Source organism: Streptomyces sp. NPDC047081 (genome assembly GCF_040643775.1).
Taxonomy (GTDB): Bacteria; Actinomycetota; Actinomycetes; order Streptomycetales; family Streptomycetaceae; genus Streptomyces.
This window is the reverse complement of sequence record NZ_JBEYUY010000046.1, coordinates 1-53,091: the sequence shown is the minus strand read 5'-3', so window position 1 is coordinate 53,091 and position 53,091 is coordinate 1. Positions and strand designations below refer to the sequence as shown.

The following is a 53,091-nucleotide window of genomic DNA, read 5'->3' as shown; positions in this document are numbered from 1 at the left end:
GGCGCGGCCTACAGCCCCGCCCTCACGGACTTCGTGTTCATGGTCCGCGAGACCTCGCAGATGTTCATCACCGGCCCGGACGTGGTCAAGGCCGTGACCGGCGAGGAGATCACCCAGAACGGCCTGGGCGGCGCGGACGTGCACGCCGAGACCTCCGGTGTCTGCCACTTCGCCTACGACGACGAAGAGACCTGCATCGCCGAAGTCCGGTATCTGCTCAGCCTGTTGCCCCAGAACAACCGCGAGAACCCGCCGCGCGTCGAGTCCGCCGACGCGGCCGACCGCCGCAGCGACGTCCTGCTCGACCTGGTCCCGGCCGACGGCAACCGCCCGTACGACATGGCGAAGGTCATCGAGGAGATCGTCGACGACGGCGAGTACCTGGAGGTCCACGAGCGCTGGGCGCGGAACATCATCTGCGCGCTGGCCCGCCTGGACGGCCAGGTGGTCGGCATCGTCGCCAACCAGCCGCAGACCCTCGCCGGCGTCCTGGACATCGAGGCCAGCGAAAAAGCTGCGCGCTTTGTCCAGATGTGTGACGCTTTTAACATCCCGATCGTCACTTTCCTGGACGTCCCCGGGTTCCTCCCGGGCGTCGACCAGGAGCACGGCGGGATCATCCGGCACGGCGCGAAGCTCCTCTACGCCTACTGCAACGCGACCGTGCCCCGGATCTCCCTGATCCTGCGCAAGGCCTACGGAGGTGCGTACATCGTCATGGACAGCCAGTCCATCGGTGCCGACCTCACGTACGCCTGGCCGACGAACGAGATCGCCGTGATGGGCGCCGAAGGTGCCGCCAACGTCATCTTCCGGCGGCAGATCGCCGAGGCCGAGGACCCCGAGGCCATGCGGGCCCGCATGGTCAAGGAGTACAAGTCCGAGCTGATGCACCCCTACTACGCGGCCGAGCGCGGCCTGGTCGACGACGTCATCGACCCGACCGAGACGCGAGAGGTGCTCATCCGCTCCCTCGCGATGCTGCAGACCAAGCACGCCGACCTGCCCTCGCGCAAGCACGGCAACCCCCCGCAGTAACCCAGCGGACCCTCCGCGACACCCCCGCGGAAACCTCTCTCACGGAGACTGAGACCTATGAGCACCCCTGACATCCGCGTCGAGAAGGGCCACGCCGAGCCCGAGGAAGTCGCCGCCATCACGGCCGTCCTCCTCGCCCGCGCCGCCGCCCAGCCCGCCGAGACCCCGGCCCACCGCGGCCCCAAGGCGGGCTGGCGCCGCCTGGAGCGCGAGGGCGGCTTCCGGGCCCCCCACAGCTGGCACTGAGCCCTCCAGCGCCCGTACGGCCCCGCTCTCCCCTCCGGGAGGGCGGGGCCGTACCGCATCCTGGGAACCATGAGGGAGTTGACGGAGACCGGGGCCCGGGTCGCGCTCATCGACGCGAAGCTGAAGCCCCTTGCCGAGCGGCCCGTGGACACGTCCGATCCCGACTGGGAGCGGCGGATGCGGGAGGGGCCGGACCCGCTGGACGAGGCGGGCGTCCGCGCCGAGGCGGAGTCCGCGGTGCGGGAGCTCATCCGCCGCTACGAGGGCGGCGAAGCTGCCCTTCGAGCCCACCGCCGAGGACGAGTTCGGGATGGGATCCATGCGGGATGTCCTGCGCAACGCGGCCGGGCGTTGACGCGAAAGGGCCCCTCCGGGAAGGAGGGGCCCTTTCGGTGTCGGCTGCGGTTCGGCAGCGCCCCAAAGGGGCGCGGGGCTGTGTCGACGGCGCCGCAGATGAGCCGCGACACACCGCCGCACATCCAGCGGAGCGCTTAGCGCAGGCGGGCCATCAGGGCGTGCTCGACCAGGGTGATCAGGGCCGACTTGGCGTCCGCGCGGTGGCGGGCGTCCGTTGTGATGATCGGGGTGTCGGGGCCGATCTGGAGGGCCTCGCGGACCTCGTCGGGGTTGTACGGCTGGTTGCCGTCGAAGCCGTTGAGGGCGATGACGAAGGGGAGACCCGAGTTCTCGAAGTAGTCGACCGCGGGGAAGCAGTCGGCGAGACGGCGGGTGTCCACCAGGACGATCGCGCCGATGGCGCCTCGTACCAGGTCGTCCCACATGAACCAGAAGCGGTCCTGGCCCGGCGTACCGAAGAGGTACAGGATCAGGTCCTGGTCCAGGGTGATGCGGCCGAAGTCCATGGCGACCGTCGTGGTCGTCTTGTCTCCGGTGTGGGTGAGGTCGTCGATGCCCGCCGAAGCGGATGTCATCACGGCCTCTGTGCGCAGCGGGTTGATCTCCGAAACGGCCCCGACGAACGTGGTCTTGCCCACGCCGAAGCCACCCGCCACCACGATCTTCGCCGAGGTGGTGGAGCGGGAAGGACCGCCGCTAGAGCTTGCGAAGTCCACTGAGCACCCTTTCGAGCAGTGTCACGTCTGGCTGGCCGCCGGCGTTCTCGTCGCCGCCGGGCTGATGAATGGCGACCAGTCCCGCCTCCGCCAAGTCGGCGACGAGGATCCTGGCCACACCGAGAGGGATGGTCAGGAGGGCCGAGATCTCGGCCACCGACTTGATCTCACGGCAGAGGTTGCAGATCCGCTGATGCTCGGGCAGCTGGCCCTGCATCTGGTGCGGCTGCGCGGTGGTGTGCACCAGCGCCTCGATGGCGAGCTGGTAACGCGGGCGGGTCCGGCCACCGGTCATGGCGTACGGACGCACCAGCGGGTTGTTCGACGCCCCCGCGGGCGCCGGCTCGGGGGAGCGGCGCTGCGGCTGCACGGGCTGGATACGCGGCGCCGGCGGCTGGTCGTACGGCGACGGCCCGGGACCCTGGGGACCCTGGGGCGCGTACGGTCCACGCCGCTGGCTCGGGGCGGAGGGGAAGTTGTAACGGTTCGGGTTCTGGGAACCGTCGTTCGGGCCCTGGGCAGGGCCGTACGACCAGTTGCCCGAATTCGAACCGCCTGGGGGTGTTGCCACTTTCTCCTCCTCCGACTGTGCCGGGCACCGCATCCCTGTGGAGCCGCGTCCCGAAACCTTACGGCCCCGGGACGCCAAAACGCACCGTCTGTCTGTCAGTTGAGCAGGCTGCCCTGGAGCTCCGCACGGAGATCCGGCGTCAGGACCGTACCGGCACGGTCCACCAGAAGGGCCATCTCGTACCCAATGAGGCCGATGTCCGCCTCGGGGTGCGCCAGGACCGCGAGCGAGGATCCGTCGGAGATGGACATGATGAACAGGAATCCCCGCTCCATCTCCACAACCGTCTGGTTCACGCTGCCGCCCTCGAAGATGCGCGAGGCACCGGCGGTCAGCGAGGTCAGACCGGAGGCGACGGCCGCGAGCTGATCGGCGCGGTCGCGCGGAAACCCTTCGGACATCGCCAGAAGGAGTCCGTCGGCGGAGACCACCACGGTGTGGGACACCCCCGGGGTGTTGTCCACGAAGTTGGTGATCAACCAGTTCAGGTTCTGTGCCGCCTGGCTCATCGGGCTCACACTAACGCTCCTGGTTGTAGGTGCTGTCAGGACCGAAGCCCTGGCCGTTCGTTTCACTGCCTGCGTTGCGCCCGCGCTGGACGCCGCGACGCAGGTTGCTCAGCCTGCCCCGGACGTCCTCCGGAGCGCGGGAGACCTGTGGGCCTCCCTGGGGGGTGCTGGTGGCGGCTCCCTCGACCAGGTTGGCCTTGGGTACCCGCCGCGGCAGACCGGAGGAGGTGACCCCGCCCGCCTTGGGCTTCCGGAGTGCGGAGGCCTGCTGCCAGCGCTCGTCGTTGGCCGAGCGCCAGTCGCCGTTGCCGTTGGTGCCGGAGTTGCTCTCCGGTGCGGAGACCGGCGCCGGCGCCTCCTGGTTCACGTGCCGAGTGCCGTTCGAACCGCTCGTGCCGTTCGCGAAGGAACCGCGGCGCGGCAGTCCGGCGTCGGTCAGCTCGTGGGCGGCGGAGGGAGCCGGTCCCGGACGCTCGAAGCCTACGCGGTCGCGCTCACTGACGTCAGCGGCCTGCGCAGATTCCGTTTCCGGAGCGTACTGGTCCTGGTACCCGCTCTGGTAGCCGTCCTGCTGCGGCCAGTCGTCCTGGTAGCGGCGCTCCTCGAAGGCCGGGAAGGACTCCGGTACGCCACCGCGGACGGACCCGGGCTCGTCCTGGGCCGGCTCCGCATACGAGGGCTCGGGGTAGCCGCCGTTGGACGAGAACGTGTCGTTCTGCGGCAGCCCGCCGTTCGGCGCGAAGTACGGCTCGTCGTACGACGGGCGCTGCTGCTCCTCGTACGGAGTCTGCTGCTGCTCCTCGTACGCCGGGCGCGGGTCGAAGGAGCCGGTGTTCTGCTCCGGGAAGCCGCCGTGGCCGTTGTCGTAGGCCTGCGGCGCGTCGAACGCGTCGGCGTACGGCGCGGACTCGGGGGAGTCCTGGCCGGGCTGGTCCTGCCCCTGCCGGCCCTCCAGGGCCGCGCGGCGCTCCTCGCGCATCAGCGAGCGGCCGACCGGGTCGAGCTCGCGGATGTCGTCCGGGATCTCGGCGTAGCGGCTGTCGTCGAAGCCGAGCTCGGCGGCCGTGCGCATCGGCAGGCCGTTGTTGAAGTCCTCACCCTGGAACTGCTGCTCCGGGATGATCTGCGAGACCGTGAACTCGTCGTGCGAGGGCTGCTGCTCGCCGCCGCCACCGCCGTGGGTGATCGCGTCGGGCAGCATGACCAGCGAGGTGGTGCCGGCCTGCTCGCCCGAGGGGCGCAGCTGGACCCGGATGCCGTGCCGGTCGGACAGCCGGCCGACCACGAAGAGGCCCATGCGCTGCGAGATCGCGGCGTCGACGGTGGGCGGGTTCGCGAGCTTGTGGTTGATGTCCGCGAAGTCCTCGGCGGTGAGGCCGATGCCCTTGTCGTGGATCTCGATCATGATGCGGCCGTCGGGCAGACGGGTCGCGGTGACGCGGACCTTGGTCTGCGGGGAGGAGAACGTCGTCGCGTTCTCCAGCAGCTCGGCCAGCAGGTGCACGAGGTCGGTGACCGCGCGGCCGTGGATCTCGGCCTCCGGGACGCCGGACAGCTCGATGCGCTCGTACTGCTCCACCTCGGAGGAGGCGGCACGGAGCACGTCGACCAGCGGGACCGGCTGGTCCCAGCGGCGGCCGGGCTCCTCGCCGGCGAGGACCAGGAGGTTCTCGCCGTTGCGGCGCATACGGGTCGCGAGGTGGTCCAGGCGGAAGAGGTTCTCCAGCTGGTCCGGGTCGGCCTCGTTGTTCTCCAGGTCGGTGATCAGGGTCAGCTGGCCCTCGATCAGCGACTGGTTGCGGCGCGAGAGGTTGGTGAAGATCGCGTTGATGTTGCCCCGCAGCAGGGCCTGCTCGGCGGCGAGCCGGACGGCCTCGCGGTGGACCTGGTCGAAGGCGCGGGCGACCTCGCCGATCTCGTCCCGGGTGTTGATCGGGATGGGCGCGACCCGGGTGTCGACCCGGCCGGGGTCGGTCCGCGAGAGCTGGTCGACCAGCATCGGCAGCCGCTGCTCGGCGATGCCGAAGGCGGCGTTGCGCAGCTGGCGCATCGAGCGGGACATCTGCCGGGCGACGGCGCCGGCCAGGATGAACGCGAGCAGCAGGGCGACCACGACGACGGCACCGGTGATCAACGCGTCACGCTTGGCGTTGTCCGCGATGGTCGACGCCTCGCTCACCGCGGCATCGGCCTTGGACTTCTCCAGCTTGCGGTAGGCGTCGAACTTGAGGGTGGTGATGCCCCACCAGTTCTCGACCGTGATGCCCTGCTCGGCCAGCGCCTCCCGGGCGGCGGGGTCCGTGGTCTGCAGCGACGCCATGCCCTTGACCATGTCGGTCGGGTCGTCGGACGGCGGCGGTACGTACTTCTCGCCCGCGGCGGCGGCCTTCGCGGCCGCCTGCTTCGCCAGCGCGGTGCCGTCGGCCTTGATCTGCGCGACGGCCGTGTTCAGCTTGGCGATGTCCTCGTCGGTGCCACCGGCCTGGTACTCCTGGAGCGCGATGCCCTCCAGATAGGCGTACGAGGTCAGGGCGACGCGCTGGGTGGCCAGGTCGCTGGCCTTGGGACCCGGGTTGACCAGCAGGTGCATGCCGATGGAGCGCTCCAGGGAGAGGGCGCCCTTGGCGAGGGTGATGGCGTAGACCGAGCGGCCGTAGCTCGTGATGTTTCCGGTGCCGAGGCCGAGCTCGTTGGAGAACTCCGTCAGCGGGTGCTCGACGTCGGTGTACGCCTCTTCGGTCTTCACGCCCGAGTACTTGGAGGTGTAGGCGTCGGCGCGGATCGTCGCGAGCTCCGGCTCCACCTTGCGGAAGCGCTCCAGGCGACGGACCAGGTTGGGGCGGTCCGGCATGCTCTGGGCGGCCTCGTCGAAGGCGTCGGCGGCGGCGTCCGTCTGCTTCTGCATCTTGGCGACGAGTGCCTTGTCCGCCGCGGTCTGGCTCTTGCCCTTCAGCAACGGCGCCACGGTGGTGTCGCGCTCGACCAGGACGGCGTTGCTGTAGGTCAGGGCGGCCGCCACCAGACGCGCGGTGCTCTCCGCGTCCTGGGCGTCCTGCCAGGTGTCGATCGAGCCCTTCACCTGGAAGCCGCCCATCACCAGGCCGACCGCCACGGGTATGAGCAGGATCGCATTCAGCCGGGTCGGAACGCGCCAGTTGCGCGGGGAGAGACGGCCGCCGCTTGGGGCCGGCGCGGCCGTTGGTTCCGATCCGGGCACAGGGGCGGGCGCCGCTCCGCGCGGCGGCGGGGTGAAGTTGCCCCGGGCCGACGGCTCGGGACCGTTCTTGCTTCGCCTCACTCGACCAACAACCTCTCGGCGGCGGGCACCAACGTTGTGCCGCAGTGTCTCAGAGCCCCGTTCGCCACTGAGTACGCAGTACTACTGAGTACGTCTTTGACTATTGGGCAGTTCAGGCATTCCAGCACGACGACCAGCGCTCTTCCAAACAGTGGAAAGCGAGGATTCCGTGTGATGTAAGCCCCAGATAAAACGGTCATAAAGAGCGAGCCCCGTCAAAAGACGGGGCCTTTGTGTGCGCAGCGACACCAGTTGGCAACGACCTGTGGCCGTACCACCCGATTCCTCTGCCGAAACGTTATGAACACCGGGGCCGACCGTGTCAAAGGCCACAGCCGGCTCCGATGCGTCTACGACAACTGCCGTACGACATGGCTGACTTGAGTGCTATCGCAGCCGTGCCATGAGCGCATGCTCGACCAGTGTGATCAGCGCGCTCTTGGCGTCGGCCCGATGCCGGGCGTCGGTCGTGATGATGGGGGTGTCGGGGCCGATCTGCAGGGCCTCGCGCACCTCTTCGGGCTGGTAGGGCTGGTGTCCGTCGAAGCCGTTGAGCGCGACGACGAACGGCAGTCCGCTGTTCTCGAAGTAGTCGACCGCCGGGAAGCAGTCGGCCAAGCGCCGGGTGTCCACGAGCACCACCGCGCCGATCGCACCACGGACCAGGTCGTCCCACATGAACCAGAAGCGGTCCTGACCCGGCGTACCGAACAGGTAGAGGATCAGGTCCTGGTCGAGCGTGATGCGGCCGAAGTCCATGGCCACCGTGGTGGTGGTCTTGTCCCCGGTGTGGGTGAGGTCGTCGATGCCCGCGGACGCGGACGTCATCACGGCCTCGGTGCGCAGCGGGTTGATCTCGGAGACGGCGCCGACGAAGGTCGTCTTGCCGACGCCGAAACCACCCGCCACCACGATCTTCGCGGAGGTGGTGGCCCGCCCTCCGTCAGAGCTTGCGAAGTCCACTGAGCACCCTTTCGAGCAGTGTCACGTCCGGCGCACCGGTCGTCTCGTCGCCGCCCGGCTGGTGGATGGCGACGAGCCCGGCCTCCGCCAGGTCCGCGACGAGAATGCGGGCCACGCCCAGTGGCATGGCCAGGAGCGCCGACACCTCCGCGACCGACTTCACCTCACGGCACAGGTGGCAGATGCGCTGGTGCTCCGGGAGCAGCCCCATGAGTGCTGCCGGGTCGGCCGTGGTGCTGATCAGCGCCTCGATGGCGAGCTGATAGCGCGGCCGGGTCCGGCCACCGGTCATCGCGTACGGACGTACCAGCGGCTGGTCGCCCTCATCCTCGTACGGCTCCGCGTACGGATCATGAGAGGCGGTGGGCGGGGTCATGAATCCTCCGGGCGGGACAGCAAGTCGGTCGGGCTGGCCGTCTTTCGGGGCCGGTGGGGGGTTTGTGTCGGCCGGACGGTGATGTCGTGAGGGGGGTGGATCCTAGCCGGTCAGTGGAGCAGACTGCCCTGTAGTTCGGCGCGCAGGTCCGGTGTGAGCACCGCACCTGCACGGTCGACGAGCAGCGCCATCTCGTAGCCGACCAGGCCGATGTCGCACTCGGGGTGCGCGAGCACGGCCAGGGACGAACCGTCCGAGACGGACATCAGGAAGAGAAAACCGCGCTCCATCTCGACGACCGTCTGCGCCACGTTGCCGCCCTCGAAGATCCGGGAGGCCCCGGCCGTCAGTGAGGTCAGCCCGGAGGCCACGGCCGCCAGCTGATCGGCGCGGTCGCGCGGAAAGCCTTCCGACATCGCCAGAAGGAGACCGTCGGCGGACACGACGACGGTGTGGGACACACCGGGGGTGTTGTCCACGAAGTTGGTGATCAACCAGTTGAGGTTCTGTGCCGCCTGGCTCATCTGGCTCAACTAACGCTCCTGCTGGTGAGTGGGGCTCGGGAAGCTGCCGGTCTGGCCGGTACCGGCCTGTCGACCCTGCGCGATGCCCCGACGGAGATTGGTCAGACGGCCGCGTACGTCGTCAGGCGCACGGGAGACTGCCGGACCGGCTTGGTGCTGTTGCTGCTGAGCCGTGCCCGGGACGAGGTTCGCCCGGGGCACCCGGCGCGGCAGGCCGGAGGTGGTGACGCCGCCCGCGGCCGGCTGCCGGACGCGCTCTGCCTGCCGGACGAGGTCGTCGTTCGGCGAGCTGCGCCAGCTGGAGGTCGCGGGACGCTGGGGGGCAGCGGGCGCGGCCGGAGCCTGCGACTGCTGCGGGGCGGGAGCGGAGCCGTTGCCGTTCGGCCGGCCACCGCCCGGTCCGCCGTGGAACCAGTTGGTCTCCAACGTGTCGTACAGCGGGGTACGACCGTCGCCGGGACCGGAAGCCGGCGGCAGCGCCTCGGGCTCCTGGCGGGCGGGACGCTGCTGCGGACGCGGCGGGACCGGCTGACGCGGGGCACCGAAGTCGCCCTGCGGACGCTCGAACTGCCCGGTGTTGTTGCCGTTCTGGCGGCCCGGCAGCGAGTGCTGGCCGGTGGAGCTGCCGTCGTAGCCCGGCGTGGCGAACTGGCCCGTGGAGCTGGGGTCGTAGGCCGTCGGGCTCGCGAACTGGCCGGTGTTCGCCGGGTTGTTCGGGTTGTTCTGGCCGTTCGGCCCGCCGAAGACGTCCGAGCGGACGAACTGCCCCGAGCTGCCGTTCGCACCGGGCTGCGCGTATTCCTGACGGCCGAACTGCCCGGTGTTCTGGGGCGATTCCGCACCCGGACGCGGGAACTGCCCGGTGTTCTGGGCGGAGTCGGCGCCGGGACGGCCGTACTGGCCCGTGTTCTGCGCCGGGTCGCTGCCCGGGCGGCCGTACTGGCCCGTGTGCTGCGGGTTGTTCGCGCCGAAGTCGGGGCGGGGGAACTCGGAGGTGGCGGCGGGACCCTGGCGCTCGTCGCCGCGCCCGATCGCCGGCATCTCGGAGGTCGCGTCGATGCGCGGCATCCGGGAGGTCTCGTCGTGACCGCGCGGGGTGTCGAGCGAGGCGCGCGGCACCGGCGGCTGCGCGTTCTCGTCGCTCCAGCTCGGCGTGCGCGGCTGGTTGCCGCCCGGCAGCTCGGCCCGCGGACCGCCACGCCCCGGCAGCTGCGGGATGCGCCCACGACGGCCGCGACCCTGCTTCTGCTCGGACGGGCCGGCGGGGTTCGAGGAGGGCGGGGCCTGCGGAGGTACGGCGCCACGAGCGCCGCCGAAGCTGTCCTGACCGCCGAACGCGTCCTGGCCCGCGGCCTGCAGGCCCTGCGGCGCACCCGGCGCCTGTCCGAACCCGGCACCCGCGCCCGCGGGAGCCGGCCGGCCCTGCGGGGGAGCGGCCGGCGACTGCGGTCCACGCGCACCACCCGGCGCACCCGGACGGCCGTCCCCGGCACCCGGCAGTGCGGCCCGCGGCCCCTGACCGGCTCCGAGCCGACCGCCGCCGGAGGGCGCACCCGCGCCGAGGGCACCACCGGGAGCACCGCCCGGCGCACCCGCGCCGAGAGCGGGACCACCGGGCGCACCGGCACCGGCGGCCTGACGGCGAGCCGCGGCCACACCGGCGGCGGCCTGCGCGGCGGCCGGACCACCGGCACCGCCCGGACCGCCCTGACCCGGCTTGCCCTGCGGCTTCTTGCCACCCTGGGCGACGTCCACGGGCAGCATGACCAGCGCGGTCGTACCACCGGAGTCGGACGGGCGCAGCTGGATGCGGATGCCGTGGCGCTGCGAAAGACGACCGACCACGAAGAGGCCCATGCGGCGGGAGACGGAGACGTCCACGGTGGGCGGCGAGGCAAGCCGCTCGTTGATCGCCGCGAGGTCCTCGGGGGAGAGGCCGATACCGGTGTCGTGGATCTCGATCAGGACGCGGCCGTCGGGCAGCGCGTGACCGGTGACCTTGACCTTGGTCTGCGGCGAGGAGAACGAGGTGGCGTTCTCAAGGAGCTCTGCGAGCAGGTGCACGAGGTCGTTGACCACGCGGCCGGCCACTTCGGTGGTCGGCACGGCGGCCAGCTCGATGCGCTCGTACTGCTCCACCTCGGACGCGGCGGCGCGGAGCACGTCGACCAGCGGGACCGGGCGGGTCCAGCGGCGGCCGGGCTCCTCACCCGCGAGGACGAGGAGGTTCTCACCGTTACGGCGCATACGCGTCGCGAGGTGGTCGAGCTTGAAGAGCGAGGAGAGCTGGTCCGGGTCGGCCTCGCGGGACTCCAGTTCGGAGATGAGCGAGAGCTGACGCTGGATGAGGCCCTGGGAGCGGCGCGAGAGGTTGGTGAACATCGCGTTGACGTTGCCCCGCAGGAGGGCCTGCTCGGCGGCGAGGCGGACCGCCTCGCGGTGCACGTCGTCGAAGGCCGCGGCCACCTGGCCGATCTCGTCCCGGGAGTGCACACCGACCGACTCGACGGAGGTGTCGACGTCCTGCGGGTCCGACTCCGACAGCTGCTTGACCAGCTCGGGCAGGCGGTCCTGGGCGACCTTGTTGGCGGTCTCCTGCAGGCGGCGCAGCGAGCGGATCATGGACCGGGCGATGACGAAGGCGCCGACGAGCGAGACGCCGAGTACGAGCAGGATCAGCGCACCGGAGATGATCGCCTCGCGCTCGGAGGCGGAGCGCAGCTCGCGGGCCTTCTGCTCCATGTCCTCGAGCAGCGTGTGCTCGATCTTCTTCATCTGCTCGATCTTGGTCGAGCTGTCGTCCACCCAGTCCTGGTACGACCGCTTCTGCAGGTCCTGCAGACCGCCCTGGCCGGCCAGCGCGCGGCTGGCGTAGGTGTCGGTGGCCTTGATGGTCGCGTTGTTCTCCTCGATGGGCTTGAGGAGAGCGGCGGCCTTCTCGGTGCCGTAGATGCTCTTGAAGCTGCGCAGCTCTGAGATCTGGCTCTCGAGCGCCGAGTCGGCGTACAGCCGGTCGTTCTCGGACAGGGTGCCGAACGTGTTGTTGTTCGCGGGCAGCGCCGCCGCCAGGATCGCGCGCTGCATCGACGCGTACTCCTTGGCGGAGGAGAACGCCGCCAGGGCGCGGGTGCGCTGGATCATCTCGGGGTTGCTGGTGGCCTCGGCCATGTCCTGGGAGAGGTCCAGGAGATGCGTGATGAGCCGGTGGTAGGCCTCGACCGTCTGCGAGGAGTTGAGCTTCGCCTCGTACGCGGTGGCCCGGTCCTTCGGCAGGTCCTCAAGGTCGCTGACCACACCGACGAGGCTCTCGCGGATGCCCTGGAGAGAACCGTCGCCGTTCGAGGTGTCGATCTCCTCGGCGGCGTCGATGAAGTTCTGCTTGGCCCGGTCCGTCTTGTCCCGGTAGCCCTTGACCGTGTAGTCGCTCGCCTTGGAGCCGTGCGCCAGCGGACCGGCGGACTGGTCGCGCTCCTCCTGGAGCGCGGCGGCCAGCTCGGTGGCCTGCTTGGTCATCTCCGTCAGCAGCTTCATGTTGTCGAGCTGCTGGATGTCGTCCATGTTGTCGCTGATACGCAGCGCGCCCAGCGAGGTGGCGGCGACCACGGGGAGCGCGAGCAGCGAGACCAGGCGCGTGGAGATACGCCAGTTGCGCAGCGCGACGCGTGAGCCGGGGCCGCTCGCGCCCTTGGGCGGCTTGACCGGGGGAGCGGGGGCCGGCGATCCGGTGGAGGCCGACGTGCCGAGGCGCCCGGGGCGCTCACCGCCGTCTCCGGACGGTGCCGGGCCCGGGTTCTGGGCGTGCTGGGGCGAGGAACTGCCGTTTACGGGGCCAGTCCCGCCGTGCGGCTCCGGCTCAGCCGAAGCACTGCCATCCCTCTTGAAACGTCCCTGCACTAGCGTCGCAACCTCTGGACCAGGCGCCCCTCCGCGTGAACGGAAAGACACGGTGTCGGCGTTTGGGGAGCGCCCTGAACGCGCCCCCCAGATGGTCTTGAGTGACCGGCGCTGGCTCCCCCTCTCGCCGCCACTCGGCGCTCGGTTGCGCCCCCTGTGCGCCGGCTCGATCCTGCGGCGGTCCGTGGCATTCCAGCACAGTGCAGGATCTCCAACAAGGTTCACGTGTCATGCCGTGACCTAAGTGACAGCACGTGAGTGCCGGGTCACCGGGCGTAGAAAGGGATCTTCCCCATAACGGGCGTAACTCCGCGAGTTGGACGGGATCGGGTGGTGTCCCAGTCGCCATGATCAGGAGCGGAATGATGCCTTCAGGGGGTCAATGTCCGTTTCGTAGGGGTGAGTTGCGGGCCTGAATTGACCGGTTTGCCTGTGCCCTCGTGAGCAAACTCACACACCGGTCATGGGCTCCTCACGGCTTCCCCGGGGAATTGGATGTTTAGCCTGACGCTTTACAAGACGTAGGCAACTGCCCACCCACACACAGACGACAGGGTCAGTACAACCGTGAAGACGACGATGATGTTCCACAACATAGCCAACCCGCGGCGCACGACCCTGGCGCACCTCGAGGACGCCGACTCCCTGCAGACCCCCGAGCAGGACCACGCCCTCGACCTTCCCACCCAGACCGCCAACCCCAGGCGCACCGTCCTCATGGAGATCCCCGCCACCGCCTCCGTCGCGGACTAGTACGCACCCGGCGCACTGATCACTCAAGCCGCCCGCCCGCAGTAATGCGCAAGTCGGCGGCCCCCTCCCGCGTTAGCCTGGAGCGTCAGACTCCACCGGCTTCAGTGAGGGGCGCCAGGATCCCGTGCGCATCGCCAGATTCTCCATCGACGGGAATGTCGCCTTCGGCGCGGTCGAGGGCGACAGGCCGGACGAGCTCGTCCTCGACATCATCAAGGGCATCCCGTTCGCGGACTTCGAGCTCTCCGGCACCAAGGTCCCGGTGAGCAAGGTCCGGCTGCTGCCGCCGGTGCTCCCCAACAAGGTCGTGGCGTACGGCCGTAACTACGCGGAGCACGCGCGCGAGCTGGGCAACGAGGTGCCGGACGCGCCCTTCGCCTTCTTCAAGCCCTCCACCTCGGTGATCGGCCCCGGCGACGAGATCCAGTACCCCTCCTTCTCCGAGGACCTGCACCACGAGGCCGAGCTCGCCGTGGTGATCGGCCGGATGTGCCGCGAGGTCCCGCGCGAGCGCGTGGCCGACGTGATCTTCGGCTACACCTGCGCCAACGACATCACCGCACGTGATGTGCAGAAGCGCGAGAAGCAGTGGGCCCGGGCCAAGGGCTTCGACACCTCCTGCCCGCTCGGCCCCTGGGTGGAGACCGACATCGACCTCGCCACCGCGTCCGACCTGACCATCCAGCTCACGGTCAACGGCGAACAACGCCAGCTCGGCCGCACCAGCGAGATGATCCACCCGATCGAGGATCTGATCGTCAACATCACCGAGGCCATGACGCTGCTCCCCGGCGACGTGATCCTCACGGGCACCCCGGCAGGCGTCGGGCCGCTCACCGTCGGCGACGAGGTCGCCGTCACCATCGAAGGCATCGGCACTCTCACCAACAAGGTTGTCAAGCGTGGCTAGCGCACCCGTCCGCGTACGTTTCTGCCCGTCGCCCACCGGTAACCCCCATGTGGGCCTGGTCCGCACCGCCCTGTTCAACTGGGCGTTCGCCCGCCACCACCAGGGCACTCTGGTCTTCCGCATCGAGGACACCGACGCGGCCCGCGACTCCGAGGAGTCGTACGGCCAGCTGCTCGACGCGATGCGCTGGCTCGGCTTCGACTGGGACGAGGGCCCCGAGATCGGCGGCCCGCACGCGCCGTACCGCCAGTCGCAGCGCATGGACCTCTACAAGGACGTCGCCGCCAAGCTCCTCGACGCCGGCCACGCCTACCACTGCTACTGCTCCCAGGAGGAGCTGGACACCCGCCGCGAGGCCGCCCGCGCCGCCGGCCGGCCGTCCGGTTACGACGGCCACTGCCGCGACCTCACCGAGGCGCAGGTGGCGGAGTACAAGGCCCAGGGCCGTACGCCCATCGTCCGCTTCCGCATGCCCGACGAGACGATCACCTTCACGGACCTGGTCCGCGGCGAGCTGACGTTCACGCCGGAGAACGTCCCGGACTACGGGATCGTACGAGCGAACGGCGCGCCCCTGTACACGCTCGTGAACCCGGTCGACGACGCCCTGATGGAGATCACCCACGTCCTGCGCGGCGAGGACCTGCTGTCCTCCACCCCGCGGCAGATCGCCCTCTACAAGGCGCTGATCGAGCTGGGCATCGCCAAGCAGATCCCGGCCTTCGGCCACCTGCCGTACGTCATGGGCGAGGGCAACAAGAAGCTGTCCAAGCGCGACCCGGAGTCCTCGCTCAACCTCTACCGCGAGCGCGGCTTCCTGCCCGAGGGACTGCTCAACTACCTCTCGCTGCTGGGCTGGTCGCTCTCCGCCGACCGGGACGTCTTCACGATCGACGAGATGGTCGCGGCCTTCGACATCGCGGACGTCCAGCCCAACCCGGCCCGCTTCGACCTGAAGAAGTGCGAGTCGATCAACGGCGACCACATCCGCATGCTGGACGTGAAGGACTTCACGGAGCGCTGCGCCCCCTGGCTGCAGGCGCCGTTCGCGCCCTGGGCCCCGGAGGACTTCGACGAGTCCAAGTGGCACGCGATCGCCCCGCACGCCCAGACCCGCCTCAAGGTCCTGTCGGAGATCACCGACAACGTCGACTTCCTGTTCCTGGCGGAGCCGGTCTCCGACGAGGCGTCCTGGGCCAAGGCGATGAAGGAGGGCAGCGACGCGCTTCTCGCGACCGCCCGCGAGAAGCTGGAGTCCGCCGACTGGACCTCCGCGGAGTCCCTCAAGGAGGCCGTCCTGGCCGCCGGCGAGGCCCACGGCCTCAAGCTCGGCAAGGCCCAGGCCCCGGTCCGCGTCGCGGTCACCGGCCGCACGGTGGGCCTGCCCCTCTTCGAGTCCCTTGAGGTCCTGGGCAAGGAGAAGACCCTTGCCAGGATCGACGCGGCGCTGGCGAAGCTGTCGGCGTAACGCACCCACGCGGCAAGGGCGGTGGCCGATACGGCTACCGCCCTTCCGCCCGGAACTGGCACTGGGGCGCGCAGACCACCACCGGCTTCGGCTACACGTTCCGCCGCCTGGTCAGCAACGCCAACGGCGACTGCCTCACCACGTTCCGCCTCCCGGCGCGCCCCTTGGCGGGTTACCGTCGGATCATGAGCATTCGCGCGGTGGTCTGGGACGTCGACGACACCCTCTTCGACTACACGAGCGCGGACCGCGTGGGTATGGGGGCGCATCTCGCCGCCGAGGGCCTGCTCGACGGGTACGACACCGTGGAGCAGGCCCTCGTGCGGTGGCGGGAGATCACCGATCTGCAGTGGGCCAGGTTCTCCGCGGGGGAGTTGTCCTTCGAGGACCAGCGCCGCGAGCGGATCCGGGTGTTCCTCGGCGAGGCGCTGGGCGACGCCGAGGCCGACGGCTGGTTCGCGCGGTACCTGACGCACTACGAGGCCGCCTGGGCCCTGTTCCCGGACGTCCTGCCCGTCCTGGACGCCCTCGCCGCCAGCCACCGGCACGCCGTGCTGTCCAACTCCAGCATCCACGTCCAGGACCGCAAGCTGCGCGCCCTCGGCGTGCACGACCGCTTCGAGGTCATCCTCTGCGCCGCCGAACTCGGCGTCTCCAAGCCCGAGGCCGGCGCCTTCCTGGCCGCCTGCGAGGCCCTCGACCTCGCACCGCACGAAGTCGCGTACGTCGGCGACCACCCGGAGATCGACGGGCGCGGTGCCGCCGAGGCCGGGCTGCTGTCCGTGTGGATCGACCGCGCGGGCGTCCACACCGGCGGCGACGCCCCCGTCGGCCGCCGCCGCATCGCCTCCCTCGCCGAACTCCCCGCGATCCTCGGCGCGGATACCCGTTTTGGAGCCCCGTCCACCTTCAGGTAATGTTCTTCCTGCGCCGCCGGGGAGCGGGCCGAAAGGCCGGAACCGACGGGGCAAACTAGAACAAGATCCCCACAGGGGCTTGCGTTCCAGTGGCCTATGGTGTAATTGGCAGCACGACTGATTCTGGTTCAGTTAGTCTTGGTTCGAGTCCAGGTAGGCCAGCTCGCGGAGCTCATCCGCACCGTGGATCAAGTCCACAAAGCCCCCGTTGTGTAGCGGCCTAGCACGCTGCCCTCTCAAGGCAGTAGCGCCGGTTCGAATCCGGTCGGGGGTACGGTGAACATCTCTTGGATGATCGCTAGGGCCCCCGTTGTGTAGCGGCCTAGCACGCCGCCCTCTCAAGGCGGTAGCGCCGGTTCGAATCCGGTCGGGGGTACAAACTGGTCTAAACCATCATTGGTCTATGGTGTAATTGGCAGCACGACTGATTCTGGTTCAGTTAGTCTTGGTTCGAGTCCAGGTAGACCAGCTCGGATCTGCGGCAACGCAAGATCCTCGCCCCCGTTGTGTAGCGGCCTAGCACGCCGCCCTCTCAAGGCGGTAGCGCCGGTTCGAATCCGGTCGGGGGTACTCGAAATGAAGGCCCTCTGCTTCGGCGGGGGGCCTTCGCCGTGTCCCGGTTTCATTCGAAACCGTATCTCCGGGTCGACTCCTCCTCCTGGGCCAGCCGGTGCAGTGCCTGGAGCATGGGCTCGACGAGCACCACGCCCAGCACCGCCACCTCGGCCTTCTCCGCCTCCGTCACATGCGACTCCATGAACGCCATGTCCAGCTCGGCCACCTGGTGCATCAACCGCGCGTAGGGCACGAGGATTTCGGGACTCCAGTCGTAGCCGAGCCGCCGCAGCGCGGCAGCTGCCACCACCAGGGAGCGGAACGACGGGGAGACGCTCGTCATGGCCTGCGCGTTGGACCATCCCAGGGTCGCGAGCAACTCCTCCATCGCGACCCTCGCGTCCCGCACGAACTCGTCGTCCACGTCCGGCTCCGGCACCTGCGGCAGCGCCCAGACGGCGGCGCCCAGGCGCATCGCGCGGGGCAGGGAGTCGTCGTCCACATGCCCCAGCACCTCCCTGACCGTGGCCACCGGAACCCGGCCGACCTGGATCATCGCGCGGATCAGCTTCAGCCGGCGCAGGTGCTCGTCGTCGTACTCGGCCGTCGTCGTGTTGATCTGGCGGCCGGGCGCCAACAGGCCCTCGCGCAGGTAGTACTTGATCGTCGCGGTGGACACACCGCTGCGCTCGCTCAGTTCGGCCAGCCGCATCTCTTGCGCCCCTTCTCGGATACCGGCACTATCCCATCATCGCCACTCGGATAGCGCCGCTCACCAACGAGGGGAAGTCGTCATGGTGTCCCGTACGACCGCCGACGCGAAGGGCGATGTCGTCGTCCTGCTGATCGGCATGCGCGTCAACCGCTTCTGGGCCGTCCATCTGTGGCTGCCGGTGATGCTCGGCATGTTCCGCATGCTGCGGGAGCTGGAGAAGGACCCCGCCCGGGGCCTGCTCAGCCGTGTCCTGCTGACGGCCTCGCCCCGCACGTACTACGTCGTCCAGTACTGGGAGTACTGTAATTGACCTTAGTTCAATCACATTTGCGCAGGTCAGAGTTGTGAGGCAGGTCCAGCCGAGGCGTTGGGGTCGATTCGGGGTCGAATATACTTGCGGATTACTTTCGTAATCGGTGATTCGCTCGCCCTCGTTGCTGTGCCAGAGACATCGACACGTTCGACGCCCACGTCACGCCTGAGGCGTTGCCGGCCCGGAGCGCGGCGCCACCGCGTCCTGCACCTGGATACCCGCCAAGGGTCTGGATGCCGCCACCAGAAATATGCACTGAGTGGCCTGGCGTGCGAATTGTCGATTACGTCTCGAACGGAAACCCGGCGTACAGCCCGACTCTTTTGCTTTTAGGGCTCTGACCTGGACTTTTGTCTTGATTCGAGCCCATTTCCGTGTCTGGGGGGCTTCCCGCTTCTACGTGCGAGTTCCCGGGAGTTCCCGCGCAAGTGTGCACGCGTTGTGCACTGAGAGTGTGCACTCGTGGCTGGCGGTGGTTGCGATGACGCGAGATGCGGAAGCCCCGCAGGGAGCGCCGGAGCGCAGAGGCGTGGATCTTGACGCGTGGATCCGGCCGTTCTGCGCCCTGGTGGTTGCCGGGGTGGCGGCGTAAGCCTCGTACGTGCACCAGAGGGAGTTCGCGCTTCAGGGCGGAGCGGATCGTGTCAGTGCGTCGTTGTGGCCGTTGTCCGTGGACGGACTCCTGCTCCTGGCCACCGTCGGATTGTTGAAGCCGTCGGGTGTGCTCACGCGCCGTGCGCGAGTGGCTGTGTGGTCGGCCTTCCTGTTGGGGATCGCTGTCTCCCTGGCGGCGAACATCGCGGCTGCGCCGACTCTGGAGTGGAAACCTGTGTTGGTGGCCGGATGGCCGCCGGTGGCGCTGCTGCTGTCCGTGGAGCTCCTGGCGCATCGCCAGTTGGAGAGAAAGGAGCGTGGGCCCGTACTGCGTGGGTCAGCTGGAGCTGGTGGAGGTCGGGACGACGATCCGCTGTTGGCACGAGCCCGAGGGATCGACATGCGGCATCGGCAGCTTCACCAGCGTCCTGCGTCTGCGGAGACTCTGAGGAAGGAGCTCAGGATCGGTGCAAGACAGACGGTCGAGACAGTTGGCCAGACTCGTCAGGGGCATCTGGGATGGCGGCGTTGACGACACCCCGTCGCCCGCCCCAGGGGACGAGGAGGAAGGCGAGCGGCCTGGCTGATCTCTGGTGACCATCGTGCCGGAGCCTCTTTAGCGCGGGTGCCGTGCCTTTGCGGCGTTGTGGTCGCCTGGCGGAACAGCCGGCGTCGACGACCTTTGGACTGCAGTGGTTGTTGAGCTGCAGGTTCGAGCCCAGGGCGGGACGCGTGGCAGAAGGATGGCGGTCTGAGCTGGGGTTTTTGACGGGCAAGCTCGTGGTTGAGGGGAGCTTTTGTCCGACGGCGCGGGGGAGGGCTGGGCGGTGAGGCGGCCTGTCCTGGGGCCCGGTGCTGGTCTGGAGGTGTGGGTTCGGCGTGCGGGGGCTTTGGTGGTGGCGGGGGTGGCTGCGTACGCCTCGTATGTTCATCAGCGGGAGTTCGCGTTGCAGGGTGGGGCGGATCGGACCAGCGCGGCTTTGTGGCCGCTGTCAGTTGACGGGTTGCTGCTGCTGGCGACCGTCGGGGTCTTGAACCAGCCGAGCATGCGTGACCGGCGTGGGCGGTGTGTGGTGTGGGCGGCGATTTTGCTCGGGATCGCTGTGTCGCTGGCGGCCAACGTGGCCGCGGCGCCGGCGTTGGCGTGGAGCCGGTGTTGGTAGCGGGGTGGCCGCCGGTGGCGCTGCTGCTGGCGGTGGAACTGCTTGCCCACCGCTCCGCGGATCGGGCTGGTCTGATGCTGCAGATCTCTCTGCGGCGGAAGACGATGAAGTGGGTGATCCTCTCCTAGGCGGCGCTCGACAAGTGGACGCTCGCCACCGGGAGTTGCATCAGCGGCCTGTGTCGGCGGAATCGCTGCGTAAGGAATTGCGTATCGGTGCGGGGCGGTCGAGGGAGTTGGTGGCGTTGGTGCGTGCGAGCCGTAATGGTCGCGTTCAGGAGTGAGCAGCCGTCGGACAGCCCGGTTCGTGGCAAGCGGTGCAACGACCGTAGGACTGCATGGGGCGGACTGTTCCATGTTGGGCGGAAGTGGTGACCGTCGCCCGGGTGGTTCATCCAGCTTCGTGTGACCGAGTAGCCCGAGTGACTGAGTCCGTCCAGAAGTATTTCGTGAACGTCGTCAGGGAACTGGTCTATACCGAGGCTAAGCAGAACTGCCGTATGCGAGACGACCGTTGCGTGTAGGCGATGTGAGCCTCTGAGCCTCCTGCGGCGTATACGCTCGCGTCGGTAGGCGGCCGTCGGGCGGAGGGTGAACGGAGTGCGGGCGCTGCGTGAGACGGATCCCCGGCGGATCGGGCCGTACGACGTTGTCGGCAGACTCGGCGTCGGCGGGATGGGCGAGGTGTTCCTCGCCCACGCGGGCGGCGGGATGCGGGTGGCCGTGAAGGTGGTGCGGGCCGAGCATGGGGAGGACCCGCTGTTCCGGGCGCGGTTCCGTCACGAGGTGCGCGCCGCGCAGTCGGTCGGCGCAACAGGCGCCTACATAGCGAGGGTCGTCGATGCCGACACGGAGGCCGAACAGCCGTGGATGGCCACGGAGTTCGTGGAAGGGCCGAATCTCAGGGACGCGGTGCGGGGTGGCGGTCCGCTGTCCGCCGAGGCTGTGCGGGCGCTGGCGGCGGCGCTCGGTGAGGCGCTGGTCGCTATCCATGCCAAGGGGATGGTCCACCGGGATCTGAAGCCCTCCAACATTCTGCTGGCGCCGGACGGTCCGCGGGTCATCGACTTCGGGATCGTCCGGGCCCTGGAGGCGACCTCGCTCACCCGCACCGGGAGCATTGTCGGCTCGGCCGGGTACGTCTCGCCCGAGCAGATCAGCAACGGAGCCGAGGTGGGACCGCCGAGTGACGTGTTCTCCCTGGGTGCGGTGCTCGGCTACGCCGCTACGGGCCGCGAGCTGTTCGGCGAGGGGACGGACGCGGTGATCCTCATGCGGGTCCTGAGCCGGGATTTCGACGTGTCCGATGTGCCGGACGGTGTGCGAGGGCTTGTGAAGGCCTGTCTTGCCGAGGACCCCGCGAAGCGGCCCACGCCGGCCGGGGTGATCGCCGAGGCGGGGCACACCCGGCGATCCCTGCGTCAGAGTCTGACGTCGGGTTGGTACGGCGGTGCCTGTCACTTCGGAGCCGGAGGCTGGGCTGCGGAGCATGACGCGGACCTGCGGGCAAGCGGCGTCGAGTATGTGGCCCAGGTGACGGGGGCCGGTGAGCCGGGGGCGGAGGGGGAAGCGCCGGCCGAGGGCGAGCCTTCGGAGCCGGCCGCGCCAAGCAGCGCACGGCAGGAGCGGCGCGGGTTCCTGCGCGCTCTGACCGGCGGCGTGCTGGTACTGGCAGGCGGGGGTGTCGGCGGTTGGGCGTGGCTGCGAGACCAGGAACGCGGTGGCGTCAGGACGCCGAAAGGCAGCACCCAGCCGTCCTCACGATCCTCGACAACGCCGAGCGCCGGTGCGGTGCCCGGAGCCTGGCACTACTCGGTCGGGGGACTCGGCTACGACGTGGGCCCGTGCGTCGCGCTGTCGCCCGATCGCAAGCGGGTGTATGTCGGCGGCGAGGACGGGTCGCTGCACGCCGTCTCCCCGGAAGACGGTTCACCCGTCTGGACGACGCCCCTGGGGCTGCCCGTCATGTCACCGCTTTCCACCGCCGACGGTGTGTACTGCCTGCTGGACGGCCATGACGGACCGGCCAAGCTCTGCGCGCTCGGTCACGACGGCGCCGTGCGGTGGAGCAAGGAAGTCGACGGCGGCTACGCCAACTTCCTGGTGGCCGCCGGGGAATTGATTCTCTTGGCGACGGGACCCGGGGCGCCGGACACAGGCGGTGTGCAGGCCTACACGTCCGACGGTGGTCTGCGCTGGAACGCGCGAACCCAGGCGGCGCCGACCAGTGATCCGGTTGCCGCCAAGGGTGTCGCGTACGTCGGAACCTATGGGGACGTCCTGCAGGCTCTGAACCTGAAGGACGGCAGCGTGCTCTGGTCCGTGGCTGCCGGTACGGACGTCGGGCGACCTACCGTGGTGGGCGACATGCTGGTGGTCGGTTCCTCCGGCGAGGTTGGCCTTTACGGCATCCTGCGGTCTGGCCGACTGTCGTGGAGCACGGACAACCCGGACGTGAACTCTGGGACGAGTTTTACCGGCGTCCGCTTCGGCGATCTCCTCGTCAGCTCGGCAGCCGGCACGCTCACCGCCATCGACCCAAGCGATGGATCCACGGTCTGGAAGGTCGAGGGCGACGGCTACGAGAGCGGTGAGTCGGCCAGCGCCCCGGCCGTCGTCGGGGAGACCGTCTACGTGCGGATGGGTGCGCGTCTGCATGCCGTGGATCGCCGGGGTAGAAAGAAGTGGTCGGAGTCGGTGCCTGGTGTCTTGGAGGACTCGGTGATCAGCCCGGTCGTCGACGGCACCCATGTCTATACAGCCACTGCCGATGGCATCGCCGCCAATTCCGTCCCTGCCTAGCTGACTCGGGCTTTCACGAGCGGGCTTGTGCGGTCTTGATCAGAAAAGCGGAGGGTGTTGCTGAGCCAGTTCCTCAGTCTGCTCGTCCGGCAGTAGTACGGAGCAGACCGCGCGGCGCAGCCGCGGGTCGTTCGGCGGCGCCACAAGCGATCGCCATCTGGCGCGTCCGGTACCGGAGTTGGGCGCGGATACCACAGTCGGCGACGCGATCGAGGTGCTGCGCGGGCGCCGCGTCTCCCTGGCCGTGGTCCGCGACGAGACCGGCCGCCTCACCGGCCTCGCCCGCCGATCGAGTCAGCTCGGGCAGCTCCTTTACCCCGAGGACGACCACGACCACCAACAGCAGCAAGCCCGGTTCGCTCAAGCCGAGCAGATCCTGGGCGACACCTTGGCTGCGACAACGACGGCTGGTATCCCGAATCCGTCCTGCCCGAACGGGACCTGGTGTCCGCGGGGCAGTGAGCTGACCCCGGATTCGTGGAGTCCCCGGCCTGCCCTGAAGCCAGGCTTACGATTGGCTACGGCGGCGCCGTTTGGGACCACCGAGGCGTCTCGAATCGGCCCCGTATTGTGAAGATCGCTACCCAGGCAAGTGGCTTGAAGTACCGGCTCTGCCTCAGCTGGGACCGATCTGCCTCGCCTCGCCGTGTTTGGGCAGGCTGAGGGTCACAAGTAGGACAAAGGGCCATGACCGGGCGCGTGAAGCGGCATGCTCGAGGTATGGCTGGGCTCGGGGGACGCCGCCATCGGCGTACATGGCAACTCATCAGTTTTGTGTCTGCGACGGCGATCGCATCGAGCGTGACTTTCGCCGTGCGGCAACTCGTCCACGGCGCGCTTCAGGCCGCCGAGACCGCTGGCCTTGTCGGGCTCCCTGCCGGTGTCACCAGTCTCGTGCTCGCCGTTGTGGCCTTGCGCAAGCCGATCGAGGGTGCCGACGCCGACCTCGCACGGGGCTGGGCAAGGACGCTTGCCCGGCAGATTGAGACGGGTGAGGGAGCCGTGCGCAGGCAGTTGCTCGGCGCCGACACCGAGCGCATCAACCTTGCTTATGTCCTGCACCCCGCTGGGGGCCGCGTTGCCACCGCCCTGCAGGCTGGGCGCACCTTCACCAACGCGACTCCCGCCGGCCTGCCTGATGTCCTGGGCTATTACCGCTCCACCCGGCCGCGGCGTCTGGTCATCACCGGCGCGGCCGGGGCGGGCAAGACGCTCCTGGCGCTGGAACTCATGCTCGCCCTCCTTGAGGACCGCACGGACGACGACCCGGTGCCGGTCCGCATCCCACTCGCCCAGTGGGACACCAGCCGGCCCCTGAGCGACCTGCTGGCCCAGCGGCTGGTGGCTGCCTACGACTGGCCCCCCGCTCTCGCCGCCGGACTGGTCGGTCAAGGCCTGGTGCTGCCCGTCCTGGACGGACTCGACGAGATGGACCCCTTCCGCGACGACGGCACCCCGGACCCCGACGCGCCACGGGCCCTCGCTGCCCTGGAAGCCCTTAACGCCTACCAAGACGGCCGGGGGGCAGGACCGCTGGTCCTGACCTGCCGCAACAATCACTACGACGCTCTCGCCCCCGCCCTGCAGTTGATCGACGCAGCCCGGGTCGCGATCGCCCCCGTCGACACTGAGCACGCCGTCAGTTACCTATGTGACCGGGCTCGCGACATGGCCCGCTGGCAGCCCCTCCTCAACCACCTCCAGGCTCACTCCGCGGGCCCACTCGCCGCCGCCTTGTCCACCCCGTGGCGACTGTGCCTGGCCGCCACTGTCTACCACCGCACCGGCAGCCCCGCCGAACTCCTCGACCACCCCACCGCGCACGACCTGGACCAGCATCTCCTCGCCCGCTACATCCCCGCCACCACCGCTAACACCCCCAACCCCCGCGCATACAGGCCCGACCAGATCCATCGCTGGCTCCGCCACCTGACACACCATCTCGATGGCGGCACCACCGGCACCCCTGCCACCGACCTCACCCTCTACCGCCTCTGGCCTCTCGCCGGCCTCACCCACGTGCGCACCACCGACGCCCTCCTGACCACCCTCACCGTCCTCCTCGCGCTGCCTCTGGCCTTGACCACCCAATACCCCAGCCTTGCGGCATTCGTCATGACGGTCCTCGCGCTCGTATCCGGCGCTCTCGCATTCCGGACCACGGCACCCCACCGTCTGTCGAACCTCCGCCAAGGCGACCGCCGAAGAACACTCCGGAAGCTCGCGGCCGGACTTGCGGCCGGACTCATGTTCGGGCTGGCGCTCGGGGTCTGGACCGGGCTTGCGCTCGGGCGCGCGAACGGAACGGGGACATTCTGGCTCGATCTTGCGGCAGGCCTCGCGTACGGACTCTTCACTGGCCTCGCAGGGGGGCTCGTGGTCGGCCTTGCAGGCGGTCTCGCAACCGGGCTCGGCGGGGAACCGTCCACGGTGGCCAGCCCACAGACCGTCATCCTCGACGACTTGATCTACGGGCTCGTGGTCGCGCTCCTGTACGGGCTCGCCACCGGGCTCATGGGCCTTCTCGTGTTCAGGTACGCCGATCCCCTCACAGCCGGGCTCGCGTTCGGGATCTCCGGCGCCCTCATGGGAGGTCTCTCATTTGGGTGCCCGGCCGCGCGGAGATACGGCGTGTTCCTGCTGTGTTCCCGGGGCCACCTGCCCTTCCGGCTCGCCCGCTTCCTCGACTGGGCCGTCACCGCGGGCCTGCTCCGCTACAGCGGCCCCGCCTACCAATTCCGCCACCGCGAACTCCAGCAATGGCTCAGCCCAGACCGAAGCCGCCCAGCGCCTCGGCCCAGCCCGTGACGATCGCCCGCTGGCCCGCGGCAAATGTGCCCCGGCCAGCGCAGACTGCGGTCTGCAGCTCGGTCTCCACCGAGTCCTCCTTGTGGTTCACCCGGCGCCCTCCTTGTGGCCGGGGTCCCGGGCGTGCTCGCCTGCACAACGACTGGTCGCAGCGCGGCGGTTACTCTTCAGGAGTTGGCTGGCGCAGGAGACCGGGGGATGTCGGCGAGGTGCTCCCGTCTGTGAAGCCCGCTCCGATGCGAGGCGGATCGGTCCCAGCCGAGGCAGAGCCGGTTGGGGTGCCGCGCCAGGTCCAGCTCGAATTCCCCGAAACGATACTTGTCCCCCTCCACCTTTGCAGCGTACAACGCTTGTCCGGTGGCGTACACATGAGCGATGGCGCGCGGGGCTCGACGGTGGCTGCTCCGGTAGCGATGACTCTCTTGGCGGTGGCCGAGTAGCTCGGCTCGGCCGAGGTGTTCTTGCCGATGTAGGCGTTACGCGACGGCCAGGTGCCTTCAGCCGCGAGGCGCATCCTGGCGATGGCTCCGCTGCTGGAAGGCGACCGCCTCGGGGTTGTTGGTGAGCCACCACTGGCACACGTGCCAGTGGTTGTCCTTGCCTCCCGCGTCATCGAACGTCACGACGGCCACGACCGGACCACTGCAGTTCGGGCTCGGCGCCGAGTGCATGCTGCACTTGCGGCCGGTGCCCGGCGGTACCTCGTCGATGGCCGTGATGACGGACTTCATGGCTGCATCATAGGAGCGGCTGATCGATGGTCACGTTGCATCGAGTAGCCGCGCTGCCTCCCGGAGAGTTTGAAGGACCTCCTGGCGGGCGGTGGGCCGGGAGGCGAACACCCGGGGGCTGGGGTGCCAGGTGGGGAGCGTGTGGAGCTTCGGCGCATACCGTTCCAGGTAGGCCGCCCACCCGGCCTGGGCCTTGCGTCCCATGGGGATGACCACTTCCAACGCAGGCATCATGGTGATGACTTCGTGGAGAAACGGCGCCGCACGCTGGATCTCCGTCCGTCCGGGTGCGGCGATCCGGTCTGCCGTTCCCAGGTACCACGGCACGACGTTCCAGTGGACGGACTCGTGATACGGCAGACCGGCCTCGGCACGCAGCGTCCAGCAGTTCTGCGCCGTCTGGTCGTCGTTGTCGACGGAGATGATCCCGCTGCCGGTGCGGCGCAGCTCGGCTTCGGCGCCCATGGACTTCTGGCCCGGGGCTTCGAGGAGGAACAGGCTGCGCGCGTCGATCCCGCCGCAGGCGGGATCGAACCACGGCACCGCCTCGCCGTCACCGAGCCGACCGCGCAGTTTCTCCACCCAGTCGTTCAAGGGGCGCACGTGAGGCTCGGTCCGCACGGCTCGCAACCGCTCTCGCAGCACGTCAGGATCACGCAACGTCCGTGGCGCCGAGGTACGAAAAGCATCATGTGAAGACATGGGGCGCAGTGTGTCATCCGCCTGTGACAACGGCCGGTGCGCGGGCGGACCTGTGTCCTGCGGAGCGCATGAGGCGCGGAGGTGTCGGCCCTCGGCGCCGGGGACCGTCTCCCCGCTGTCAGTCCCGGCTGGCATCATGCCCGGCTATGAGCACGAGAGATGACAGCGACGAGGCGTACGTCATCGGCCTGTGCAACCAGGTGTTGGGTGAGATCGCGAGCACCCAGCACAAGTTCGACTGGCTGCTGGGCGACCCGGGCACCGGTGGGCGGCAGACCAGATTGCCCGTCGACGCCTACTGGGAGGGCCACCAACTCGTGGTCGAGTACCGGGAACTGCAGCACGACCAGCCGGTACCGCACTTCGACAAGCCGGATCGACTGACGGTCAGCGGAGTCCACCGGGGCGAACAGCGGGCCCTGTACGACGCGCGACGTGATACCGAGATTCCGGCCCACGGCCTGCGCCTTGTGGTGATCCGTCCGGCGGACCTCGACGCGGATGGCCGCGGCCGCCTGCGCCGCAGCCGAGAGGCGGACATCACGGCGTTGAGGAAGATCCTCGCGCGGGACAGTGATGAGGACCGGGTCACCGATGCCTTTCGCACTTGGCTGCTGGCCGAGGGCTGGACGCCGGTGACTCCGACGGACCGCTGGACCGACGTCGAGGCGGTACGGGGGAGCGAGCGGTTGATCTGCGAAGCCAAGGGCCGAACCAGCGAGAAGGGCATCGACGCCGACATCGCCTACGGGCAACTCCTGCGCCGCATGACCAGTGAGTCCGAGGACATTCGGTACGCGCTCGTGGTGCCGTCCTCGTCGGTCAAGGCGGTCGAGCGTGTTCCGCCGCAAGTGCGACGACGTTTGCGTATCGACTTGTACGAGGTGACGGACAACAACCAGGTCCGTCAACTGCCGGTATAGCGTTCCAGAACCGGTCGCACACCCAACTACTTGCGAATGTCGGCGGGTTGGTCCTTGGCCCACCACAGGAAGGCGGCGGAGTGCTGCTGGTTGGCGAAGCCATCGCCGACGAGCGTGTGGAGTAGGTCGTTGATCCAGAGGATGAGCCGTCCCAGGGTCCAGTTCACCGACTCCGGGGACGGCATTTCCAGCCCGTAGACCAGCCGCGCGATCTCGCGCTTGCCGCCCGCCGGTGTCGTGTACTTGAGGATCGACAGGCACCGCTCGGGCTGCACCACGCAGAGGACCCAGGTCAGGAGGGCTTCCTTAAGTTGGTTGCGAGCGAATTGCGTCGACCGCAGTCGGCGGCTTGTAGCGGTGGTCCGCGGCTGCAAGATCGACGGTGAGATGCCGAGCGCATACCAGGCGCCAGTTCGAGAACGGTATTCGGAGACCAGAACACACAACGAGATTCACTGCCCGAGCCCGGCAGGAAACAGAAGACGGAAGCTGCCAGAGCAGGGCAGTGCGCGACCGAGAATCGGAGTGGAGTATTCCCGTCATGATCAGGGTCTTCGTTGTGGAGGACATGCACGTGGTCCGGGCGGGGCTGGTCGCACTTCTCGACAGCGAGTTCGGCATCGAAGTCGCGGGGCATGCGGCTGACGCCCCCGAGGCCCTGAAGGGTGTGAGTGGCGCCGAACCCGACGTGGCTCTGCTGGACATCGACCTGCCCGGCATGGACGGCCTGGCGCTGGCCCGCGAGTTGTCGCGCAGCGCGCCGACCTGCCGGACGCTGATGCTGACCGCCATGGACCGAGCCGGCTATGTGCAGCGCGCTCTTGATGCCGGAGCCTCCGGGTACGTGCTCAAGACCCTGTCGCCGCAGGAACTCGCGAACGCCGTGCGGGCGGTGAGCGCTGGAGGTCGCGTCATCGAGCCGCCCGAGCTCGCGGACCTGAGGGGCGCGGTGACTCCCCTGACCTTGCGCGAGGCCGAAGTGCTGAGGCTCGCCGCCGGCGGCGCAGACGCACGGGCGATAGCAGCCGACCTCTTCCTGGGCGTGGGTACGGTGCGCAACCGCCTGTCGGCCGCGGTGGGCAAGTTACACGCGCGCACCCTCGTGGACGCGATCCGCATCGCTGACCGTCAGGGGTGGATCTAGCGGAAGCTCAGCGGTCAAGACGAAGTGGCCGTCGTCGGAGTTCGTGTCGATCTTGCCGCCCAGCGCCAGGACCCGAAACCGCAGGTTCGACAGTCCGCTGCCGGAGTCGACCCCGTCCACTCCGGCGCCTGCGCCGTCGTTGTCGATGCTCAGGCACAGGCGGGAGGGGCGCGTTGTCATCTCGATGTCGCAACGCGACGCCTGGCTGTGCTGGAGCACGTTGCTGACGGCTTCGCGCAGAACAGCAGTCAGACAGGCGGCCACAGGCCCCTGGAGATCCAGCTGGGGCGGCAACGTCGTGCGTGTGGCGATCCCTGCCCGAGATAACATGCTCTGGGCATAGGCGAGTTCGACGTGCATGTGGGCGGTCGCCCGTTGCCCGGTGATGCCGCGCATCTCCCGATGAGTACGGCGGGCCAGTGCCGCGATGTGCCCCAACACCTCGTGACTCGATATGCCGTTCTCGGGCCGGGCGCACGCTCGTTCGCACTGCACGGCGATGGAGACGAGGGACGATCCCACCAGGTCGTGCAGGTCCTGCGCGATACGGGCCCGCTCACGGTATTCGCCCAGCCGAGCCGCCTGACCGTGTGACGCCTGCAAGCGCGCGGCAAGCAAGGCGAGATGGACCACGGCGTACACGCTGCTGCCGGTGATGACCGTGGACACCAGTACGTTCATTCCGCTGCGTTGCGTGGTCACCAGGCTGCTGTTGACGAGGAGAGGGCCACTGGCCGCCACCAGAACGGCGACGAGGACCGAGGCCGGACGCGGCACCGTCAGAAGCACGGCACCCGCGAGGAAGCCGAGAAGACTGAGCCACGAGTATTCGAAGACGAGGACCGGAAGGTAGGTGAGCACCGCCTGCAGCCCGAGCAGCGCCCACCGCCATCCGTAGGGAAGGCGGTACGGAGGGGGCGCGTACTGACCGAGTAGCACGGCAGGCAGAAGGATCATGAGGATGAGGCCGGTGACGAGCGATCCTTTACTCAGGGGCTGCGCGAGGAGGTCTGCGGCGAGCAGGGTGAGCGAGCCGGTGACCAGGATCGCCAGGGACAAGGACGCGACCCTGCTGGCCTGAGTCGCCCGCTTGCGAAGCCCCATGTCATCCCCCCCGATTTGATGCCTTCGGCTCTCCGCCCCCAGGCGCAGGCATACCACCGAGAAACCTCGACTCCTCAGACCAGGCAAGGGTTGCACACAGGATTGGTGAAGATCTCACTTCTTTCGAGACCGCAGAACTGATCGGATCGGACGCCCCCCGTGTCCTGATCCGCAAGGGATGCCATTCGATGAGACCTGCCGTGCCCCGGATACGGGGCTCCGTGCTCGCCTTCCACCGCCGCAGACGGGCATTGCCGCGCATTGCCGCAGCCGCCGCGATGTTGCTCGCCGCCGAATCGGCGCTACTGGTCGCCGACACCGGCGACGCCGTGGCCCTCAACCTCTCCTCCCAGCGCCAGGAACCCCAGGCCGCCAAGCCGAAGAAGCCCGCGGTCAAGCAGGCTGACGACATCCCCTCTGCCCGCATCGCAGCCCGGCTCTCCGGACACCGGGTGGAAGCCCTGAGCGAGCGCACCGAGACATCCACGACCTGGGCCAACAAGGACGGCAGTCTGACCACGGAGATGGCCGCGGGGCCGATCCGGTTCCAGCAGGACGGCCGGTGGACCGACGTCGACGTCGAGCTCAAGGAGGTCTCCGGCGGCGTAGAGCCCAAGGCTCACCCCGAGGGGCTGCGGCTGGCCGGAAAGACGGGCACACCCGCCTCGTCCCTGGAGGCCGCGCGTGGCGCCAAGGCCACCGACCTGGTCACGCTCGGCGAAGGTGACCAGCAGATCACCCTGCAGTGGAAGGGCGGCCTGCCCCGGCCGAAGTTGGACGGCACGCGCGCGGAGTACGTTGACGCCGTCCCCGGAGCGGATGTGGTCGTCGAGGCGACGCGGACCGGCTTCGAGCAGTACGTCGAGATCAAGCAGCGCCCCGCCACCGGCGGTTACACCTACACACTGCCTCTGAAGGCCAAGGGCCTCAGAGCCAAGCAACTCGCCGACGGCAGCGTCCTGTTCACCGACCGGAAGAACAAGAAGCGGGCCGTCATGCCCGCCCCTGTGATGTGGGATGCCAGCGTCGACAAGCGGTCCGGTGAGCACACCAACCGGGCGAAGGTCGGCCTGAAGGTGGTGCAGAAGGGCTCGTCCGTCGACCTGGTGGTCACCCCGGACGCGAAGTTCCTCGCCGACCCACAGACCGCGTACCCCGTGACGGTCGATCCGTCCACATCCGCCCTCTCCAACGTCTTCGACACCTATGTGCAGCAGGGCGAGACCGTCGACTGGTCCGCCGACACCGAACTGGACCTGGGCAATCCCGGCACCACGAACTCCGACGGCACCCCGCGCACCGCGCGCTCCTTCGTCTCCTGGAACACCTCGCCGATCCAGGACGCCCTGATCCTGGACGCGAAGCTGTCCCTGTGGAACTTCCACTCGGGCAACACCGACTGCAAGCTCTACCCGTGGGAGGTGTGGTCGGCTGGAGCGGCCTCGACCGCCTCGCGCTGGACCGCGCAGCCGGCATGGACGGCGCAGAAGGCCACGTCCACCGAGACCACCGGCAACGCCGGATGCTCCGCCCAGCCCGACGGGTGGATCAACGCCGACGTGACCACCCTGGTCCAAGAGTGGGCCTCCGCCAAGGCCACCCGCGGACACATGGGCCTGCGCGCCTCCAGCGAGACCGTCGTGGCCCAGTGGAAGCGCGTCAACTCCGCCAACGCCGCCTCGAATCCGCCGAAGCTGGTCGTCAACTACAACTACCGGCCGCGCACCGGCACCAAGCAGGAGGCCGGCCCGCCGTACTTCTCCTACTCCGGTGCCTATGTCGTCGACACCACGACCCCGACGCTGCGGGACACCTTCGTCGACGCCAACGGCGACAAGGTCAACGGCACCTTCGAGGTGCGCGACGCGGCGACCGACACGAAGGTCGGCGAGTACCTCGTCTCCCCGTGGGTGCCCTCCGGCCAGGTCGCCGAGGTGACGGTCGCCTCCGGGGTGCTGAGCGACGGCAAGACGTACAAGTTCCGCACGTCGCCGTACGACGGCACGCACTTCAACACCGGCTGGTCGGCGTGGAAGACCTTCACCGTCGACACCAAGGCGCCCTCCGCTCCCACGAGCATCACCTCGACGGACTATCCATCAGGCCAGTGGGTCAAGGGCGCCGGGCAGTCCGGCACGTTCACGGTCACCCCTCCCGCCGCGGACCACAACTGGCTGGAGTGGTCGCTGGACGGCGTGACCTGGACCAAGGTGGCAACCGGTGGCTCCACCGCGAACAAGAGCCTGTCCATCACACCGCCGAAGGACGGCACCCAGACCCTGCAGGTGCGCTCCGTCGACAAGGCGGACAACAAGTCCGAACCTCGCGAGTACACCTTCCACGCCGGCCCCGGAGGTTTCATCCAGCCGTCGGACGGTGAGCGCACCGCACGCCGGCTGCCGCTGGTCGCCGAGGCGGAGGCGGGCAAGTACGACAGCGTCTCCTTCTCCTGGCGTCGTTCCGAGGCGGACGACTGGACCAAGATCCCCGCCGGCGACGTCACATCGGGCGGTACCGCGCTGACCGCGTGGCCGGTGCCGCTGACGAACGGCAAGAACGCCGCGCTCGTGTGGAACACCACCGACACCGTGGACCCGGACGGATCGATCCAGATCAAGGCCGACTTCACCGGACCGGACGGGGCCTCCGGGGCGACGCAGCCGCTCGCCGTCGTGGTGGACCGCAACGCCGACGGAGCCGCCGCCAGCGAGGTCGGGCCCGGCTCACTGAACCTCCTCACCGGCGACTACACCCTGTCCGGTACCGATGTGTCCGTGCTCGACATGACGGTGACCCGCAGCGCGTCCTCGCGCACCCCGCAGGCCGGGGCGGTCCAGGACGGACAGGCGGCCATCTTCGGCAAGGAGTGGGTGGCCGGCACCACGGCGCAGGCCGTCAAGTCCGACTACTCCGAGCTGCGGAAGACCTCGGCGACGTCACTCGACGTCGTCACCGCGGAGGGAGAGACGTTCGCCTTCTCCGCCAACTCGGCCAAGAACGGCTGGATCCCCGAGCCCGGAGCCGAAGACCTCACCCTCACGGGCAACTTCACCAGCGGGGACTTCACCCTGTCTGACACCGAAGGAAACGTCACCACCTTCAGCCGGGTCAACTCCTCCGCCGACGCCTGGACGGTCACCCGGTCCCTGATCGACGGCCAGGCCCACTCCACGACCGAGGTGATCTCCGAGGCCGTGACCGTCGACGGCAAAGTCCTCGCCCGGCCCAAGCACGTCATCAACGCCACCAGCGCGGTGACCGTCGGGGCCTGCGAGGCAGCCCCGACCACCCGCGGGTGCCGCGTCCTGGAGTTCGTCTACGCCACCTCCACCACCGCAACCTCCACCACCTTCGGGAACGTGAAGGACCAGGTGTCCGAGATCCGCGTGTGGGCGACCACCCCCGGCGCCACCGCCTCCACCGATACCAGCGTGGCCAAGTACGCCTACGACGACACCGGACGCCTGCGCGAGACCTGGGACCCCAGGCTCTCCCCGGCTCTGAAGACGACCTACGCGTACGACTCCGCGGGCCGGGTCACACAGTTCACGCCGCCCGGACAGCTCGCCTGGACCTTCGGCTACGGCAAGGTCGGCACCGATCCGGTCTCCGGCGACGGCATGCTGCTCAAGGCATCCCGCCCGACCCTCAAGGCCGGCTCCGCCGACGAACTCGACGGTGGCACGGCCCAGACGTCGGTCGTCTACGGCGTCCCACTCACCGGCACCAAGGCACCTGAGGCCATGGGCGCAGGCGACGTGGCGGACTGGGGACAGTTCGACGCCCCCTCGGACGCCACCGCGGTCTTCCCCACGGGCTCGGTCCCGGCCTCGCACGACGGCTCCTCCCTCACCGCTGGTGACTACAGCCGGGCCCTGGTGCACTACCTCAACGCCTCCGGCCGCGAGGTCAACACCCTGGACGCCGCGAAGAACATCACCACCACCGAATACGACCAGTTCGGCAACGCGGTCAGGGAACTGTCCGCCGCCAACCGTGCGCTGGCCCTGGGCACCACCGACGCCGACAAGGCGCAGCTGGCCGACCTCGGCATCGCGGGCGTGCCGGCGGCGGAGCGCGCCGAACTCCTCTCCAACCGCGGTACTTACAACGCCGACGGCTCCCGCGAGGTCGAGACCCTCGGCCCGCTGCACCGGGTCGTCCTGGACACCGAGCTGAAGGACGGCACCACCACCGTGCTGTCCGCGGGCGACCAGGCGATCGTGCGCCACCGTCTGGTCAGCGAGTACGACGACGGCCGCCCGACCGACGGCACGGCGACCGTCTCGGACAAGGTCACCAAGCGCACCGAAGGCGGCCAGCCGCGCAACTGGCCCACGCTCACGGCCGATTCCCGAGTGACGCAGACGACGTACGACTGGGTGGTGGGCGAGCCCACCAGCACCATCCAGGACCCGGGCGGCCTGGCCATCACCGAGAAGGCCACCTACGACACCGCCGGACGCCAGATCACGCGCAGCCTGCCCGCATCCACCGGGTCCGACGCCGGCACGCTGATCACGGACTACTACACCGGCGACGGCACCGGAGTCTGCGGCGGCCGACCCGAATGGGCCGACGAGGTCTGCCGTACCCGCCCCGCCGCGGCGATCACTGGTGGAGGCTCCAACCCGACCCAGCTGGCGACCACCATCGCCGAGTACGACCGCTGGGGCGAGACCTCCAAGCTCACGGAGACCGCCAACAGCACCACCCGGGTGAAGACCACCGAATACGACGACGCGGGCCGCACGAAAACCGTGACGATCACCGGGGGCACCGGCACCGCGGTCCCCGCGGTCACCACCACGTACGACACCGTCAGCGGCAAGGTGGCCGAGGTCACCTCCACCGGCGGCGGAACGATCAAGAAGGCGTACGACAGGCTCGGCCGCCTCATCTCCTACACCGACGCCGACGGAGGGGTGACCACCAGCCAGTACGACGCCGAGGGCCACGCGGTCAAAGTCAGCGACAACGTGCCCTCAAGCACGAGCTACGCGTACGACACGAGCGCCGATCCCCGTGGCCTGCCCACGTCCGTCACCGACTCCGTGGCAGGCACGTTCAGCGTCCGATACGACGCCGACGGACAGGTGAGTTCGCAGAAACTCCCGGGTGGCTACACCATGAGCCAGACCACCAACCCGGCCGGGATGGCGACACAGCGGACGTACACCCGCGACAGCGACGGTGAGGTGCTCTTCGCCGAGACGCTCATCCCCACGGTCCACGGCCAGCGTTCCTCCTACACCGGCTCGCTGGGGCAGACTTCCAGCCAGACCTACCGCTACGACAAGGCCGGCCGACTGGTCCGGGCCGAGGACGACACCGTCGACAGCGTGTGCGTCACCCGCAGCTACACGCTCGACAAGAACGCCAACCGCCAGAACCTGGCCACCGCGGCCGCCGAGCCCGGCCTGGCCTGCACCACCACGGGCGCAACGACCACCAGCCACACCTACGACAGCGCCGACCGCCTGGTCGACTCCGGCTACAGCTACGACGCCTTCGGCCGCAGCACCGCGGCCCCCGGCACCACGCTGGCCTACTACACCAACGACCTGGTCCGACAGCAGATCTCCGGCACCCAGCGCCAGACCTGGACCCTCGACTCACAGCTGCGCTTCCGCGGCTGGACGGTGGAGTCCAACGCCTCCGGCACCTGGACCCAGACCCAGTCCAAACTCAACCACTACAGCTCCGACGCGGACACTCCGCGCTGGACCGTCGAGGACACCACGACCGGCGCGGTCACCCGCAACGTGAACGGGTTCGACGGCCAACTGGTCGCCACCACGGCCAAGACCGGCTCGACCGTCCTGCAACTGGTCAACCTGCACGGCGACGTGGTGATGCAACTGCCCACCACCGCCGGACAGGCCCCCACCGTGCTCACCACCGACGAGTACGGCAACCGTGCCACCACCTCCAGCGCGATCCGCTACGGATGGCACGGCGGCATGCACCGGTCGACGGAAACGCTCACCGGTCTCACTCTGATGGGCGTCCGCCTCTACAACCCGGTCACCGGCCGCTTCCTGTCCGCCGACCCGATCCCCGGCGGCAGTTGCAACTCCTACGACTATGCCTGTGCCGACCCGGTCAACAACGACGATGTCACCGGCTGTGCGACCTGCCGCGTGCCCAAGCACGCCTGGACCGGGCGCAGTTTCACCACGGTCCTGCGCACCACCCGCTGGAGCTACAGCGGCTGGCAGAACGTCAACTGGCACTGGTACATGGACATCCTGAGCGGCGACTACGGGCCGGTCCCCATCAGTGCGTGGAAGCGCCAGTACCGCTACCGCAAGCAGTACGTCTTCAAGTGCAAGGTCGTGGCCTGGTACGGCTGGGGCCGGCAGAAGATCCTGGCGACCTTCGAAACGCACTGGCAGTACTCCTACCGGGACCGGACCACCTACCGCATCAAGTGGACCGGCATCAAATGGACCCGGACCGGAGGCTGGAGCTGGACAAGAACATCCTGGCGCTACGTGTCCAGCTACCGCATCGTCTACACCAAGGGCTGAGCCGGCCCTGATCAGCGCCTAGGGTGGTGCTCCGCGGTCACTGTCGCGGAGCACCACCTCCCCGCCCCCCATATCCGCAAGCCGCAGGCCGCTTTGTCCACCGCACGGCCTCGGCTTCCCCTCGTGGAGTTGCCTCGCATGCTTCCCGCCGTCGCCGCTTTCGGGTTCGCCTTCTTCTGCCTCACCCTGTGGTGCTCCGTCACCGTCGCCCGAATGCGCGACCTGCCCACCTGGCGGCGCTTCCTGCCGCTCGCGCTTTTCCTGATCGCAGCCGGAGCGAGCCTGCTCCGCGCCTTCGACATCCCGGAAGTGGCCAACGCCATCGCCTTCCCCCTGAACCTCGCGGTCGTCGTCCTGTCGTTCAGGGAGATACGCATTCGTCGCCAGCACCTGCAGGAGGCCCACCGCCCCAGAGGGGAGGGGAACGGTGCCGGGGCGTGAGGATGCCCCTGGAAGGCGCGGTCAGATCTCACCGGGCGGATGGAGAGAGCCGGGCGTGGCCGGGTCGAGTGTGCAGTCGAGCCAGACGCGGTCGCGTAGCTCGATGCCCTCGATGAGGGTGCCCGGTTCGTAGCCGGTGCGGGCGGTGAAGGCATCCCGTTCGACGGACTGGAGGCGGAATCCCTGCCGTTGGTAGAAGCGCAGGTTCCCGATGTCGGCCGCGGCGGTGGCGACCAGCAGGCGGTTGCCTGACTCGTCGGCCGCTAGGTCCTTTGCACACTGCACCAAGTGCCTGCCGACTCCGGCGTGCTGACGGTCTTGCCGTACGGCCATGTTCTTGATTTCGAACTCGCGGGCCTGATCAGTGCTCACCAGTTGCAGATGACCGACTACGTCCGTTCCTTGCAACGCCACGAGCACGCGCCCGTCGTCGATGTAGGACGCGAGTTGCTCGGGTGAGTCCTCGGCCAGGTCGAACAGCGGCCGGAGCTTCTCCCGCGAGCCCACGTACTCCACCACGCGCACCCCGTCCGGGGTCTCGTCCCATGCTTCCCAGGCTTTGAGCGGAGTCCGATCGGCAAGCGGCGTGTCGGATCGAGCCGTCGTGCCGGGCGGCTGAGTGTCCTTGACCAGAACGGCTCGGGTGTACAGCAGTTGGAACCCCCGGCGCTGCACGTTGTGTTGGGACCTGGACCCGGGTTGCGTGGTCACCACGGCGATGTCGCAGCCGGCGGCGGAAGCGGCAGCGAGCCGGGCCGAGACGAGCGCCGTCTGGACGCCACGTCGGCGGTAGGCGGGGGTGGTCGCGGCGCCGGTGAGTTGGGCGATGCCGTCCGCGAGGCGGAGGCTGCCGCCTCCGACGACGACGCCGTCGCACCGGGCGACGTAGTGCACCACACCCGCCGCGGCGAAATCCCGCTCGGCGTCGGAAAGTACCTCACGGGGGAACTCCTCGTGCGCGGGAATACCCTGGCCGTCCGGGTGGGCGAAGCCGTCGACCACGGCGTCCAGCCAGGCGTTGAACTCGTCGTCGCGGCACACCCGGACCTCGATGCCGGGAGTGACCACTTGCTCGTGGCCGCCCTTGGGGGAGAGACCGAGCACGTTCTCGAAGGAGACCGGCCGGTATCCGCGCTCCGTCAACAGGGCTCCCACCGCCGGGTTCGCCAGATGTGCCACTTCCGCCTGGACGGGAGCACCGCGCTCGGCGAAGGCGCGCTCGATGCCGTCCAGCACCGCTGCGTCGGGGACGCGGTCGAACCCGAGTCCCGCGATCTTGTTGAAGGGCGAGCCGTCCCCGGCGTACGTGGCGACCCCGCCGGCCACCCGCACGACGAACCCGGCATCGTCTCCCCGCCGCAGCCGGGCCGCTTCCGCCGCCGCGGCCATCAGCTGGGCCTCGGCGCGCTCGATGCGCTGTGCCAGGGCGACATCGCAGAACAGCGGCACCTGGTTCATGTCCGCCGACACCCCGTTTCCGTCTCCACGTTCATGATGGGAGGCTAGCCGCCACTTCCAGAGTCGAGCCGGGTGAAATTCTTACGGTGTCGGAGCAGGAGCCCTCCAGAGCGCTCGGTCTCTCCTCGTCCAAGTTCCGGCCGATGACGGGGAGATGCCCGACGACGCTCGCGCAGAGCCGTTCAACCTGGCCGCCGCCCAGTACGCGGCCCGCAAATAGCGGTCAGCCTCAAGCAGAAAGAAGACCGCCCCCGGACTGTGGTCCGGGGGCGGTCCAGGAGAGCCACCTGGTCGATCTGCTGGTGGCGGTTCTCCTGTCCTGGCTCAGCGACCACGAGGAGAATCGAGTTAAGGAGGCATCAAGAGCCTGGTCAGAGCACATACTTGAGGGTGCGGGGATGTCCCGCGGTGCCTGACGGGGAGTGGCAGGGTGAGCGGTGTCGGCGAGGGGCTGGGCAAGGTCGAGGTGAAGCTCCGGTGGGACCCGAGTCCCTATGGGGAGGCGCCTCGGCATCTCGACATCATGGCCGCGACCTATTCGGCGGACGATCCCTACGGGCGGCCCGTGTACGTCGTCCACACCGAGAGCCGGTCGCCGGACGGCACGATCAACATGAGCCGGCACAGCGAGACCGGAATGGGCTTCGGGTTCGTCGAGGCCATGGTGCTGGAATTCGAGCGGATGTCGCCCGCGTACGGGCGGGTGGTGGTCGGAGTGGCGATCCACCAGGACGGCGGTCCCCGTACCTTCGGTGAGATATCGAATGCCGGCGTGGTCGTCGTCGAGGGGTACCGGGAGCTGCTGGCGGACGACTTCGCTCAGGTCGCCGGTGCGACGGCGGCGACGGTCGCGGAGTTCGGCAGAGACACGTCCGGACGGTGGGGATTCCGTGAGATGGTCCGGGGGTTCGATGCCGATCCGGTGCTGTTCGCCGCAGAGATGGGCACCCGGCAGCGCTGATCTCGGAGTTTTCCGACCGCCCGTGGTTCTGCCCGCGATGTTCCTTTGGCCCGGCCGACGAACGCGAGGCGACCTGGCGCGAAAGCGCGCTCAACGCCGAGGAAGCCCTCAAGACGGCCCACGTCGGGATTCTCGCCCAATGCACCCGCCTCGGCGAACTCCTCGGCCGGATCCGCGACTTGGAGGCAGAGTGGAGTGAGGAAACCCGCCATCGGATCACCGCCGAGAACGCCGCTCTCAAGGAGCGGGTCCGCCGGCTGACCGCGGACAGCCGCCCCCACGACGAACGGCCGAAGGCCGCTTGGTCGAGCCACCTCGGTGAGACGAAGAACGCCCTACCCTCGCAGCAACCGCCGGCGAAGCGTCTCCTGCTCCGCGCTCTGTGCAGGGGCGGGCGTCTGCGGCTGGGGCATGCCGGGTGCGTGAGCGAGGGCGTGGTCGATGCGGTCGCTGCCCCGGATGATGTCGGCGCCGGAGCGTGGCGCCGGCCATGTCATGAGGAGATAGTCCTCCACGGGCTCGGTGCTGACCTTGTCAGGGAGGAGAGTGCGCCCGCGCGCGTGAACGCGGAGCCGGTACCAGCCCCGCCCCGCAGGGCTGAGGGGAGGAAGTGCGTCGACCGGGCCGTGTTCGAGGGACTCGACCCGGAGGAGGCCCGTGGTGGCGTGCACGCTGACTTCGACGATCTCTTCCCAGGAGGGGTCCGCAGGCGCCGTCGGTGGACCGGCAAGAGCGGTCGCGGTGGCCCGGACCACACCGGTGTGGATGCCGGTGACGACGAGGGCGCCCTGGGTCATGGGGACCGCGAGGCCGTTGCTCCAGTCCGCCGTCTGGACAGGGATTTCTCCAGCGTCCAGGAGACCGAAAGTGCCTTCGGGGATGTACACGTCGTGGGCGGTGTCCATGTCTCTCCCGGCTGGTGCGTCATCGCTCTGGGCGTACGCGGACCACGCTCGCACAGTACGGTGGTGGCGCTCCGTGACGCCACCACCGTACTGCCGTACGGCGCGGGTGCGTCAGGAAACGGTGACTCTGAAGGGGTCCCCGTCGAGGACGCGTTCAGCGCGGAAGAACTGGGTGTTCAGACCGCCCTGGGCGTTGTTCTCAGTGGCCGTGATCATGCAGACGCTGACTCCGGTCGGTCCTGTCCCCGAGGACACGTTGGGCATCTGGCAGCCATCGAAGGTGCGTCGTGTGCCGCCGGAGGATAGCCCTTCGCGGGAGCGTGCGATGGGGTACTCGTCACAGCTCAGGCCCGTGATGCTGGGGGCGTCTCCGCAGGCCAGGTTGCGGTTCGTGTTGATGATCGTGTCATCCTCGGTCCTGGTCAGCGGGTTGGCGAAGGTGGCGCCGGGCAGTCCCGATGCCTGGGCCCGCTGGACGTGGGAGGCCAGGGACGGGTAGGAGGCACTGCTGTAGACGAGTTCCGAGGCGTACCAGGGCACCACGCAGCCGACGTTGGCCCGTCCGACGGTGGCGTTGTCGCAGCGGAACTCGTTGAGCTGGTAGTCCGTGACGGCCGCCGGGTAACCCGCGTTCGTGAACGTGAGGTACCAGTACGTGGCGCAGGTGCCGATCGCACCGGCCGCGGTGGCGGTGGTGTCGAAGAACGCCTCGCCCGACCGCCACGAGTTGAGCGGCAGCAGGGGCTGTACTGGGAACGAAGAGCTATCCAGGGTGCAGGCCCCGCTCAGGGTCGCCTGCCCGTCGACGGAGGCGTTGAGGGCGTCGCCCCATCCGTCGTACATAGAGAGCTCGATCTGGTGGGCGAAGGTGGGCAGACCGGTGTCGCTGTAGCTGTAGTTGATGACGACCATGTCGGCCTCGCCGGTGACCGTCGTCGTGCCGTTCACGGTCCGTGTGGTGGTGTACGTAAGCCCGGTCACCAGGCAGATCTGAGTGCGGGTGCCGAGGATGATGCCGTTGGCGTCCTCACACCACTGGGGCGGATCCACAACCTCGGCGGCGAGCGAGCTGTGCGCGAGGCGCGCCGGAAGATCGGCTGGCTTGGTCTCCTGGACGCACACCGCGGTGCCCTCGGCATTCGGCGCGGTACACGTCTGCGCCTCGGAGGTCAGGGCCTGCTTCTGCCCGGGTTGGGCGGCGGGGCGGTCGGACCCGGAAGTCGCGTGCGACGTCAACTGCTCCTGCGGGCCACTGTCGCTCGTGCCCTGGGTCACGGTGCCCTGACCCGCCGCGGGCGAAGCCGCTTCGGCAGGCACGATAGCGGTCACGGTCGCGAGGAGCGTGGCGACCACCGCTGTGGGTATCAGGCGTATCGCTCGGGATCTTTCCCGGCGCTGCGACATCAGATCACTCCTGTCTCAGATCGACGATGTCGTCACGTTGCCGACCGGACAGTACTTCGTGGAGCAACCAACTATTGGCATGTGCAAGGAATGTTGTCGAATGGAAGACTCCTTTTGAGCCAATATGGGTTGACGTTGTCGTTGCCGCGCCCATGTCTCGCCAGATCAACTCACCACTGGAATGGGGGACCAGACCGGACGGCCGAGTCGACGTGAGGCCCTCACCTGTCCTGGATCCTCTTGATCGACAAGGGCTGTCCGGTGCCCCTCGGCGATGTCGGAAGTCTACGAATCGTCGCAGTTCAGAGCGGGTAACCGAGCTCCTACGGTCGGTGAAGTCGAGTACTGTCGGCGACCGGACAGCGGTGGTTCGTGTGGTCGCCGACGAAGGACGCGGCTGTCACAGGTCTTCGGTCGGCCAGTCCAGGAGCCGGGCGCCGATGACGGCGGTCTGGAGTTTGTAACGGTGCGCGGGATCGGACGGGTTGGCGCCGGTGAGCTGGTGGATGCGGTCCAGGCGGTAGGTCATGGCCCGCACGCTCAGGGAGAGACGGCGGGCGGCCTCGGCCGCGACGCAGCCGGAGTCGAAGTACGCGGTGAGGGTGTCCAGAAGCGGCTGGGCGCCGCCCCGGGCGGTGGTGAGGGGGCCGAGGGTGTTGACCACGAGGTCGGCCATGGCCTGCCGGTCACGGGTGAGGACGGGATAGACGAGCAGGTCGGCGGCGCGCAGCACCGGGTCGTCGAGGCCGAGGCGTTCGGCCATCCCCAGGGTGCTCAGGGCTTCTTCGTACGACTGGACGACGCCACCGGGGCCCGGCTGCGGGCGACCGATGGCGACCCGGCCGCCTTCCGTGGCGGCGTGGGCCTGTTTGGCGAAGTAGGGGAGGACCTCGTCCTCGTGGCCGGGCGCGACGCACAGCAGCCGCCCGTCCTTGGTGGTGAGCAGCACGTTGCGGTTGCCGAAGCGGGTGATCAGCGCGTGCTCCACCTGCCGTGGCACGGGATCGCCTTCCACATAGGCGGCGGGGCCCTGTGCGACGGCGACCGCGTGGGCGTGGGAGAGACGCAGTCCGAAGCGTTCCGCACGTTCGGCGAGGCGGCCCAGGTCGCTGCGGCCGTAGAGGAGATCGTCGATGAACTCCCGGCGGGCGGCCTCCTCCTGGCGTACGGCGAGGCGCTGGGCGCGCTCGTAGCCCTCCGCGAAGGCGTCGACGACCTGCTGTACGGCGGCGAGCGTGCTGTCGACCGATCCGGGGGTACCAGGCCAGGCGGCGCGCGCCGCGGCCAGGTGGGCTCCCACCAGGGCGCGCAGTCCATGGCCGGCCTCCGCGGACTGCTCGCCCAGCGCGCGGCGCGACTCGATCTCCTCGCGGGTCAGGCGCCGGCCGGTGGCCGAGACCTCGGCAAGGATCCGGGCGTAGCCCTCCAGATACGCCTCGGGTATCTCCCGCTCGGTCACGCCGTCCCCCCGGAATCTTGACGCCCCGGTGACGGTTTCTTGGCGGTTCACCGGCATGCAGACATTAGTGAACACTGCCGGGAACCGGCAATGCGCGGAGGATCGCGGGTGTGCACCATGGCGTGCGGGGAGCACTGTGGAAGGGTCGGGCCTCGGACACCGGCAGCTGCCCGGGGCCCGGCCCGGAGGCAGCGCGCCGCCGGTCCGGGTCGTACGCGGGCGCTGGCGGTGGCGACCGATCGGTCCTCGGCGGGGACAGGGGGAGCGACGGGAGGTCGCGGTCGTGGTGGTCAGGACCGCATCGGCCGGGGCTTCCACCCGGTTCGGCGATGCCGGTCGCGTGCGGGCGGAGGTCGAGTGGACGGTGCGGGACGGGCACACCTGCGTCGGCTGGACCAACGTGTCGGCTGAGGCCCGTTCTGGGAGTCGGGTGCCGATCTGGACGGACGCCCGCGGCGGCCTGACGTCCCGGCTCGCCGATCCGTCGGAGGCGCTGCCGGATGCGGTTGTGGTTGGCGCACTGGCGGCAGCGGCCACGGGCGGTGCGGTGTGAGTCTGCGCGCGGGTGGTCCGCGGGGTTCTCGAAGGTCGGCGCATGAGGCAATGGGCCGCGGAATGGGAACGTATCCAGGCACGGTGGGGCTGGAGGGCGACCTGACGAGTTCGCGGCTTCGGCAGCCAGGCCCGGCGTGCTGGATGCGCGCGGGGGCTGGGGCCTCGGCGCTTGCGGGTGGGGACGATCCTGCTTCCGTGTCCGGGTGCCACCTGGCCTGCTCTTACGAGGCCGACGCCGGATCGGCCGACAGGAAGCCCCGTATCTGCGTCGCGACCGTCGGCCAGTCGTCCCCGAACCAGATGAAGTGGCTGTTCGCCGAGCTCTCCAGTAGTTCCGCGTGCTCCAGCCCCGCGGCCAGGGCCTGGGCATGAGTGAACGGCACGGCGCCGTCGCGACGGCTCGCGATGACCAGGCTCGGCTGGGTGACGTCGGCCAATGGGAGCCTCGGACCGGGACCGGCCTTGAGATCCCTGAGGTCGTTGACGAACCCGTGGCCCGATCTCATCCGCGAGAACAGCGCGGTCAACCGCGCTCGGTCCTCGGGCCGCAGGCCCGCCACCACTTCGGCGGCCGGAAGAGTCGTGAGCTCGCGCAGCAGCAGCCGCAGAGCCGTGTCAGGGGCACGCACGAGGAGCGCGCGGACGAGTGCCCAGGTCGCCCGCTCCCGGACGGGCCCGAAGATCACCTGGGCGCCGAGCCGGGTCCGGCGATCGGGCCAGGGCAGCGGTCCCACGGCGCTCTGCAGGATCAGCCGTTCGACGATCTCCGGATGGCGCGCGGCCATCGCGACCGCGGTGGGTCCGCCGCCGGAGACACCGACCACCGCCGCGACCTTCGCGATACCGAGCCGACCGCACAGTGCGGCCGTGACGTCGGCGAAGCCGGTCGCCGACCGGCCGGTGGAGACCGGCGTGCGGCCGTACCCGGGCCGCGACGGGACCAGCACCGAGCAGTCCGCATCGGCGAAGACGTCCTCGCCGAGGGCAAGACCGGCCCGCATGTGGCCGCCGTAGAAGACGATGACGGTCGCTCGGCCGCGATGCTGCAAGCGGTACTCGACCGTTCCCTGAGCCAACTCGACGACGTCTGTGGCTCGTTCCTCGTCATCACCGTGTGTCAGCGGGCGTCTCACAGCAGGTCCTCGGACGGCGGAAGGAGGTTGCGCGTGCCGTGTCCCACCTGTTCGGAAACCGGAAGCACGGGGGCGTGGCCGCGCGCTTCGATTGCATCACAATGAGCTGGGAGGTCCCGCGCGACGGCCGGCCCGGTGCCGAGGCCGCGTGACGCTGCCCTCCGACGGGACACAGAACGAAAATCAGGAGCCGACCGTGCGGGCACGAGAGCTGGCAGTGGAGTACGAGACAGTCGGCGTCGACACCGACGCCATGGCGGCGGCCCGGCTGATGGCCGAACAGCGGCTGCCCGCCCTGTTGGTGCTCGATGAGAAGGGTGCGCCGAAGGCCATCCTGCCGGCGTCTCAGATGATCAAGGTGGTCGTGCCGGCGTACGTCATCGACGATCCGACGCTGGCCGCCGTCATCGACGAACGCCACGCCGACAGGCTGTGCAAGGCCCTGGCGGGCCGTACGGTCCGCGACTGCCTGTCCAAGAGCCTACCCGCGCCGCCGGTCGCCGAGCCGGACGCGACCGCGCTGGAGGTCGCGGCACTGATGGCACAGGTCCGCAGTCCCCTGGTGGCGGTGGTGGACAAGGACGAGAACGGTCTGCGGCTGCTCGGTGTGATCACAGCCGCGCACCTGCTGGAACGACTTCTGATCGCTGCGTCCTGAGCGGGTCCGCGTCGGAGTGGAGGTGGTGTCGGCATCCCGACCTTGCCGGTGCCCGGCAATAATCACGGTCAGGGCGTGCGCATAAGGAACCTGTCAAAGACGTATCAAGGGAAGGTATGGTTCCACCCGGTGTGCCGGGAAGCCTGGTCGGCGAGTTGAGGACAGATCTCTCTTCCGATCGGGGCGTTTGCCATGGTGCTGGTGGTGGTGTTTGGCGTCGCGCTGCTGGTGGCGGTGCTGTTGTCGGGCCTGGCGGCCCGGACGGTGTTGTCCACGTCCTTCCTCTTCCTGGTCGGCGGCGCGCTCGTGAGCGACGGCTTCTTCGGGCTGATCCACATCACGCCGGACAGCGAGATGGTGTCCGTGACGGCCGACCTGGCCCTGTTCGCGGTGCTGTTCACCGACGGCATGCACGTCTCGCTGCCGAAGCTGCGCGCCAACTGGCGGAACCCGGCCCGTGCCCTCGGACTCGGTATGCCGCTCGCGTTCGTCTTCATGGCGCTGGTCACCCACTTCCTGGTGGGCCTGGACTGGACGACGTCGTTCCTGGTGGGCGCGGTGCTCGCGCCCACCGACCCGGTGTTCGCCTCGGCGATCGTCGGCCGCAGCGAGGTCCCGGCCAAGCTGCGCCAGCTGCTGAACGTGGAGAGCGGCATCAACGACGGGCTCGCCCTGCCCGTGGTGATGCTCCTCATCGCGGCGGCGGGCCCCACGGCATCCGGCATGGAGGCGTCTCCGGGCAGGATCGCCGTGGAGTTGGTGCTCGGTCTGCTCTTCGGAATCGCGCTGCCCCTCCTCGTCAACTGGCTGGTGCGGTTCCGGCTGTTGGGCGCGGAGCCCAAGTTGCAGCCCCTGCTACCGCTGGCGACCGGCATCATCCTGTACGCGGCCTGCCACCTCACCCACGCCAACCCCTACCTCGCGGCGTTCTCGGCGGGCGCGGTCCTGGCGCACGTCTCGCCGGAGGCGAGGGCGTCTTTCGAACCGCTGGGTGAGGCGCTCGCGGAGCTGGCGAAGTTCGCGGCCCTGCTGGTCTTCGGCGCCCTGCTCACCCCGCACCTGTTCGGCGACCTGTCGCTCGGCGGCTACGCGGCCGTGATCCTGGCGATCTTCCTGATCCGCCCGGTCTCGCTCCTGCTGTCGCTACTCGGCACCCGCCTCTCCCGCCGGGAGAAGCTGGTCGCGGCCTGGTTCGGCCCGAAGGGCTTCGCTTCGGTGGTGTACGGACTGCTGGTGCTCCAGTCCGGCATCCCGCAGGCCGAAGAGGCGTTCACGCTCATCGCCGTGTGCATCGCGTTCTCGATCGTCGCCCACAGCTCGACGGACGTTCCGATCGCCCGCGCCTTCGACGTCGAGGACCTGGCCGGCATGGCGGACATCTCCCCCTGCACGAACACCACTCGGACCGCAGCACCACAGGCACACGGAGGAACCGGAGGAACGTGAACGACTGGCACAGCTGGGCCGCGATCGTCGTCTTCGTCGGCGCGTACGCCCTGATCATCAGCGAGAAGATCCACCGCGTCGCCGTCGCGCTCGGCGGCGCGGGTCTGATGCTGGCGATCGGGGCGACCGACGACATCTCGGCGTTCTACTCCGAGGACTCGGGCATCGACTGGAACGTCATCTTCCTGCTCATGGGCATGATGATGATCGTCGGCGTGCTGAAGAAGACCGGCATGTTCGAGTACCTGGCGATCTGGGCGGTCAAACGGGCCCGCGCGCAGCCCTTCCGCGTCATGGCCATGCTCGTCGTGATCACCGCGATCGCCTCGGCGCTGCTCGACAACGTCACCACGGTCCTGCTCGTCGCACCGGTCACCCTGCTGGTGTGCGAGCGCCTCGCGCTGCCGGCCGCCCCGTTTTTGATCGCCGAGGTGATGGCCTCGAACATCGGCGGCACGGCCACTCTGGTCGGCGATCCCCCGAACATCATCATCGCCAGCCGGGCCGGCCTCACCTTCAACGACTTCCTCGTCCACCTCGCCCCTCTCTCCGCGCTGCTGGTCGTCGTCCTGCTCGTCCTGTGCCGGGTGATGTTCCGCAAGTCGTTCGTCTACGACGAGGAGCGCGCCGCCGAGATCATGGCGCTGGAGGAGGGCGAGGCCATCAGGGACCGGCGTCTGCTCGTCCAGGGCCTGGTTGTTCTCGCCCTGGTGGTCGCGGGCTTCGTCCTGCACCCGGTGCTCCACTACGAGCCCAGCATCGTCGCCCTGCTCGGCGCGGGACTGCTGGTCGCCCTCTCCTCCGTCGACACCAACGACGTCCTGGCCGAGGTGGAGTGGCCCACTCTGGCCTTCTTCGCCGGCCTCTTCGTCATGATCGGCGGGCTCATCGACACCGGCGTCGTCGGCGAGATCTCGCAGAAACTGGCGGACGTCATCGGAGGCAACGAACTGGGCGGCTCCCTGACTCTGCTCGGCGGATCGGCGGTGCTGTCGGGCATCGTCGACAACATTCCCTACGTCGCGACGATGGCCCCGATCACCGCCGACCTGGTACGGGACATGGGCGGCGCGAGCGACCATGTCATGTGGTGGGCGCTTGCGCTGGGCGCCGACCTGGGCGGCAACGCCACGGCGATCGGCGCCTCCGCGAACGTGGTCGTCCTCGGAATCGCCGAACGCAACCGACAGCCCATCTCCTTCTGGCAGTTCACCAAGTACGGGCTGGTCGTGACCGCCGCGACCGTGGCCATCTCCCTGGCCTACGTCTGGCTGCGCTACTTCGCGCTCGCATGACCCGCATCAAGAAGGCATCAAGGTCCAGGTTCCGGGCGCCAGGGATGCGTCAAGACCGTGTCCTGTGCTCGGCCGAAACGCTTCGGTGAGGGGAGTGTCCCCTTGGGCGGCAGGCGGATGCCACTCGTGGCCGCCCCGCCTGACCATCGTCGCGAGGCGTTGGCCGGCACTACGCAGACATCAGGAGGCGAGGCACATGACCGGCTTTCCTCTGCGGGACCGGATGGCGGTGGGCGGCGCGCTGCTTGCGCCGTTCCTGGCGGCCCTGGCACTCGTGCCGTTCCGCACCGGCCTCTCGAACACGAACGCGGCCCTGATCCTGGTCGTGGTGGTCGTCGCGGTCGCGGCGGTCGGCAACCGGATCACGGGCGCGCTCGCCGCGCTCTCCGCGGCCGCGTGGTTCGACTTCTTCCTCACCGAACCCTACGAGCGGTTCACCATGGCGGAGACGGACGACATCGAAACTGCCGTCCTACTCCTCGCCGTGGGCCTCATCGTCTCCCAACTCGCCGCACATGCCAGGCGTTTGGAGGTGGTCACCGTGACCGACGCCGACCACCTCCGCCGTATCCACGAGACGGCCGACCTCGCCCGGACCAGCCGTTCGGCCGACCCCGTGGTCGAGCACGTGCGGAGCCAGCTGATCGAACTGCTGGGACTTCGGATGTGCCGCTTCGAGTACGGCACCCTCATGGGACAGCCGCCCCGGCTGGAACAGGACGGGTCGGTGGCGGTGGGCCGCCGGCACTGGGATGTCGACGCGGCCGGCTGGCCGGAGGGCGAGATCGAACTGCGGGCGTACGGCAACGGCCACTACTTCGGGCGCTTCATGATGGCCCCCGGCCCGGAAAGCACCCCGTCACTCAAGGCACGCCTCGTCGCCGTGACGCTGGCCGACCAAGCGGGTGCCGCCCTGGACACGGCGGGTCTGACGAACGGCCGTGTACGGGCCTGAGGCCGGAAGAACCGTTCGAGCCGTAAGAAGTGCGTCAAGGCGGCCCGAGCCAACGTATGAGGCCCGTTAAGGGAAGCGGAATCCGGCCGGCCAGCGGGTTTCCTGTACCCGTCCGACCCAACGATCCGACCTCACTCAGGAGCTCACGATGGCCGACGTGGCCTTCGTCATCGCCACGATCGCGGCGTTCGCGCTGGTGGCTCTCGTCGCCAAGGGGGTGACGAAGCTGTGACCGCTGAGAACATCGTCGGCCTGGTCGTGGCCGTCGCCCTGCTGGGTTACCTCGTCCTCGCCCTCGTCTTCCCGGAGAGGTTCTGAGCCGCGACATGGGTCCCGTAACTGCTGATGTGCTCTTCGTGACCGCGCTGATCGGCGCGCTCGCACTGGCACACCGTCCCCTTGGCGACTACATGGCCGCCGTCTTCCAGTCCAGGAAGCACCTGCGCGTCGAGCGCTGGATCTATCGCTCGGTCGGCGCCGATCCGGACGCGGAGATGCGCTGGCCCGCTTACCTGCGCGGGATGCTGGTCTTCTCCGCGGTCAGCGTGCTCTTCCTTTACCTGATGCAGCGCGTGCAGGACAAGCTGCCGTTGTCGCTCGGTTTCAAGCCGATCACCCCGGATCAGGCGTTCAACACCGCCGCCTCGTTCGTGTCCAACACGAACTGGCAGTCCTACTCGGGCGAGGTGGCGATGAGCCACGTCACCCAGACCGTCGGTCTGGCGGTGCAGAACTTCGTGTCCGCCGCGGTCGGCATCGCCGTCGCGGTGGCCCTGGTGCGCGGCTTCGCCCGCTCGCGCACCGGCGATCTGGGCAACTTCTGGGCCGACCTGGTGCGCTGCATCATCCGGATCCTGATCCCGCTCTCCGTGATCGCGGCCGTGGTCCTGATCGCCGCGGGCGCCATCCAGAACTTCGGCGACATCCACCACGTCACCACGCTGACCGGCCAGAGGCAGGCCATCAGCCCCGGCGCGGTCGCCTCCCAGGAGGCCATCAAGGACCTGGGCACCAACGGCGGCGGTTTCTTCAACGCCAACAGCTCCCACCCGTTCGAGAACCCCAACGGGTTCACCAACTGGCTGGAGATCTTCCTGCTGCTGGCGATCCCGTTCTCGCTGCCGCGCACCTTCGGCAAGATGGTCGGCTCGGTCAGGCAGGGCTATGCGATCGTCGCCGCGATGGGCATCATCTGGTTCTTCGCTGTGGTTGCCGCGACCTGGCTGGAGTACGCCCACCCGGGCACCGCCTCGCAGCTGGCGGGCGGAGCGATGGAGGGCAAGGAGACGCGGTTCGGCGAGGGCAACTCCTCGGCGTTCGCCGTGTCCACGACGATGACCTCGACCGGTTCGGTCGACTCCTTCCACGACTCCTTCAGTGGTCTGTCCGGCGGGGTGCTGCTGCTGGGCATGATGCTGGGCGAGATCGCGCCCGGCGGTACCGGCTCCGGCCTGTACGGCATGCTGATCATGGCGATCATCGCGGTGTTCATCGCCGGTCTGATGGTCGGCCGTACGCCTGAGTACCTGGGCAAGAAGATCGGCTCCCGTGAGATCAAGCTGGCCGCCTGCTACATCCTGATCACCCCGGCTCTGGTGCTGATCGGCGCCGGGCTGGCGATGGCGCTGGGCAAGGGGCAGTCGTCGATGACGAACGTGGGTGCGCACGGCTTCTCCGAGGTGCTGTACGCCTACACGTCCGCGTCCAACAACAATGGCTCCGCGTTCGCGGGCTTCGCGGCGAACACCGAGTACCACAACACGATGCTCGGCTTGTGCATGCTGCTGGGCCGCTTCCTGCCGATGGTGTTCGTGCTGGCGCTGGCCGGCTCGCTCGCCGAGCAGAAGCCCATCCCGGCCACGGCCGGCACGCTGCGCACCGAGAAGCCGCTGTTCACCGGTCTGCTGGTGGGCGCGATCCTGATCATCACCGGCCTGACATTCTTCCCCGCGCTGGCGCTGGGTCCGCTGGCCGAGGGGTTGGCGTGATGACGACCAACACTCAGAAAACAGACGCAACGAAGCAGGGTTCCATGTCCACTCCCACCCTTGCGCCCCACCAGGACGCGCCCACCGGGCACAAGGCCGACGGGCGGGTCGGCGGCGGGCTGTTCGACCCCAAGCAGCTTCTGAAGTCGCTGCCGGACGCCTGCCGCAAGCTCGACCCACGGGTCATGGTCAAGTCGCCCGTGATGTTCGTGGTCCTCGTCGGCTCGGTCCTGACGACGGTCTTCTCCTTCAAGGACCCCGGCGACTGGTTCGGCTGGGCGATCAGCGCCTGGCTGTGGCTGACCGTGATCTTTGCCAACCTGGCGGAGGCCGTCGCCGAGGGCCGCGGCAAGGCCCAGGCCGACACCCTGCGCAAGGCCAAGACCGACACCGTGGCGCGCCGGCTGGCCAAGGACGGCACGACCGAGGAGCAGGTGCCGGGTACCGAGCTGACCATCGGCGACCTGGTCGTCTGCGAGGCCGGCGACATCATCCCGGGTGACGGTGACGTCGTCGAGGGTGTCGCCTCCGTCGACGAGTCGGCGATCACCGGTGAGTCGGCCCCGGTCATCCGGGAGTCCGGCGGCGACCGCAGCGCCGTCACCGGCGGTACGAAGGTGCTGTCCGACCGGATCGTCATCAAGATCACGACGAAGCCGGGCGAGACCTTCATCGACCGGATGATCAATCTGGTCGAGGGCGCGGCCCGGCAGAAGACGCCGAACGAGATCGCGCTGAACATCCTCCTCGCCTCGCTCACGATCGTCTTCCTGCTCGCCGTGGCCACCCTGCCACCGTTCGCGGACTATGCCGGTTCCAAGCTCAGCATGGTCGTGCTGGTGGCGCTGCTGGTCTGCCTCATCCCGACCACGATCGGCGCCCTGCTGTCGGCGATCGGCATCGCGGGCATGGACCGGCTGGTCCAGCGCAACGTCCTGGCCATGTCCGGCAGGGCCGTTGAGGCCGCCGGGGACGTGTCCACGCTGCTGCTCGACAAGACCGGCACCATCACGCTCGGCAACCGTCAGGCCGCCGAGTTCGTGCCGGTAGCGGGCACGACCGAGGCCGAGGTCGCCGACGCCGCCCAGCTGTCGTCGCTGGCCGACGAGACCCCGGAGGGACGCTCCGTCGTCGTACTGGCGAAGGAGAAGTACGGGCTGCGCGAGCGCCATCAAGGCGAGCTGGCGCACGCGGAATGGATCGCCTTCACCGCCCAGACCCGCATGTCGGGCGTGGACGTGGACGGGCGGAAGGTCCGCAAGGGCGCCACCGCTTCTGTCATCGCCTGGGTGCGGGAGGAGGGCGGCACGGTCTCAGAGGACGCCGACCAGATAGCCAACCGCATCTCCGAGGCGGGCGGTACACCCCTGCTGGTCGCCGAGGCCGACGACCAGGGCGCCCGCGTCCTGGGCGTCATCCACCTCAAGGACGTCGTCAAGGACGGCATGCGGGAGCGGTTCGACGAGCTGCGCCGCATGGGCATCAAGACCGTCATGATCACGGGTGACAACCCGCTGACCGCGAAGGCGATCGCCGAGGAGGCGGGCGTCGACGACTTCCTCGCCGAGGCCACGCCCGAGGACAAGATGGCCCTCATCAAACGGGAGCAGGCGGGCGGCAAGCTCGTCGCGATGACCGGTGACGGTACGAACGACGCGCCGGCGCTCGCCCAGGCGGACGTCGGCGTGGCGATGAACACGGGTACGTCGGCTGCCAAGGAGGCCGGCAACATGGTCGACCTCGACTCCAACCCGACCAAGCTCATCGAGATCGTCGAGATCGGCAAGCAACTCCTCATCACCCGGGG

Annotated in this window: 41 protein-coding genes, 5 tRNA genes and 3 pseudogenes; 30 read left to right on the top strand and 19 right to left on the bottom strand. The window is 68.9% G+C overall.

Annotated features, from left to right (window positions below):
* Positions 1 to 1,038 (top strand): carboxyl transferase domain-containing protein (locus ABZ848_RS46515; RefSeq protein ID WP_360842276.1); only part of this gene is annotated, 1,038 nt, incomplete at its 5' end.
* A gap of 57 nt (positions 1,039 to 1,095) precedes the next feature.
* Entirely contained in the window at positions 1,096 to 1,284 is a 189-nt protein-coding gene (locus ABZ848_RS46510; protein WP_360842273.1) for an acyl-CoA carboxylase subunit epsilon, read from the top strand.
* Positions 1,285 to 1,775: 491 nt separating this feature from the next.
* Here ABZ848_RS46510 and ABZ848_RS46505 read toward each other — a convergent pair whose 3' ends face one another.
* The 8 genes from ABZ848_RS46505 to ABZ848_RS46470 form a co-directional block, all read right to left on the bottom strand.
* Positions 1,776 to 2,357 (bottom strand): ATP/GTP-binding protein, encoded by a 582-nt coding sequence (locus ABZ848_RS46505; RefSeq protein WP_026248371.1) that lies wholly within the window; start codon positions 2,355 to 2,357, stop codon positions 1,776 to 1,778.
* Positions 2,338 to 2,928: a DUF742 domain-containing protein gene (locus tag ABZ848_RS46500; protein ID WP_242775553.1), complete on the bottom strand. Its 591-nt coding sequence runs from the start codon at positions 2,926 to 2,928 to the stop codon at positions 2,338 to 2,340. The genes ABZ848_RS46505 and ABZ848_RS46500 overlap by 20 nt, the downstream gene beginning before the upstream one ends.
* A 95-nt stretch (positions 2,929 to 3,023) precedes the next feature.
* Positions 3,024 to 3,437 carry a roadblock/LC7 domain-containing protein gene (locus tag ABZ848_RS46495; RefSeq protein WP_004983065.1) on the bottom strand — a complete coding sequence of 138 codons (414 nt, stop codon included), beginning with the start codon at positions 3,435 to 3,437 and terminating at the stop codon, positions 3,024 to 3,026.
* A gap of 10 nt (positions 3,438 to 3,447) precedes the next feature.
* Complete coding sequence (locus ABZ848_RS46490) at positions 3,448 to 6,735, bottom strand: nitrate- and nitrite sensing domain-containing protein (protein WP_360842268.1); 3,288 nt, start codon at positions 6,733 to 6,735, stop codon at positions 3,448 to 3,450.
* Between the two features lie 387 nt (positions 6,736 to 7,122).
* The gene (locus ABZ848_RS46485; RefSeq protein ID WP_133046741.1) at positions 7,123 to 7,698 is read right to left on the bottom strand and encodes an ATP/GTP-binding protein; all 576 of its coding nucleotides are present in this window, start codon (positions 7,696 to 7,698) and stop codon (positions 7,123 to 7,125) included.
* Positions 7,679 to 8,074 carry a DUF742 domain-containing protein gene (locus ABZ848_RS46480; protein WP_016432454.1) on the bottom strand — a complete coding sequence of 132 codons (396 nt, stop codon included), beginning with the start codon at positions 8,072 to 8,074 and terminating at the stop codon, positions 7,679 to 7,681. The genes ABZ848_RS46485 and ABZ848_RS46480 overlap by 20 nt, the downstream gene beginning before the upstream one ends.
* A gap of 110 nt (positions 8,075 to 8,184) precedes the next feature.
* The gene (locus ABZ848_RS46475; RefSeq protein WP_003973453.1) at positions 8,185 to 8,598 is read right to left on the bottom strand and encodes a roadblock/LC7 domain-containing protein; all 414 of its coding nucleotides are present in this window, start codon (positions 8,596 to 8,598) and stop codon (positions 8,185 to 8,187) included.
* A 9-nt stretch (positions 8,599 to 8,607) separates the two neighbouring features.
* Entirely contained in the window at positions 8,608 to 12,492 is a 3,885-nt protein-coding gene (locus tag ABZ848_RS46470; protein WP_360842264.1) for a nitrate- and nitrite sensing domain-containing protein, read from the bottom strand.
* 567 nt (positions 12,493 to 13,059) lie between these two features.
* On the opposite strand from ABZ848_RS46470, the gene ABZ848_RS46465 reads away from it, so the two are divergent.
* The 9 genes from ABZ848_RS46465 to ABZ848_RS46425 all read left to right on the top strand — a co-directional run bounded on the left by ABZ848_RS46465 (position 13,060) and on the right by ABZ848_RS46425 (position 17,110).
* A complete protein-coding gene (locus ABZ848_RS46465; protein ID WP_360842261.1) occupies positions 13,060 to 13,245 on the top strand; it encodes a hypothetical protein in 186 nt (61 codons plus the stop codon).
* 124 nt (positions 13,246 to 13,369) lie between these two features.
* Positions 13,370 to 14,155 (top strand): fumarylacetoacetate hydrolase family protein, encoded by a 786-nt coding sequence (locus ABZ848_RS46460; protein WP_360842258.1) that lies wholly within the window; start codon positions 13,370 to 13,372, stop codon positions 14,153 to 14,155.
* On the top strand, positions 14,139 to 15,623 hold the full coding sequence (gene gltX, locus ABZ848_RS46455) for a glutamate--tRNA ligase (protein WP_360842255.1): 1,485 nt from the start codon (positions 14,139 to 14,141) through the stop codon (positions 15,621 to 15,623). Before ABZ848_RS46460 ends, gltX begins: the two co-directional genes overlap by 17 nt.
* Positions 15,624 to 15,808: 185 nt before the next feature.
* A complete protein-coding gene (locus ABZ848_RS46450; RefSeq protein ID WP_360842252.1) occupies positions 15,809 to 16,540 on the top strand; it encodes an HAD family hydrolase in 732 nt (243 codons plus the stop codon).
* Between the two features lie 90 nt (positions 16,541 to 16,630).
* Positions 16,631 to 16,702: transfer RNA gene (locus tag ABZ848_RS46445), tRNA-Gln, on the top strand.
* Positions 16,703 to 16,741: 39 nt separating this feature from the next.
* Positions 16,742 to 16,814 (top strand) — tRNA-Glu (locus ABZ848_RS46440).
* A 29-nt stretch (positions 16,815 to 16,843) separates the two neighbouring features.
* Positions 16,844 to 16,916: transfer RNA gene (locus tag ABZ848_RS46435), tRNA-Glu, on the top strand.
* Positions 16,917 to 16,937: 21 nt separating this feature from the next.
* Positions 16,938 to 17,009: transfer RNA gene (locus ABZ848_RS46430), tRNA-Gln, on the top strand.
* 28 nt (positions 17,010 to 17,037) lie between these two features.
* Positions 17,038 to 17,110 (top strand) — tRNA-Glu (locus tag ABZ848_RS46425).
* Positions 17,111 to 17,162: 52 nt separating this feature from the next.
* Here the strand turns inward: ABZ848_RS46425 and ABZ848_RS46420 are convergent.
* A complete protein-coding gene (locus ABZ848_RS46420) occupies positions 17,163 to 17,807 on the bottom strand; it encodes a MerR family transcriptional regulator (protein ID WP_360842249.1) in 645 nt (214 codons plus the stop codon).
* An 82-nt stretch (positions 17,808 to 17,889) separates the two neighbouring features.
* Between ABZ848_RS46420 and ABZ848_RS46415 the strand changes: the two are divergent.
* From ABZ848_RS46415 to ABZ848_RS46395, 5 genes and pseudogenes are all read left to right on the top strand, one after another.
* Positions 17,890 to 18,108 (top strand): annotated as a pseudogene (locus ABZ848_RS46415) (DUF4188 domain-containing protein); the annotation flags it as partial.
* Between the two features lie 616 nt (positions 18,109 to 18,724).
* A complete protein-coding gene (locus tag ABZ848_RS46410) occupies positions 18,725 to 19,249 on the top strand; it encodes a DUF2637 domain-containing protein (RefSeq protein ID WP_360842245.1) in 525 nt (174 codons plus the stop codon).
* Between the two features lie 295 nt (positions 19,250 to 19,544).
* On the top strand, positions 19,545 to 19,880 hold the full coding sequence (locus ABZ848_RS46405) for a DUF2637 domain-containing protein (protein WP_360842279.1): 336 nt from the start codon (positions 19,545 to 19,547) through the stop codon (positions 19,878 to 19,880).
* A gap of 599 nt (positions 19,881 to 20,479) precedes the next feature.
* Positions 20,480 to 22,681 carry a serine/threonine-protein kinase gene (locus tag ABZ848_RS46400; protein WP_360842241.1) on the top strand — a complete coding sequence of 734 codons (2,202 nt, stop codon included), beginning with the start codon at positions 20,480 to 20,482 and terminating at the stop codon, positions 22,679 to 22,681.
* 115 nt (positions 22,682 to 22,796) lie between these two features.
* A pseudogene (locus ABZ848_RS46395) lies at positions 22,797 to 22,961 on the top strand (CBS domain-containing protein); the annotation flags it as partial.
* Here the strand turns inward: ABZ848_RS46395 and ABZ848_RS46390 are convergent.
* Positions 22,956 to 23,054: pseudogene (locus ABZ848_RS46390) on the bottom strand (twin-arginine translocase TatA/TatE family subunit); the annotation flags it as partial. The pseudogenes ABZ848_RS46395 and ABZ848_RS46390 sit on opposite strands and share 6 nt — an antisense overlap.
* A 428-nt stretch (positions 23,055 to 23,482) precedes the next feature.
* On the opposite strand from ABZ848_RS46390, the gene ABZ848_RS46385 reads away from it, so the two are divergent.
* Positions 23,483 to 25,489 (top strand): NACHT domain-containing protein, encoded by a 2,007-nt coding sequence (locus ABZ848_RS46385; protein ID WP_360842239.1) that lies wholly within the window; start codon positions 23,483 to 23,485, stop codon positions 25,487 to 25,489.
* Between the two features lie 497 nt (positions 25,490 to 25,986).
* Here ABZ848_RS46385 and ABZ848_RS46380 read toward each other — a convergent pair whose 3' ends face one another.
* On the bottom strand, positions 25,987 to 26,220 hold the full coding sequence (locus tag ABZ848_RS46380) for a hypothetical protein (RefSeq protein WP_360842236.1): 234 nt from the start codon (positions 26,218 to 26,220) through the stop codon (positions 25,987 to 25,989).
* A gap of 30 nt (positions 26,221 to 26,250) precedes the next feature.
* Complete coding sequence (locus ABZ848_RS46375; protein ID WP_360842233.1) at positions 26,251 to 26,814, bottom strand: uracil-DNA glycosylase; 564 nt, start codon at positions 26,812 to 26,814, stop codon at positions 26,251 to 26,253.
* Between the two features lie 254 nt (positions 26,815 to 27,068).
* Between ABZ848_RS46375 and ABZ848_RS46370 the strand changes: the two genes are divergently transcribed.
* Complete coding sequence (locus ABZ848_RS46370) at positions 27,069 to 27,845, top strand: hypothetical protein (RefSeq protein WP_360842229.1); 777 nt, start codon at positions 27,069 to 27,071, stop codon at positions 27,843 to 27,845.
* A gap of 26 nt (positions 27,846 to 27,871) precedes the next feature.
* Here the strand turns inward: ABZ848_RS46370 and ABZ848_RS46365 are convergent, their stop codons facing one another.
* Positions 27,872 to 28,123, bottom strand: a complete 252-nt coding sequence (locus tag ABZ848_RS46365) for a hypothetical protein (protein WP_360842226.1) — start codon at positions 28,121 to 28,123, stop codon at positions 27,872 to 27,874.
* A gap of 263 nt (positions 28,124 to 28,386) precedes the next feature.
* Here ABZ848_RS46365 and ABZ848_RS46360 point away from each other — a divergent pair, with 263 nt between their 5' ends.
* On the top strand, positions 28,387 to 28,989 hold the full coding sequence (locus ABZ848_RS46360) for a response regulator transcription factor (protein ID WP_360842223.1): 603 nt from the start codon (positions 28,387 to 28,389) through the stop codon (positions 28,987 to 28,989).
* Here ABZ848_RS46360 and ABZ848_RS46355 read toward each other — a convergent pair.
* Positions 28,930 to 30,048 (bottom strand): histidine kinase, encoded by a 1,119-nt coding sequence (locus ABZ848_RS46355; protein ID WP_360842220.1) that lies wholly within the window; start codon positions 30,046 to 30,048, stop codon positions 28,930 to 28,932. The genes ABZ848_RS46360 and ABZ848_RS46355 overlap by 60 nt on opposite strands.
* A gap of 233 nt (positions 30,049 to 30,281) precedes the next feature.
* On the opposite strand from ABZ848_RS46355, the gene ABZ848_RS46350 reads away from it, so the two are divergent.
* Both ABZ848_RS46350 and ABZ848_RS46345 read left to right on the top strand, forming a co-directional pair.
* Entirely contained in the window at positions 30,282 to 36,626 is a 6,345-nt protein-coding gene (locus ABZ848_RS46350) for a DNRLRE domain-containing protein (protein ID WP_360842217.1), read from the top strand.
* A 138-nt stretch (positions 36,627 to 36,764) separates the two neighbouring features.
* On the top strand, positions 36,765 to 37,067 hold the full coding sequence (locus ABZ848_RS46345) for a hypothetical protein (RefSeq protein ID WP_360842214.1): 303 nt from the start codon (positions 36,765 to 36,767) through the stop codon (positions 37,065 to 37,067).
* Positions 37,068 to 37,088: 21 nt separating this feature from the next.
* On the opposite strand, the gene ABZ848_RS46340 is transcribed toward ABZ848_RS46345, so the two are convergent.
* Positions 37,089 to 38,525 carry a GNAT family N-acetyltransferase gene (locus ABZ848_RS46340; protein WP_360842212.1) on the bottom strand — a complete coding sequence of 479 codons (1,437 nt, stop codon included), beginning with the start codon at positions 38,523 to 38,525 and terminating at the stop codon, positions 37,089 to 37,091.
* 430 nt (positions 38,526 to 38,955) lie between these two features.
* Between ABZ848_RS46340 and ABZ848_RS46335 the strand changes: the two genes are divergently transcribed.
* The gene (locus ABZ848_RS46335; RefSeq protein ID WP_360842209.1) at positions 38,956 to 39,486 is read left to right on the top strand and encodes a TerD family protein; all 531 of its coding nucleotides are present in this window, start codon (positions 38,956 to 38,958) and stop codon (positions 39,484 to 39,486) included.
* Positions 39,487 to 39,821: 335 nt separating this feature from the next.
* Here the strand turns inward: ABZ848_RS46335 and ABZ848_RS46330 are convergent, their stop codons facing one another.
* From ABZ848_RS46330 to ABZ848_RS46320, 3 genes are all read right to left on the bottom strand, one after another.
* A complete protein-coding gene (locus ABZ848_RS46330; RefSeq protein ID WP_360842206.1) occupies positions 39,822 to 40,391 on the bottom strand; it encodes a hypothetical protein in 570 nt (189 codons plus the stop codon).
* A gap of 111 nt (positions 40,392 to 40,502) precedes the next feature.
* Entirely contained in the window at positions 40,503 to 41,720 is a 1,218-nt protein-coding gene (locus ABZ848_RS46325; protein WP_360842203.1) for a hypothetical protein, read from the bottom strand.
* Positions 41,721 to 42,195: 475 nt separating this feature from the next.
* Positions 42,196 to 43,254 (bottom strand): helix-turn-helix domain-containing protein, encoded by a 1,059-nt coding sequence (locus tag ABZ848_RS46320; RefSeq protein ID WP_360842201.1) that lies wholly within the window; start codon positions 43,252 to 43,254, stop codon positions 42,196 to 42,198.
* A 283-nt stretch (positions 43,255 to 43,537) separates the two neighbouring features.
* Here ABZ848_RS46320 and ABZ848_RS46315 point away from each other — a divergent pair, with 283 nt between their 5' ends.
* Positions 43,538 to 43,807, top strand: coding sequence for a hypothetical protein (locus ABZ848_RS46315; protein WP_360842199.1), 270 nt, complete (start codon positions 43,538 to 43,540; stop codon positions 43,805 to 43,807).
* A gap of 223 nt (positions 43,808 to 44,030) precedes the next feature.
* Here the strand turns inward: ABZ848_RS46315 and ABZ848_RS46310 are convergent, their stop codons facing one another.
* Positions 44,031 to 44,942 (bottom strand): alpha/beta hydrolase, encoded by a 912-nt coding sequence (locus ABZ848_RS46310; RefSeq protein ID WP_360842196.1) that lies wholly within the window; start codon positions 44,940 to 44,942, stop codon positions 44,031 to 44,033.
* Positions 44,943 to 45,138: 196 nt separating this feature from the next.
* Between ABZ848_RS46310 and ABZ848_RS46305 the strand changes: the two genes are divergently transcribed.
* From ABZ848_RS46305 to kdpB, 7 genes are all read left to right on the top strand, one after another.
* Positions 45,139 to 45,600 carry a CBS domain-containing protein gene (locus ABZ848_RS46305; RefSeq protein WP_360842193.1) on the top strand — a complete coding sequence of 154 codons (462 nt, stop codon included), beginning with the start codon at positions 45,139 to 45,141 and terminating at the stop codon, positions 45,598 to 45,600.
* Between the two features lie 192 nt (positions 45,601 to 45,792).
* On the top strand, positions 45,793 to 47,046 hold the full coding sequence (locus ABZ848_RS46300; RefSeq protein WP_360842190.1) for a cation:proton antiporter: 1,254 nt from the start codon (positions 45,793 to 45,795) through the stop codon (positions 47,044 to 47,046).
* A complete protein-coding gene (locus ABZ848_RS46295) occupies positions 47,043 to 48,341 on the top strand; it encodes an ArsB/NhaD family transporter (protein WP_360842187.1) in 1,299 nt (432 codons plus the stop codon). Before ABZ848_RS46300 ends, ABZ848_RS46295 begins: the two co-directional genes overlap by 4 nt.
* A gap of 196 nt (positions 48,342 to 48,537) precedes the next feature.
* Positions 48,538 to 49,296: a DUF4118 domain-containing protein gene (locus ABZ848_RS46290; protein ID WP_360842184.1), complete on the top strand. Its 759-nt coding sequence runs from the start codon at positions 48,538 to 48,540 to the stop codon at positions 49,294 to 49,296.
* A gap of 228 nt (positions 49,297 to 49,524) precedes the next feature.
* Complete coding sequence (kdpF, locus tag ABZ848_RS46285) at positions 49,525 to 49,614, top strand: K(+)-transporting ATPase subunit F (RefSeq protein WP_033264828.1); 90 nt, start codon at positions 49,525 to 49,527, stop codon at positions 49,612 to 49,614.
* A gap of 8 nt (positions 49,615 to 49,622) precedes the next feature.
* Positions 49,623 to 51,284: a potassium-transporting ATPase subunit KdpA gene (kdpA, locus tag ABZ848_RS46280; protein WP_360842180.1), complete on the top strand. Its 1,662-nt coding sequence runs from the start codon at positions 49,623 to 49,625 to the stop codon at positions 51,282 to 51,284.
* On the top strand, positions 51,284 to 53,091 hold a 1,808-nt coding region (gene kdpB / locus ABZ848_RS46275; protein ID WP_360842176.1), incomplete at its 3' end, for a potassium-transporting ATPase subunit KdpB. The genes kdpA and kdpB, both read left to right, overlap by 1 nt.

Coding starts and splice junctions, on each gene's coding strand:
- ABZ848_RS46510 (WP_360842273.1), top strand. CDS start 1,096: ATGAGCACCCCTGACATCCGCGTCGAGAAGGGCCACGCCGAGCCCGAG.
- ABZ848_RS46495 (WP_004983065.1), bottom strand. CDS start 3,437: ATGAGCCAGGCGGCACAGAACCTGAACTGGTTGATCACCAACTTCGTG.
- ABZ848_RS46480 (WP_016432454.1), bottom strand. CDS start 8,074: ATGACCCCGCCCACCGCCTCTCATGATCCGTACGCGGAGCCGTACGAG.
- ABZ848_RS46475 (WP_003973453.1), bottom strand. CDS start 8,598: ATGAGCCAGGCGGCACAGAACCTCAACTGGTTGATCACCAACTTCGTG.
- ABZ848_RS46450 (WP_360842252.1), top strand. CDS start 15,809: ATGAGCATTCGCGCGGTGGTCTGGGACGTCGACGACACCCTCTTCGAC.
- ABZ848_RS46420 (WP_360842249.1), bottom strand. CDS start 17,807: ATGCGGCTGGCCGAACTGAGCGAGCGCAGCGGTGTGTCCACCGCGACG.
- ABZ848_RS46380 (WP_360842236.1), bottom strand. CDS start 26,220: ATGAAGTCCGTCATCACGGCCATCGACGAGGTACCGCCGGGCACCGGC.
- ABZ848_RS46370 (WP_360842229.1), top strand. CDS start 27,069: ATGAGCACGAGAGATGACAGCGACGAGGCGTACGTCATCGGCCTGTGC.
- ABZ848_RS46360 (WP_360842223.1), top strand. CDS start 28,387: ATGATCAGGGTCTTCGTTGTGGAGGACATGCACGTGGTCCGGGCGGGG.
- ABZ848_RS46350 (WP_360842217.1), top strand. CDS start 30,282: ATGAGACCTGCCGTGCCCCGGATACGGGGCTCCGTGCTCGCCTTCCAC.
- ABZ848_RS46345 (WP_360842214.1), top strand. CDS start 36,765: ATGCTTCCCGCCGTCGCCGCTTTCGGGTTCGCCTTCTTCTGCCTCACC.
- ABZ848_RS46340 (WP_360842212.1), bottom strand. CDS start 38,525: ATGAACCAGGTGCCGCTGTTCTGCGATGTCGCCCTGGCACAGCGCATC.
- ABZ848_RS46330 (WP_360842206.1), bottom strand. CDS start 40,391: ATGGACACCGCCCACGACGTGTACATCCCCGAAGGCACTTTCGGTCTC.
- ABZ848_RS46300 (WP_360842190.1), top strand. CDS start 45,793: ATGGTGCTGGTGGTGGTGTTTGGCGTCGCGCTGCTGGTGGCGGTGCTG.
- ABZ848_RS46290 (WP_360842184.1), top strand. CDS start 48,538: ATGACCGGCTTTCCTCTGCGGGACCGGATGGCGGTGGGCGGCGCGCTG.
- kdpA (WP_360842180.1), top strand. CDS start 49,623: ATGGGTCCCGTAACTGCTGATGTGCTCTTCGTGACCGCGCTGATCGGC.